The 57671-nt window shown below is 67.9% G+C and carries 46 protein-coding genes and 1 pseudogene (2 of these 47 cut by a window edge); 14 read left to right on the plus strand and 33 right to left on the minus strand.

Annotation, left to right across the window (positions count from 1 at the left end):
* From BBJ41_RS33670 to ampC, 5 genes are all read right to left on the minus strand, one after another.
* Positions 1 to 675, minus strand: the 5' portion of a protein-coding gene (locus tag BBJ41_RS33670) for a histidinol-phosphatase (RefSeq protein ID WP_069750662.1). The gene continues 12 nt to the left of window position 1, outside the view; only the first 675 of its 687 coding nucleotides appear in the window; the start codon lies at positions 673 to 675; its stop codon lies beyond the left edge, outside the window.
* A gap of 154 nt (positions 676 to 829) precedes the next feature.
* On the minus strand, positions 830 to 2968 hold the full coding sequence (locus BBJ41_RS33675) for a phosphocholine-specific phospholipase C (RefSeq protein ID WP_069750663.1): 2139 nt from the start codon (positions 2966 to 2968) through the stop codon (positions 830 to 832).
* 37 nt (positions 2969 to 3005) lie between these two features.
* Complete coding sequence (locus BBJ41_RS33680; protein ID WP_069750664.1) at positions 3006 to 3269, minus strand: hypothetical protein; 264 nt, start codon at positions 3267 to 3269, stop codon at positions 3006 to 3008.
* A gap of 12 nt (positions 3270 to 3281) precedes the next feature.
* A complete protein-coding gene (locus BBJ41_RS33685) occupies positions 3282 to 5393 on the minus strand; it encodes a LamG-like jellyroll fold domain-containing protein (protein ID WP_083282095.1) in 2112 nt (703 codons plus the stop codon).
* Positions 5394 to 5552: 159 nt separating this feature from the next.
* Positions 5553 to 6722 carry a class C beta-lactamase gene (gene ampC / locus BBJ41_RS33690; RefSeq protein WP_069750665.1) on the minus strand — a complete coding sequence of 390 codons (1170 nt, stop codon included), beginning with the start codon at positions 6720 to 6722 and terminating at the stop codon, positions 5553 to 5555.
* Positions 6723 to 7338: 616 nt separating this feature from the next.
* On the opposite strand from ampC, the gene BBJ41_RS33695 reads away from it, so the two are divergent.
* From BBJ41_RS33695 to BBJ41_RS33705, 3 genes are read left to right on the plus strand one after another with little or no spacing between them, the layout of a single operon-like run.
* On the plus strand, positions 7339 to 8625 hold the full coding sequence (locus BBJ41_RS33695; protein ID WP_069750666.1) for a hypothetical protein: 1287 nt from the start codon (positions 7339 to 7341) through the stop codon (positions 8623 to 8625).
* On the plus strand, positions 8619 to 9401 hold the full coding sequence (locus BBJ41_RS33700; RefSeq protein ID WP_069750667.1) for a DUF1266 domain-containing protein: 783 nt from the start codon (positions 8619 to 8621) through the stop codon (positions 9399 to 9401). Before BBJ41_RS33695 ends, BBJ41_RS33700 begins: the two co-directional genes overlap by 7 nt.
* A 14-nt stretch (positions 9402 to 9415) precedes the next feature.
* Positions 9416 to 11404, plus strand: a complete 1989-nt coding sequence (locus BBJ41_RS33705) for a DUF4034 domain-containing protein (protein WP_236872198.1) — start codon at positions 9416 to 9418, stop codon at positions 11402 to 11404.
* Positions 11405 to 11439: 35 nt separating this feature from the next.
* On the opposite strand, the gene BBJ41_RS33710 is transcribed toward BBJ41_RS33705, so the two are convergent.
* Positions 11440 to 12252 (minus strand): alpha/beta fold hydrolase, encoded by an 813-nt coding sequence (locus BBJ41_RS33710; protein WP_069750669.1) that lies wholly within the window; start codon positions 12250 to 12252, stop codon positions 11440 to 11442.
* Positions 12253 to 12339: 87 nt separating this feature from the next.
* Entirely contained in the window at positions 12340 to 12798 is a 459-nt protein-coding gene (locus BBJ41_RS33715) for a hypothetical protein (RefSeq protein ID WP_069750670.1), read from the minus strand.
* 85 nt (positions 12799 to 12883) lie between these two features.
* Here BBJ41_RS33715 and BBJ41_RS40855 point away from each other — a divergent pair, with 85 nt between their 5' ends.
* Both BBJ41_RS40855 and BBJ41_RS41950 read left to right on the plus strand, forming a co-directional pair.
* Entirely contained in the window at positions 12884 to 13069 is a 186-nt protein-coding gene (locus BBJ41_RS40855) for a hypothetical protein (protein WP_208457482.1), read from the plus strand.
* 125 nt (positions 13070 to 13194) lie between these two features.
* A complete protein-coding gene (locus tag BBJ41_RS41950) occupies positions 13195 to 13329 on the plus strand; it encodes a hypothetical protein (RefSeq protein WP_006767081.1) in 135 nt (44 codons plus the stop codon).
* Between the two features lie 43 nt (positions 13330 to 13372).
* On the opposite strand, the gene BBJ41_RS33720 is transcribed toward BBJ41_RS41950, so the two are convergent.
* The 7 genes from BBJ41_RS33720 to BBJ41_RS33750 all read right to left on the minus strand — a co-directional run bounded on the left by BBJ41_RS33720 (position 13373) and on the right by BBJ41_RS33750 (position 26595).
* A complete protein-coding gene (locus BBJ41_RS33720) occupies positions 13373 to 16261 on the minus strand; it encodes a glycoside hydrolase family 2 protein (RefSeq protein WP_069750671.1) in 2889 nt (962 codons plus the stop codon).
* A 76-nt stretch (positions 16262 to 16337) separates the two neighbouring features.
* Entirely contained in the window at positions 16338 to 18830 is a 2493-nt protein-coding gene (locus tag BBJ41_RS33725) for a GH92 family glycosyl hydrolase (protein WP_175984638.1), read from the minus strand.
* A gap of 537 nt (positions 18831 to 19367) precedes the next feature.
* The gene (locus BBJ41_RS33730) at positions 19368 to 20555 is read right to left on the minus strand and encodes a beta-propeller fold lactonase family protein (RefSeq protein WP_069750673.1); all 1188 of its coding nucleotides are present in this window, start codon (positions 20553 to 20555) and stop codon (positions 19368 to 19370) included.
* 122 nt (positions 20556 to 20677) lie between these two features.
* Positions 20678 to 22180, minus strand: a complete 1503-nt coding sequence (locus tag BBJ41_RS33735) for a M81 family metallopeptidase (RefSeq protein ID WP_069750674.1) — start codon at positions 22178 to 22180, stop codon at positions 20678 to 20680.
* Positions 22181 to 22295: 115 nt separating this feature from the next.
* A complete protein-coding gene (locus BBJ41_RS33740; protein ID WP_069750675.1) occupies positions 22296 to 23720 on the minus strand; it encodes an aldehyde dehydrogenase family protein in 1425 nt (474 codons plus the stop codon).
* Positions 23721 to 23756: 36 nt separating this feature from the next.
* The gene (locus BBJ41_RS33745; protein WP_069750676.1) at positions 23757 to 25154 is read right to left on the minus strand and encodes an aspartate aminotransferase family protein; all 1398 of its coding nucleotides are present in this window, start codon (positions 25152 to 25154) and stop codon (positions 23757 to 23759) included.
* Between the two features lie 49 nt (positions 25155 to 25203).
* The gene (locus tag BBJ41_RS33750; protein WP_069750677.1) at positions 25204 to 26595 is read right to left on the minus strand and encodes an APC family permease; all 1392 of its coding nucleotides are present in this window, start codon (positions 26593 to 26595) and stop codon (positions 25204 to 25206) included.
* A gap of 251 nt (positions 26596 to 26846) precedes the next feature.
* Here BBJ41_RS33750 and BBJ41_RS33755 point away from each other — a divergent pair, with 251 nt between their 5' ends.
* From BBJ41_RS33755 to BBJ41_RS33770, 4 genes are all read left to right on the plus strand, one after another.
* On the plus strand, positions 26847 to 27941 hold the full coding sequence (locus BBJ41_RS33755) for an AraC family transcriptional regulator (protein WP_069750678.1): 1095 nt from the start codon (positions 26847 to 26849) through the stop codon (positions 27939 to 27941).
* A 314-nt stretch (positions 27942 to 28255) separates the two neighbouring features.
* The gene (locus BBJ41_RS33760) at positions 28256 to 30691 is read left to right on the plus strand and encodes a PEP-utilizing enzyme (protein WP_069750679.1); all 2436 of its coding nucleotides are present in this window, start codon (positions 28256 to 28258) and stop codon (positions 30689 to 30691) included.
* Between the two features lie 88 nt (positions 30692 to 30779).
* Complete coding sequence (locus BBJ41_RS33765) at positions 30780 to 31262, plus strand: hypothetical protein (RefSeq protein WP_069750680.1); 483 nt, start codon at positions 30780 to 30782, stop codon at positions 31260 to 31262.
* A 61-nt stretch (positions 31263 to 31323) separates the two neighbouring features.
* The gene (locus BBJ41_RS33770; RefSeq protein ID WP_069750681.1) at positions 31324 to 32091 is read left to right on the plus strand and encodes a DUF169 domain-containing protein; all 768 of its coding nucleotides are present in this window, start codon (positions 31324 to 31326) and stop codon (positions 32089 to 32091) included.
* Between the two features lie 46 nt (positions 32092 to 32137).
* Here BBJ41_RS33770 and BBJ41_RS33775 read toward each other — a convergent pair whose 3' ends face one another.
* Positions 32138 to 32512 (minus strand): sugar ABC transporter ATPase, encoded by a 375-nt coding sequence (locus tag BBJ41_RS33775; protein ID WP_069750682.1) that lies wholly within the window; start codon positions 32510 to 32512, stop codon positions 32138 to 32140.
* A 319-nt stretch (positions 32513 to 32831) separates the two neighbouring features.
* Between BBJ41_RS33775 and BBJ41_RS33780 the strand changes: the two genes are divergently transcribed.
* Together BBJ41_RS33780 and BBJ41_RS33785 are read left to right on the plus strand one after the other, a co-directional pair.
* Entirely contained in the window at positions 32832 to 33809 is a 978-nt protein-coding gene (locus tag BBJ41_RS33780) for a bifunctional helix-turn-helix transcriptional regulator/GNAT family N-acetyltransferase (protein ID WP_069750683.1), read from the plus strand.
* A complete protein-coding gene (locus tag BBJ41_RS33785; protein WP_156814963.1) occupies positions 33806 to 34726 on the plus strand; it encodes a lysozyme inhibitor LprI family protein in 921 nt (306 codons plus the stop codon). The genes BBJ41_RS33780 and BBJ41_RS33785 overlap by 4 nt, the downstream gene beginning before the upstream one ends.
* A gap of 38 nt (positions 34727 to 34764) precedes the next feature.
* Here the strand turns inward: BBJ41_RS33785 and BBJ41_RS33790 are convergent, their stop codons facing one another.
* Entirely contained in the window at positions 34765 to 35580 is an 816-nt protein-coding gene (locus tag BBJ41_RS33790) for a hypothetical protein (RefSeq protein WP_156814964.1), read from the minus strand.
* A 574-nt stretch (positions 35581 to 36154) separates the two neighbouring features.
* Here BBJ41_RS33790 and BBJ41_RS41335 point away from each other — a divergent pair.
* A complete protein-coding gene (locus tag BBJ41_RS41335; protein WP_163013064.1) occupies positions 36155 to 36325 on the plus strand; it encodes a hypothetical protein in 171 nt (56 codons plus the stop codon).
* A 239-nt stretch (positions 36326 to 36564) separates the two neighbouring features.
* Complete coding sequence (locus tag BBJ41_RS33800) at positions 36565 to 37674, plus strand: polyamine ABC transporter substrate-binding protein (protein ID WP_069750687.1); 1110 nt, start codon at positions 36565 to 36567, stop codon at positions 37672 to 37674.
* Positions 37675 to 37816: 142 nt separating this feature from the next.
* Here BBJ41_RS33800 and BBJ41_RS33805 read toward each other — a convergent pair whose 3' ends face one another.
* From BBJ41_RS33805 to BBJ41_RS33855, 12 genes and pseudogenes are all read right to left on the minus strand, one after another.
* Positions 37817 to 38419 (minus strand): SLOG cluster 4 domain-containing protein, encoded by a 603-nt coding sequence (locus BBJ41_RS33805; RefSeq protein ID WP_069750688.1) that lies wholly within the window; start codon positions 38417 to 38419, stop codon positions 37817 to 37819.
* Positions 38416 to 39663: an MFS transporter gene (locus tag BBJ41_RS33810; protein WP_069750689.1), complete on the minus strand. Its 1248-nt coding sequence runs from the start codon at positions 39661 to 39663 to the stop codon at positions 38416 to 38418. Before BBJ41_RS33810 ends, BBJ41_RS33805 begins: the two co-directional genes overlap by 4 nt.
* Positions 39664 to 39948: 285 nt before the next feature.
* The gene (locus BBJ41_RS33815) at positions 39949 to 40278 is read right to left on the minus strand and encodes an H-NS histone family protein (protein WP_069750690.1); all 330 of its coding nucleotides are present in this window, start codon (positions 40276 to 40278) and stop codon (positions 39949 to 39951) included.
* A 355-nt stretch (positions 40279 to 40633) separates the two neighbouring features.
* Positions 40634 to 40885, minus strand: a pseudogene (locus BBJ41_RS33820) (reverse transcriptase family protein); the annotation flags it as partial.
* Positions 40825 to 41043 (minus strand): hypothetical protein, encoded by a 219-nt coding sequence (locus BBJ41_RS42035; protein ID WP_167362238.1) that lies wholly within the window; start codon positions 41041 to 41043, stop codon positions 40825 to 40827. The gene BBJ41_RS42035 and the pseudogene BBJ41_RS33820, both read right to left, overlap by 61 nt.
* Positions 41040 to 41711, minus strand: coding sequence for a hypothetical protein (locus tag BBJ41_RS33825; protein WP_083282096.1), 672 nt, complete (start codon positions 41709 to 41711; stop codon positions 41040 to 41042). Before BBJ41_RS33825 ends, BBJ41_RS42035 begins: the two co-directional genes overlap by 4 nt.
* A 302-nt stretch (positions 41712 to 42013) precedes the next feature.
* Positions 42014 to 42997, minus strand: coding sequence for a M14 family metallopeptidase (locus BBJ41_RS33830; RefSeq protein ID WP_069750693.1), 984 nt, complete (start codon positions 42995 to 42997; stop codon positions 42014 to 42016).
* 81 nt (positions 42998 to 43078) lie between these two features.
* On the minus strand, positions 43079 to 44410 hold the full coding sequence (locus BBJ41_RS33835; protein ID WP_069750694.1) for an MFS transporter: 1332 nt from the start codon (positions 44408 to 44410) through the stop codon (positions 43079 to 43081).
* Positions 44411 to 44594: 184 nt separating this feature from the next.
* The gene (locus BBJ41_RS33840) at positions 44595 to 45512 is read right to left on the minus strand and encodes a LysR family transcriptional regulator (protein WP_069750695.1); all 918 of its coding nucleotides are present in this window, start codon (positions 45510 to 45512) and stop codon (positions 44595 to 44597) included.
* A 60-nt stretch (positions 45513 to 45572) separates the two neighbouring features.
* On the minus strand, positions 45573 to 46970 hold the full coding sequence (locus tag BBJ41_RS33845; protein WP_069750696.1) for a DUF389 domain-containing protein: 1398 nt from the start codon (positions 46968 to 46970) through the stop codon (positions 45573 to 45575).
* Between the two features lie 158 nt (positions 46971 to 47128).
* A complete protein-coding gene (locus BBJ41_RS33850; RefSeq protein WP_069750697.1) occupies positions 47129 to 48094 on the minus strand; it encodes a dTDP-4-dehydrorhamnose reductase family protein in 966 nt (321 codons plus the stop codon).
* A 251-nt stretch (positions 48095 to 48345) separates the two neighbouring features.
* Positions 48346 to 48759: a DoxX family protein gene (locus BBJ41_RS33855; RefSeq protein WP_069750698.1), complete on the minus strand. Its 414-nt coding sequence runs from the start codon at positions 48757 to 48759 to the stop codon at positions 48346 to 48348.
* Between the two features lie 1007 nt (positions 48760 to 49766).
* Here BBJ41_RS33855 and fliD point away from each other — a divergent pair.
* The gene (gene fliD / locus BBJ41_RS33860; protein WP_069750699.1) at positions 49767 to 51281 is read left to right on the plus strand and encodes a flagellar filament capping protein FliD; all 1515 of its coding nucleotides are present in this window, start codon (positions 49767 to 49769) and stop codon (positions 51279 to 51281) included.
* A 187-nt stretch (positions 51282 to 51468) separates the two neighbouring features.
* On the opposite strand, the gene BBJ41_RS33865 is transcribed toward fliD, so the two are convergent.
* From BBJ41_RS33865 to BBJ41_RS33885, 5 genes are all read right to left on the minus strand, one after another.
* Positions 51469 to 52116, minus strand: coding sequence for a hypothetical protein (locus BBJ41_RS33865; protein WP_069750700.1), 648 nt, complete (start codon positions 52114 to 52116; stop codon positions 51469 to 51471).
* Positions 52117 to 52554: 438 nt separating this feature from the next.
* Complete coding sequence (locus BBJ41_RS33870; protein WP_069750701.1) at positions 52555 to 53604, minus strand: lysozyme inhibitor LprI family protein; 1050 nt, start codon at positions 53602 to 53604, stop codon at positions 52555 to 52557.
* Positions 53605 to 53734: 130 nt separating this feature from the next.
* Positions 53735 to 54778, minus strand: coding sequence for a CobW family GTP-binding protein (locus BBJ41_RS33875; protein ID WP_069750702.1), 1044 nt, complete (start codon positions 54776 to 54778; stop codon positions 53735 to 53737).
* Entirely contained in the window at positions 54775 to 56442 is a 1668-nt protein-coding gene (locus BBJ41_RS33880) for an amidohydrolase (RefSeq protein WP_069750703.1), read from the minus strand. The genes BBJ41_RS33875 and BBJ41_RS33880 overlap by 4 nt, the downstream gene beginning before the upstream one ends.
* 36 nt (positions 56443 to 56478) lie before the next feature.
* Positions 56479 to 57671: the 3' portion of a sodium:solute symporter family protein gene (locus BBJ41_RS33885; protein ID WP_069750704.1), read on the minus strand. Its footprint extends 202 nt past the window's final position; only the last 1193 of its 1395 coding nucleotides appear in the window; its start codon lies beyond the right edge, outside the window; the stop codon is at positions 56479 to 56481.

Consider the following 57671-nt stretch of genomic DNA (forward strand, 5'->3'; position numbering starts at 1 on the left):
GAACAGCTCGGCGATCTGCCAGCCGCGCGCCGTCGCGAGCGCGCGCAACCGCTCGTCCGGATGAGTTGCGACCGCATCGGTGACTTTCTCGAGCAGCGGCACGTCGTTGTGCGAATCGCTGTAGAACCAGCTTCGTTCGAAGTCGGACCACGCGAAGCCTAGCGACGCGAGCCATGCGTCGGTGCGCACGATCTTCCCTTCCCGATAGCTCGGCACGCCGGCCGGCCGCCCCGTGTAACGCGAGTCGGGGTGACCGTCGACAGTCTCGAGCTCGCACGCGATCAACGCGTCGATGCCGAACGCGTGCGCGATCGGCCGTGTGATGAACGCGTTCGTCGCGGTGACGATGCAGCACAGGTCGCCGCGCGCGCGGTGATGACGCACGAGATCGAGCGCGGCCGGCGCGATCGCGGGCCGCACGACGTCATCCATGAAGCGCGCGTGCCAGTGTGCGAGCCGTTCGCGCGAATGACGCGCGAGCGGCGCGAGCATGTCGCACAGGTGCGCATGGATGTCGAGCGTGCCGGCCGCGTAACCGGCTGAAAACGCCGCGTCGATACGCGCGAATTCGGCCGCGTCGACGAGGCCGTGTTCGACCATGAAGCGGCCCCACGCCTGGTCGCTGTCGAACGGAATGAGGGTGAAGTCGAGATCGAAAAGCGCGAGTTGCGTCATCGAATAAAGCGTTATGTGAAGGTGAAAGTGAAAGCGAGCCGACAAAAAGGACGCGGCCCCGCCGACGCGAGGCCGCGCGCAAAAAACCGCCGGCGCGAGTCGGCCGCGCCGGCGGAAGCCGGTGATGCGACGCCGGCCGCGCGGCCGGCGTCGATCAGCTCGACACGCCCATCGCCGGATCGCTGATGCTGTCCTTGCCGGTCTCGACTCGGCCCGCGAAGCGGCGCACGAGGCCATTCTCGGCCGCGAGCGTGAAGTCGTACCAGCCGCTCGACGCGGCGAGCGTCCAGTACGGCTCGACCTGCATGCCGGCCGGCACCGAATAACTCCACGGGCCGTCGGTGCGATACGCGTTCGACGTGACCGTCACCTGGCTCGCCGCATTGCCGACGTTCATGATCGTCAGGTACACGGCGTCGTTCGCCGGGTCGTAGCACACGCGAATCTCCGGCACGGGCCCGCTCGCCGCCTTCGCGACGTTGCCCTGGAATTCGCGCAGGAAACCGTTCGGCCCGAGCACCCACAGGTCGTAGTTGCCCGCGTCGTCGGCCACCGCGCGCCACGAATCCGACAACTGCTTGCCCGCTTCGACCGTATAACGGCGCGGCGCGCGATCGAGATGCAGCTTGTCGTACACATGGAACACCGCGCCGACCGTGCCCGTGTTGCTGAACGTGAGCCACAGCAGCCCGCCCGACACGTCGGCGCTCGCGCTCGTATGCAGCTCGTACGGCAGCGCGCGCGACGGCCGCGTGCCCGGCGGCTGCACCGGCATCTGCTGCGCGCCGACCGACGGCACCGGCACCGCGCCCATCAGGCTCTGCTGCACGTGCTGCGCGTCGGCGGCGGCCTTGGTCGGCGCCGGCAGCGACGTCGTCGGGTTGCCGTTCGGGTTCCTGAAGTTGAACGCCGACGTCATGTCGCCGCACACCGCGCGGCGCCACGGGCTGATGTTCGGCTCCTGCACGCCGAAGCGCTGCTCCAGGAAGCGCAGCACCGACGTATGGTCGAACACTTCCGAGTTGACCCAGCCGCCGGTACTCCACGGCGACACGACGAACATCGGCACGCGCGGGCCGGGCCCGTACGGGCGGCCGTCCGGCGCGAGCGGCGACGAATCGCCGGGCGGGTTCGGCAGCGTGAAGTATTCGTACTGCGTCGTCACGGTCGACGCGCCCGCATACGTGCCGTCCGCATTGCGCGACGGCGCGTTCGGCGGCGGCATGTGATCGAAGAAGCCGTCGTTCTCGTCGTAGTTCACGAACAGCACGGTCTTGCTCCACACGTCGGGGTTCGCGGTCAGCGTGTCGAGCAGCCGTTGCAGGTAGTACGCGCCCTGCCCCGGCGTCGATGCGCCCGGGTGCTCGCAATACGCCTGCGGCGACACGATCCAGCTCACCTGCGGCATGCGGTTCGCGGCGATGTCGTCGGCGAGCGCCTGCAGGAAACCGCCGTCGGGCATCGTGTTGCCGATCCCCTTGTACAGCGGCGACAGCGCTTCCATTGCGCTCGTGTACGGCGCGTTCGGCGAACCCGGCACGGTCTCGTTGACCTTGCGGAACGTCGCAAAGCCCGCGAGCGGGTTGTCGGTGTAGTTGTCCGGCATGTTCTGGTAGACCTTCCAGCTCACGCCGGACGCCTGCAGGCGCTCCGGATAGGTCGTCCAGGTCAGGCCCGTCTTCGACGAGCCGAGGCCGTCCCAGCCGTCGTTGTTCACGACCGCCGTGTTCGATCCCGTCGGGCCGTTCGTGCCGGTCCACAGGAAGATGCGGTTCGAGTTGGTGCCGCCGTGCAGCGAGCAGTGGTACGCGTCGCAGACGGTGAACGCATTCGCGAGCGCGAAGTGGAACGGCAGGTCGGACTGGCGCAGGTAGCCCATCGACGCATCGCCCTTCGACGCGGGCCACGCGGTCATCCGGCCGTTGTCCCACGCCGTATGCGAATCGGTCCACGAATGCGCGCCGCCGACGAGCAGCGCATTGCCCTTCGTGCTGTCGAGATAGAACGGCAGCACCGGTCGCTTGCCGTCGCTTTGCTGCCAGACCGGCGTGCCGCCCGGCTGCGGGATCGTCAGGCGATCGCCGAAGCCGCGTACGCCGGGCATCGTGCCGAAATAATGGTCGAACGAACGGTTTTCCTGCATGAAGATCACGACGTGCTGGACGTCGTTGATCGTGCTGGTCTGGTTGTTCGCGGGAATCGCGAGCGCGCGCCGGATCGCCGGCGGGAACATCGAGAGGGCCGCGCTGCCGGCGGCGGCACGGAGAAACGAACGGCGGTCGATGGAAGTCATGATCGAGAAGGAAGGTCGTCCCGGAAAGGCGCGCGCGTTACGGCGCGCAGCGCAGCTGCGAGTTCAGCGACGGCGACTGCAGCGCGGTCGTGCCCGATGCGGGGCACGGGCCGGCGCCCGGCAGCGCGACGATCGGCACGGGCGCGCTCGCGCCGCCCGCGCCTGCCGGCGCGGCGTTCGCCTTCGCGGCGCTCGCGGGCGTGCCGCTCGACGCGTCATCGCCGCCGCACCCGGCAACCAGCGCGCTCAGCACGCAGGCGGCGAGCGCGACGCGCACGCGGCGCAGGTGGATCGTGTTCATGTGATGGCTCCGTCAGTGAAGGATCGTCGACAGCGGCTTGCCCGAGCCCGCGACCGACTGCAATTCGGTTTCGGTCACGACGCGGTTCCACATCGCGACGTCGGAGAAGCTCTCGACGTTCGGCTTGACCGTCGTGCACGCATTGACCGTGTAGCCGCCGCTGTAATGGCTCGCCGGATAGCCGCACGCGAGCATGTGGTACTGGCCCGTGCCGTCCTCGTTCACGCCGAACGTCTTCGTGCCGAGGCCCGGCAGCGCGCTCGCCGATACCGTGAGCGGCGTGCTCTGCTTCTGCTCGCCGAGCACCGGGTCGAACGTGTAGGCCGTCATCGTCTTGCCGACGGTGTCGATCACGAACGCTGCATACACCCACTGGTTCGCGGTGACGCTCATCGTCTTCAGGTCGTTGCGGTTGCTGCCGTCGCCCGCGTTGTACTGGATGTTGCAGGTGCCCGACGGCGCGCCCGACGCCTGCGGGAACAGCCCGATCGCGATGCCGGGGTTCTTGCCGCTCTGCCAGTTCTTGTTCGCGAACACCGGCGTGCCGAAGCCGACGACGTCCGTGCACGGCGTCTTCACCCACATGCCGATCGTGAATTGCGCCTGCGTCGCGATGTCGGCGTTCTGCACGAGCTTGTAGCCGTCGTAGCCGTTCGTGTCGACGGTCTGCGTCGTCACCTGCAGCGCCTGCCCGCCGAACGGATCGGCGGCGAGCGAGCCGCCGTTCGCGGCGGCAGAGAACGGGCCCATCGTGCTCGCGTTCAGCGCGTCGACGGCCGGCAGCGCGCCGAACGGGTAGTACGACGCGAGGCCGTTCTTCAGCGTCGTCGCGAGCGGCGGGGGCGGGGGCGGCGGCGGCACGTACGCGATCCGCGCGATGCTGCCGACGCTCGCGCCGCCGGCCGTCACCACGTAGTCGAAGCTGTAGGTGCCGGCCGCGGTCAGGCCGAGATTGCTGTCGGTATAGGTCGTCGTGCCCGCGGGGAGCGTCGCGATCTGCTGGCCCGCGCGGTAGATCGCGATCGCGCCGCTCGACGGCGCGGTCCACGTCAGCACGACGCTGTGGCCGTCGGTGCTCGTCGTGCCGGCGAGCTGCGACACCGGTTGCGCGCCGATCAGTTCGCCGCCGTCCATTTCATACGCGGACGGCGCGGGCAGCGCGCCGAATTGCGCGAGCACGGTCGGCGCGATATCGGCAATGCTTGCGCGCGTGCGCAGGTCGGCCAGCGACGCCGGTTGCGCGCTGCTGCCGAGGCGCCCGTTGTCGGCCTGGTTCATCGCGATGAAGGTCGTCGATTCGGACAGCAGCGGCAAGCCGTCGCTGCCGCCGGCCGCGTTCAGGCCGTGGCCGCCGGTGACGACCACCAGCCAGTTCTCCTTGTTGCGCTTCGCGGTTTCGGCGACGAGCGCGCCGACGGCCGCATCGAGCTGCTTCAGCGTGTTCGCATACGCCGATGCGCCGAGGCCGTAATTCAGCGCCGCATCCTGCGCAGAGTGGTATTGCGCGACGACGAGCGCATAACCCTGCTGGATCATCGTCGTGCTTTGCTGCGTGACGCAGTTGTCGACCGCCGCGCAGTTCGCGAGCGTGTCGAGGCTGCCCGCGTTGCGCCCGGCGCTCAGCAGCGACGCGAGCACCGGCGACCCGACGGCCGCGCCGAGCAGGCCCGCGTTCGCGGTCTTCAGTGCGTCGAATGCGGTCGGCGCCTGCAGCGCCTGGTTCGGCGCGTCGGACAGCACCTGGTGGCGATTGCCCCACGCGCCGGTGAGCAGCGTGGCCCAGCTCGGCGTGTCGAGGTTCGGCTGCTGCGACGGCAGCCCGTTGACGCCGCCGCTGTACGCGGGTGCGACGTGCAGCTTCGCGAGATTCGGCAGCGTGCCGCCGGCGATGCCGGCCGCCAGCGCGGCGTACGTGAGCCCGTCGAGCTCGATCACGAGCGCGCGGTTCGCGACCTGCTGGCCCGGCGGCGTACCGTCGTTGCCCTTGCCGTTGTCGGTGCCGCCGGCCGCGTTCGTCGCCGTGCTGCCAGCGCCGGTCGTGCCGTCCATGTTGCCGCCGCACGCGCCGAGCGCGCCGACCAAGGTCAGCCCGCACAGCAGCCGCGCGAGAGTGGTCTTCCGCATGTTTCCCCCTGATTGGAATATCCGGACACGCCCGGCGATCTGCCCGGATTCTGCTCAGGGGATGCGATGCGCGTATTTCGTTTTGCAGAAGCGCGCCGATACAGGTATCAGTTTTTTTGGGGCGGGCCCGGCGGGCGCGCCGGCCGGGCGGCGGAAACGTTACCGCCCGTCGCCGAGCGACCCGAGGATCTGGTAAGCGACCTTCACGCGATCCTCGATCGGGAAGCTGCGGTTCGCGAGCATCACGATCGCGATCCGTTTCGCGGGGACGAATGCGACATACGTGCTGAAACCGTTGGTCGAGCCCGTCTTGTTGATCCAGGTGTTGCTGTTCGGTGCGAGCGGCGGCTTGATCGCACTGGCGGGCGTCGCGTTGAACAACATCTTCGGCGCGTTGCCTTCGAGCAGCGTCGGCAGCGCAACCGGGTACGGATACTGTTCCCAGATCAGGTCCTGCGTCAGCGGCCCCGCGCGGAAATAGCCGGTGTGCGTGCGTTCGATCGCGCGCTGCAGCCGCGGCGCCGTTTCGACCAGCCCCATGTTCGCCTGCACGAAACGCAGCAGGTCGGCCGCCGTGGTCCGCACGCCGTACGCCTCCTGCCACAGCATGCCGCCCGTCATCCGGATCGGCTTGCCGTCCTGCGTATAGCCCTGCGCATAGTCGGCCGTGCGCGCGTCGGGCACGTTGATGTACGTATGCATCATCCCGAGCGCGGGGAACAGCCGCTGCTCCATCAGCGCCGCGAAATCCTTGTGCATCGCCTTCGCGGTGAGCCTGCCGAGCATCCCGATCGCGACGTTCGAATACGTGCGGCGCGTGCCCGGCGCATACGCGGGCCGCCACGCGTCGAGATAGCGCATCAGGCCGGCTTCGTCGCGGATGCCGTCCGGCACCTGCAGCGGCATGCCGCCGGGCGTATGCGTGCCGAGCTGGAGCAGCGTCACGACGCCGAACGGCTTGCCCTGCAGCGCGGGCAGGTATTTGCCCGCCGGGTCCGTGAGCGACAGCTCGCCGCCCTCCTGCGCATCGGATGCGAGCGTCGCGGTCAGCGTCTTGCTGACGGAGCCGATTTCGAACAGCGTGTCGCCGGTGACGGGCTTGCCGGTTTGCGTCGACATCACGCCGTAGTCGAACACGTAGGGCTTGCCGTCGGCGACGACGCCGATCGCCATGCCGGGAATCGCGTACTGCTTCATCAGCGGCGCGACGTGGCGGGTCACGGTGGCGTGGAGGTCGTCCTGCGTGAATGCGGCCGCGCGGCCGGCCGTGGCGGTGGCGCACGCGGCGACGAACAGGGTCGCGGCGAAGCGTGTCGCGTTGAATCGCATGGGTGCGGTTCCTTTTTATGTCGGATGGTTGCATGAACAACAGATCCGGTCGCACCGCGCGGCGATCACGGCGGCCGGCCTGTCGAAGCAGGACTATCCGCTACCGGCCCGCCGCCAACAATCGACGATATGTTGCGCGAGCCTAAAGAAAAACTTATGAGATAGGCGAGGCATTCCGGAATACCCCGCTGCATTCCCGCATCGCTTACCGGTTCGCAGGGAAAACCTGTCGGTTTTAACAGCACTCAATCCGGCAATCGAATCGCGCCGAGTCCAGATCGGTGAAAAAGAGATAAGTCTTGTCAGATTCGCCAACGCCGGCACGCGGCGTGATTGATTCGCCTGCGCGGATCGCAGTAGACTCGCGAAAGCAAAAAATAAAATCCATCCTGAGAGAATCAATAATGAAGCGCCATCTTTCGATTACCCGCCTCCGCGTCATTGGCCGCCGCGCGGCCGCGTGATTTTCACGAGTCGACCGACATGTATCGGGCACCCGCGACGCAACCGCGCATCGCTCGCGCACGCGTTCGCCGTTTCGCTCGTGAGCCAAAAGAACATCCAGGGCTTCGCGCGCATCGCCCGCGCCCGCCCCGCCTGACCGGAGAGTGACCCCGTGACCGAAACCGTCACCGCGTCCGCCTATCGGCCGCGCGACGTCGTCAATGCGCCCGACATCAAGGCGGCCATCGCACGCCGCAGCGCCGAGCGCGGCGACCCGGCCGACATCCTCGCGTGGCTCGGCAACCATTTCTTCCGCTGGGTCGTCGGTGCGTTCGAGCAGGCGCAGCCGCTCGATTCGCTCGCCGATTACCGCGCGCTCGCCGGCGCCGACCAGCCGCCGCCCGACTGGCTCGTGCGCCGGTTCCGCGTGCAGCCGGCATCCGGCGCGGCGGCCGCGCCTTCGCAGCCGGCCACCGCCGAACCGAAACCGCTCTACTTCATCGATCCCGAGCACATGCTGCTGATCGACCGCGAACGCGTGCTGGTCGAATTCCTGCGCTCGCGCGCCGGCACGCGGCTCGCGCAAAAGCTGCAGCGCATCACGTGCACGATGGCGCTCGACATGTGGGAGCGCGAGCACCAGCGGATGCAGGCGCGCCGCGACAGGGGCTGGGTGCCGAGCAGCGGCCTGGCGCTGCGCGAAGTGCTGCGCACGCCGAACGGGATCGTCTTCGAATTCGCCGGCGATCACGCGGCGCTGCGCGAGGAACTGGCCTACGAGTCGTACTACATGCAGCATTGCCTCGGCCAGTTCGCGGATCGCCGCCGGCTGCGCGGCGGGTACGGCGAACAGTATGCGCAGGCGGCGCAGGACGGCCGGCTGCGCCTGTTCACGCTGCGCGGCGCGGGCAACCAGCCGCACGTGACGATCAGCCTGTCGGTGACCGGCGACGGCCTGCGCATCGACCAGATCAAGGGCAAGCAGAATCGTCATCCGGTGCGCCGCTATGCGGACGACGTCCGCCAGTTCCTGCGCATGCTCGCGCCGCGCGGCGAGCGTCATCCCGATTGCGAAGGCATGGGCCTCGTGTTCGAGCCGGAGACGCCCGGCGCGGCCGCCGGCGAATGGACGTTCGTCACCGACGTGCGCTCGCCCGACCACCTGCTGAGCGTGATGAGCGAGAACTTTCACCTGATCGAACATTTCCCGCAGCCGCCGGCCGTGCTGCAGTGGCTGCTGCTGCGCAACGCGCCCTATGCGCTCGGCCAGCTCAGGCAGATCGATCCGGCCGTCGCGGCGGCCGCGCGCCACGCGTTGCCGGCCGATGCGCTGGCCGCCGCGCGCGAGCCGGACGCGCCGCCAGCCGCCGCGTTCGCGATCGAAGGCATTCCGATCGATCCTGCGCTCTGCGCGGCGCTCGTGTTTCCCGCGACGGCGGACGGGAGCCCGGCATGCTGAAGCTGCTGATCGGCGCGGCCGTGCTGTGGCTCGTGTGGTACGTGTGGCGTTCGTTCCGGATCGCCGCGCGAATGGTGCGTGAAGTCGATGCCGACCAGGCCGCGGGGGCCGAAAGCGCGGTGCCGGTGCGGCCGACCGCGGCGGTATCGCTTGCGCGCACGCTCGCCGACCAGGCGCCGCCGAATCGCCGCCGCTGGGCGCTCGCGCTCGCCGACATCCTGCTGATCCGCAACGGGCTGCGCACCGATTGCGACGACCTCGTCCATGCGCTGCCCGACACGCAGCGCGAACAGCTCGCCCGCCAGTTGCGCCGCGAACTCGACCTGCCGGCCGATCTCCCCGAGTGGCAGATCGTGCAGCGCGTACCGGCGATTCTCGCGGGCTGGATACGCGGCGTCGGCCGCTCGCACGAAGGTTTCTACGAGCAGCTCGCCGCGCAAGGCCGCGTGCGCGACGCACTGGCGTTCGATTGCGCACGCACCGCGTTTCTCGTGCGCTGCATCGCGCTGCTCGGCTGGGCGTCCGAACAACAGGCGTGGGTCGTGCTGCTGCTCAATGCGCAGCGCGCACAGGACAGCTTCGACAGCTGGGAAGACTTCGGGCTCGCGTACGCGCGTGCGCGCAAGCACTGGCTGCGCGGCAGCGGCCAGGACGGCCCCGCGTCGTCGCGCGCCACGCAGGAAGTGCGCGAGCACCTGCGCAATCCGTCCGGAAACTGGCTTTCGCTGCCGTGGAAGCGCTACCGCATCTTCGATCCCCAACCCGTTTCGTCATGACCGCCGATACCGACATGTCCTCCGCTCCCGCCGACCTGATTCCGCCCGCGAAGTCCCCGTGGTTCATCTGCGACGTCGACGCGCTGCTGCGCGCGGGCGACTATGCCGCGCTCGACACGCAACTCGATGCCGCGCTCGCCAACAGCTTCGCCGACCGCACCGCGGAAGCGCTGTACGTCGACGCACTGCCGGCCGACGTGCAGCCCTGCATCGAAGCCGGCGCCGAAGGGCTCGCGCGCCTGCGCGCATGGCAGGCCGCGAACCCGTGCTCCGCGCACGCATGGCTGTGCGAAGCGCATTACTGGCACCACTGGGCTTACCAATACCGTGGCTCCGGCTGGGCCGAGACGGTTACCGAAGCCGGCTGGATCTGCGCGCACGCGTGCGCGGCGCTGACGATCGTCGCGGCGCTGCGCGCGCTGGTGCTCGCGCCGACGATGTGGAGCGCGCCGAAGGTGATCTTCACGAGCGTGTCGTCGTTCGACGAGCCGGAGTGGCTGACGCAGCTCGTGCAGCAGCGCCGCTGGCCCGTGACCGAGCTGCACCTGAACGTCGGCGCCGACGACGAGGCCACGCGCGCGGAACTGCCGGGCATGCTCGCGCGTTCGGGGTTGAACCCGGACGTGCCCGTCGCCTGCCCGGCCGAATTTCCGGAAGCGCTGCCCGGCCCCGTGCAGGGCAAGAAGCTGCGCAAGGGCAAGTGGTACTGGATGGAAGCGACGCTGCACATCCACCCGAACCAGTTCTTCTCGATGCGCACGTTCATCTGGTACATGCAGCCGCGCTGGGGCGGCTCGCACGATCACGTCCGCGCGTTCGTCGATTCCGATGCGTGCGCGCACCTCGACGCAGTCGAGAAGGACCGTCTGCGCCACGAGATCTGGCGCGACGAATACTACGGCGAGACGCTGGAGCAGGACGACGACTCCGAAGACGCACGGCGCGCAATGGCCGACACGCTGGCACGGGCCGAAGCGGCGATGCATCCGTATCATCGCTGGGAAACGCTGTACTGGCTGGCCCACGCGCACTACATGCGCGATGAATCCGCGCAAGGTTATGCGCGCCTGCAGGAGGCCGAGCGCCATCATCCGGTCAACGACAACGCTGCGATGGCGGTCGCGATACGACTGATGCTCGACGCCGATCCGCAAGGAAGCTGGCTCACCGGCGCGATCGAACGGGCGTCCGACGCCCGCACGTGTACGGCCGCCATGATCCTGCGCGGCTACGGCCATCGCGCAGGCGCATTCGGCTTCGCCCGCGACGATGCGCGCGGCGCAGCCTGGCTGGAGGCCGCGCGTGTCAACGAGCCGGCGTCGCTCGCGTGGAACCAGCTCGCGTACGCGCTGTGCAGCGGAGGCCGGCGCGCCGAGGAATCCTTCGCGATCTGCCAGCTCGGCTACGAGGCCGGCGGCGACTCGTGCGAGTACCTGCTCGGGCGCTTCTACGAGGATGGCATGCACGTCGAGACCGATCTGTACAAGGCCGCGCACTACTACCGCCAGGCGATGGATGACGGCGGCAACATGGGCGCTTACAAGCTCGGCTACATGTATCACTACATCGGCAAGGCCAGCAAGGACGAAGCCGAACGCCAGCGCATGAAGATCGAGGCCGTCGAGGCGGCGCGCAAAGCGCACGAGATGGGGCACACCGACGGTCTCGAATGCTTTCTGATGTTCATCGGCGATCTCGACGACATTCCGTCCCGCCATCGCTACATCGGCGAACTGCGTCGGCATGCGGAAGGCGGGCATCCGGCGGCGATGGCCGCGCTGTCGGGTTTCCTCTGTGACAGCCGCGACAAGTCGCTCTACAACTACCGCGAAAGCGTGCGCTGGATCATGGGCGCACAGGCCGTCGCGCCCGACGACGAGTACGTGGTCAACATGACGCGCTCGCACCACGAGGACGGCATGGTCGGCAAGCTGCTGTACAAGCTGCACCGCAAGCAGATCAAGGCGCACGAAATCCCCGGCGCCGACAACGCGATGGTCTGAGCAAGAACGACGAACGCGCGCGCGGGCCGCGCGCGTCAGCCCGGCAGCCGGTCGAGAAAGGCCAGCACCGCCGCGTTGAATCGCGCGGGCCGCTGCAGCGGCGCGAAATGGCTCACGCCGGGCAGGATCGTCAGGGTCGCGCCCGGAATCGTGCGCGCCAGATACGCCGCATGTTCGGGCCGGATGAATTCGTCGTGCTCGCCCAGCACGATCGTCACCGGCACGGCGATCGCCGCGAGATCGCGCTCGGTGTAATTCGGTTGCGTGCGCATCATTTCACTGACGGCCGCGACGAACGCGTCGAACTGGTCCGGCGTTGCCGAGCGCTGCGCGTAGTCCTTCCGGTGTCGCGCGAAGCAGCGGTCGAGCAACGGGCTCGGCGCGATTTCCTTCGTGCCGCCCGGGTCCATGTTGCAGGCGAAGAAAAACACGCCGGCCGCACGCGCCGGCGCACGGGCGGCCAGCACGAGCGCGATGCACGCGCCGTCGCTCCAGCCGACGAAGCGCGCGCGCTCGACGTGCAGCGCATCGAGCACCGCGAGCACGTCCGACGCCATGCGTTCGTAGGAATAGGGTTGATCGTCGCGCGTGCTGCGGCCGTGGCCGCGGCTGTCGATCAGGATCGCGCGGTAGCCGGCCGCGAGCAGTGCCGGCACCTGGTTGCCCCAGTTGCCGGCGTGGCCGAGGCCGCCGTGCAGCAGCACGACCGGCGCGCCCTGGCCGAACGACGCGTGCCAGATGCGCGCGCCGTCGTGTTCCAGCCACCCTTCGGTGTCGGCCGCCGGCAGCGGCGTGCCGCCGTGCGCGTCGAAGCGGACGAGTTCATCGTCGTCGAATTCCGCATTCATCGTTCTTCCGTCCTGTAGAGGGAGACGCGCTTGCGATTGTAATCCGTACGACGAAAGCGGCCGCGACGATCGCGCGGCCGGAAACCGTCACGCCTGCGTCGACACCAGCCCACCCGAAGACGAGCCGCCCTCCTTCTCGATCGCCTGCGCGAGCTGCGAGATCGCCGTCGCGAGCGCCCCCGAGATCGCGCCGGCTTCCGCGCTCAACGACTGCTGTTCAATTGCGGCGGCCGGGTCGTCCTTCGCACGCTGCGCGGCGCTCGCCATCTGCCGCTCCAGCGTCGCGAGCTCTTTCTGCAGCCGGTCGATCAGCGCCTTCAACTGGGCGATCCCCGGGTTCTCCGACGACGCGCCCGATGCGCCGAGCGTTTCGCCGGTCGCGCCGGTGCCGTCGGTCGAGCCTTTCGCTGCGGTCGTGCCGGTCGCACTCGTGGTATCCGTGCCGCCGTCAGCCGACGACGACGCGGCACCCGGCGTGTTCGTGTTCGCGGTCGCGCTGCCGTTCGCCAGCGGGGCGCGCGTGGTCGTGGAGAAATCGATCTGCATCGTGTCGGTCCTTGTGCAAGTAAGCGAATCGTGACGGGAACGGAAAATACCTTCCAACTCGTTTACGGCATTCGTCACACGAAACTTGAGCGCTGTGGCCGGACCGATTTTTGCGGTGAATTCCGGTGTTTTCGCCGCGAAAGGGCCAGAATGGCGCCGCGACGGCGCTGTTAAAATTGCCGTTTTTCCGGCCGGACCCGCGCGGCGCCCTTCGGGCGCGATCGCGCAGGCCGCCGGTTTCGACTCCCGCCCGTTCGGGCGCGGCACCTGATGCGTGCCGTGCCGCGGTCGCGGCTTAGCGGGTCGCCTTCTCCGTCCGCCTTCGTTCGCTGCTCGCCGGTTCGAGCGGCGCACGCCGTGCGGCGCGCAATTCATCACGCATTCGAGGAACACACGATGGCCCGCATCGGCGCCTTCTGCATCACGACGTGGCTCGCCGCCGCGATTCTCTACTTCGGCCAGCACTCCGTTGCGATGATCGTGCTCAGCGGTGTCGTCGTGTTCGGCGGGTTCGATCTGCTGCGGCCGTAACTGCGTCCGCACACGCGGCGTCGCATCATGAGCCGCCGCGCGTTCAGCAGGTCGCGAACGTCGGTGTTGCCTGATCGACCGCCAGCGCACGCTCGTTGAAAACGACCGGCACGCCGCCGAGCCCCAGCTTGCAGTTCGGACGATCGAGCCGCCACCCGTCGATACGCAGCGCGACGCGCGACATCGGCGCGCCGCTTGCATGCGGCAGGTCGATCGTGATCTGCCGCTTCGCGCCCGGAACCAGGTTCAGGTAGTTGTCGCTGTAGAACGCGGGCAGCACGCGCGCGCCGGTCGACGGATCGAATACCTGCAGGTGCGTCATCAGCGCGACTGCGGCGCCGATGTTGGCGACGTCGACCGTGATGCGCGTCGTCGTGCCGTCGGCCTCGGTCGACGTCGCGCTGACGGAAACGGCCGCACCCGGCATCGTGTCGAGCGACGTGTAGGCGGTATCGCCGCCGTCACGCTGCCGCCAGTAGATGTTCTCCGCGAGCGGATTGCCGCCCGCATCGGCCAGCGCGAGCGACACAATGCACACGTCGGACTTCGCGGCGGCCATGGCAGACGCCAGATTCGCCACCACGCGATACGACGCCTTCGCGACGCCGCCGACATCCGCGGTGGTCCGGCTGCTCAGCGTGCCGTCGAGGTTGTACACGTGCATCTCGACGCGGCCGGTGACGGCCGCCGCCGTGTGATTGGCGATCGTCACGTCGGCAGTTTGCGCATCGAGGATCGCATTGACGCGGCGGCACCCGTGCCGCACCGCGAAGAACGACGCGTGCTCCTCGAGATCGTGGCTGTACATCTGCCACACGAAGCTCGGTTGTGCGGGGTTCGTCATCCACATGATCACGCCGGTGGCCGGCGACGTGATCTTCCCGGCGACCGGGCCGATCATCACGGCCGCATTCGCCTCGTAGATCGAGCGAATGCATTCGTAGTTCATCATCTGCGCCTTGCGCACGAAGTCCGCGAGATTGCGGATCGCCCCGTAGCGCAGCGCCGTCATCGCGATGTAGCCGGCGCCGCCGCTGTCCGAAATCCCGTATTGCCAGTACCCCGCGCCGTTGCCGTTCATGTCGCGATCGGCCCAGAAGTCGTCGGGGCATTCATATGAACCGGCCGGCAGCATCGCTTCGACGAATTCGAGCGTCGGGATCGAATGCGAGCCGACTTCGTTGTGGAAAGCGACCTGCGTCGTGCCGTAGCCGCGGCCGAACGCGGCCTGCGGCGACGCCCAGTTGTACGGGCCGCCGGACGAATAGCCGTTCACCGCGCCGGCGCCGGTATCGCCCGCCGAACTCGTCAGGCACAGGCGCTGCGGGTCCAGCTCGGCGACGAGCGCGTCGAGCCCCTTGACGACCGCCGCCGGCGGCGAGCCTTCGTTGCCGCCGCACCAGAGCAGGATCGACGGACGGTAACGGTTGCGCGCGATGACGTCGCGAATGTTGTCGAGGTCGCGCGGCACGTTCGCGGGCCCGGCGCCGTTTCCTTCGGTCGAGAAGAAGAAGTCCTGCCACACGAGTATCCCGTAGCGATCGCACGCATCGAAGAAATCGCCGCTCGTGCTCTGCCCGTTCCAGTTGCGGATCAGGTTCAGGTTCGCGTCGCGATGGAGCCGCACCTGGTTGAACAGCCGTTCGCGCGGAATGCGCTTCAGCGCTTCGTCGAGCCCCCAGTTGCCGCCCATCACGAGGATCGGCAAACCGTTGACCGTGATGCTCAACTGCGAGCCGAGCCCGATATCGCGCGCATAGTCGATGCGGCGCAGGCCGATGTTCAGCGCACGCTGGTCCGACAGCTTGCGCGCCACTTCGACGCCGACCGTCACCGCGTAGAGATTCGGCTCGCCGTACCCGTTCGGCCACCACAGACGCGGCTGCGTGATCGACAGCGCCGCGATGTCCGACGACGTGAGCGACACCTTCAGCGTCGTACTCGACGCGGGAATCGCGATGTCGTGGCGGAACGGCGCGCCGTTGCCGATCGTGCCGACGACGGTCGCGACGAGGTCCACGCCGGCGCCGTTGTCCAGTTCGAGATCGAGCCGCAGCTCCGCCCGCGAAAGATCGGCCGACAGCGTGTGCGCGACGTTGATCGCCGCGATGCGCACGGCGCCGGTCGTGCACCACGACACCGGCTGCCAGATACCCAGATTGCGGTCGGGGATCGTCGGCAGCCAGTCCCAGCCGGCCGAACAGAAGAACGTCGGCCCGTTCGTCAGCGTGACGCCGGTCGGGCCGCCGTTGCGCCCGCCGCGCGTGACGCCGCTCTTGTAGCTCGGCAGCAGCGGCCCTTCCGAGAAATCCAGCTTGACGACGCGCACCGCGAGATTGGCCGTGCCGCCCGCCTGCGGCGCGAGCCGCGTGATGTCGAACGAACCTTGCTTGAATGCGCCTTCGAGCCGGCCGACGAGCGCGCCGTTCAGCCAGATCTCCGCGCAATAGTTGACGCCGTCGAAATTCAGCCACAGCCGCTGCCCCGGCTGCCGGGCCGGCGCCGCGAACGTCGTGCGATACCAGTAGTCGGTGTCCTTCAACGTATCGGGAATGGTGTCCGTGACGATGCGGCCGTAAAACGGATCGGGATACTTGCCGTTGACGATCATGCTGTTCAGCACGGTGCCGGGCACCGTCGCCGGCACCATGCCCGTGACGCCGGCCCCGCTCGACAGTTGCGCGCCGCCGGCGCCGGACAGGCTGCTCGCAGGCGCGAACGCCCAGTGTTCCGACAGTTCCTGCGTGGCGAGCAGGCTGTGTTCCGGGTCGCCCGGCACGCCGGGCAAGGTGGGCGTGACCGTCGCGGGACCGTCGCCGCCCGGTGTGCCGGGCAACGGCGAATCGATGTCGCCATTGCAGCCCGCGAGCCAGCCCGTGCCGACCAGTGCGGCGCTGTACGACAGGAATTTCCGGCGTTCTTTCGACGTCATGGGTTGCCTCCCTGATTGCGTCGTCATCGTCGCGGGCGGGCGCCCGGTGCGAAACCGTGCGCCCGCCCGGTCGCATTCATCGCACGCCGGCCTGGCGCAGGCGCGTCGCGGTTGGCGAGACGCCGGCCGTCATCCGCGTGTAGTCGGCGTTCGGCCCGGAAGGCGGCGTCAGGTTGTCGGCGGCGGCCCATTGCGTCGGCGCAGCGGACAGCGCGTAGTTCATCGTCCCGCCGTTGGCGATCGTGCCGAGCGGCAGCCATGAACCCGCGTAATCCGCACCGTTGACCTTCAGCGACTGGATATACGCAAACGAAGGATGGCCCGAGTCGTCCATCGCGACCTGCTTGTCGCTTTCGAGCCGCAGCGTCTTGCCGTTGCCGAACCAAACCGTGATCCCGCTGAACTGCGGCGTGGACAACGCGAGCCCCGCTTCCGACGGAATCACCGGGAACATGCCGAGCGCCGCCCACACGTACCAGCTCGACGTCGCGCCCATGTCGTCGTTGCCCGGCAGCCCGTCGCGGTCGGTCGTGAACGCCTTCGACATGATGATCGGGAGAACGTACTGTGCGCCGCTCGGCTGGCCGGCCCAGTTGTAGCCCCACGGCGACTGGAACGACGGCTCGTTGCCGATGTACAGGGTGTCGGAAGACTCGCCGCCGTTCAGGTCGCCGGAACCCGGAACGGTCGAGAACGGCGTGGTGATCGCGAACAGCCTGTTCAGCCGCGCGACGGCCGCCTGCTTGCCGCCGATCGCGTCGATCAGCGCGGACCAGTCCTGCGCGAAGGTCCAGAAGTAGTTCGGCTCCGTCGATTCGTGGAACGAACCCTGCACGAGCGTGCCCAGCGTACCGGGCGCCGAACCGGCCGGCGGTGCATTGCGCGCGGCGATCACCTGGTTCGTGTAGTCGAAGATGTTGCGCCACCAGGACGCCCGTGTGTACAGCGTGCCGATGTTGTCGGGCGTCACGCCGACCGACGGCGCGTTCAGCACGCTGGCCGGCAGCGCCTGCAGGAATGCGGCCGCCGAACGGTCACTCAGCACGCGCTCGATCGTCGCGGACGACGAGTGACCGTCATCGCCCTGCGACAGGTAGTGGGCGGTCAGGAAATTGGGGAGCCCCGGCGCGCTCGCGCGGTCGTTGCATGCGCTCGACGGATCGAACACGGACTGCTTCGTCAGGCGCGCGGCCGACACCAGATCGAAATCGGTCGCGCCGAACTTGTAGGCGCCCGCAATCACGTTCAGCGCGTTGTCGCCCGCCATCGGCGTCGAATCGTCGCTGCCGTCGACCCAGTGCGGGAATGCGCCGCATTGAAGCCCGTCGACGACGAGCGATTGCATCATGTCGCTGGTTTCCTTCGGCGCGAGCAGCGCCAGCAGCTGCGTCTGCGACCGGTACGTATCCCACAGCGAGAAGCCCGTGTAGTGATTGCCGGCGCCGCCCTGCGAACCGTCGGCGCGGCGGAACGCGTAGTCGCCGACCTTCGCCGTCGCGCGCGACGGAATGGCGCCGGTCTGGTCGACCGATGTCGGAAAGCCGCCGTTCGCGTTCCTCGGCTGGCGCATGCTGCGGAATTCGCCGTTCGTGTCGCTGTAGAGCGTCGGTGTGCCGAACACGTGATAAAGCGCGGTATAGAACTTCGTGAGGTTCGCCTTCTGCGTCGCGTTCAGCGCGGCGGGATTCGCCGCCTGGTCGATCTGGATCGTGTTGAGCCGGTCGTTCCACAGGCCGGTCGCGTTTGCGCGCGCATCGTCGAACGCGAGTTTCTCGCCCTCGGCTTTCAGGTTGGCCTGCGCGTTCCCGACGCTGACGGAGGAAATCCCGACTTTCACGGTCACGGTCCTGTCCGCATCGGTCAGGTCGAACTGCAGCGTCGCCGCGCCGTTGCTGGCGGTATTCACCGACGACGTGCCCGCCTGCTTGCGCAGCGGCTTGTCGAAGGTCGCGTAGAAATACACGGGCGCGTTCCACACCGTGCCGTACGGCGTGCAGAACGCAGGCGCCACGGCCTGCCCGCTCATCGACTTGCCGTCGCTCGCGAGCGCCAGCGCGACGTTGTTCGCGGTGACCTTCGTGCTGCCCGAATCGCTGTTGCCGTTCAGCTTCGCATCGATCGAGAAAAAGCCCTTGTCCTTGTCCGTGTACGTGAAGCGCGCCACGCCGGAGCGGGCCGTCGCGCTCAGCTCCGTGACGATGCCGTTCGCGAGGCGGACCTTGTAGTACCCGGGTTGGGCCGTTTCATCCGCATAGTTGTACGCGACGCCGGTCGGCCTGCCGCCCGACGCGACCGCCTTCGCCGCGTCGCTCGGCAGCATCGCGACCGTGCCCTGCCCCGGGCAGCCGACGCCGCTCAGGTGGGTCACGCTGAAGAAGTCGATCGTGCCGCCCGACCCGCCCGACGACAGGTAACCGCCCGATCCGTTGAAGTTGTAGCGCGGCGTGTTCGGCCCGAAGTTCACCATGCCGAACGGCACCATTGCGCCCGGGCTCACGTTGCCCGCGTAGCCGGAATCCGAATTGACCTGCGTGCCGATGAGCGGGTTGACGAATTGCGTCAACTGCATGTTGGTGCGCGCAGGCGGGGTTGGCTGTGACGGCTGCGAAGGCTGCGAAGGCTGCGAAGGCCCGGACGTCGCCGGCGTATCTCCCGGGCCACTGGCGGTCTTCGCGACGCCGTTCACATCGTCGCCGCCACACGCGGCAAGCGCTGCACTGATCAGTGCAGCGACGATCAAGAGTGTTGGATTTTTCATTTTTCGTTTAGTGCTGTTAATTAAAACGAATCGTCCGGCGTCGACCGCTGCCGCCCTCCTCCTGCATCCGGGAATGTCACATGCTTCCCAGGCGCTTACAGTGCCGCAGCGGCTGTTTATTCACTACAGGAAGTTTCCCGAATTTTCAGTTTGTTTAACTAAACAAACGGGAGTTAAGTGGCTTTGGGTACAAATTGCCGCCGCTTGTTGCGTTGCAGCGGCGCGGGAGAGGGTCATGCATCGACAGGCGCCCGGTGAATCCGGGCGCCGCATGACCTCGGGGATGAGCGTGAATCGATGGATACGCGCACCGGCGCGTACGTCAGTGCCGACGCGATGCGACGCGTATCAGCGCGGCAGCGTCCGCAACGAAGACGGCCCGCCCGTCAGCGCGATGCGCTTGCCCGTATCGCGCAGCTTGCCGCCTTCCACCGCATACAGCGCAAGCTGCCGCTCGACGTTGAACTGCACGATCACGTGCCGGCTGTCGGCGGTAAACACGATGCCCTGCGCGGCTTCGCCGCCGGGCACCTCGCTGGTCTTCACGGCCTGGCCGTCGCGGATCTCGAACAGCAGCACCTTGCCGATCTTGTGGCGGCCCGGATTGTCGGGCGTCAGGTTCGAGCCGTCCATCGCCTGCACGGCGATCCACTTGCCATTCGGCGAAATCGCGACGCCTTCCGGCAGCGACGGCACCGTCAGATACTGGACCGTGCGGAACGGCACGTGCGACACGTCGATCAGCGCGATCGAATCGGCGTCGCCCGCGAGCGTGCCCGTATAGCCCGGCAGCCCCGCGAGCCCGACGTTGCTGACGACGGCCCAGCGGTTGTCGCTCGACACGTCGATCGTATAGGGCGCGACGCCCGTGCTCAGGCGCGTGCCGCTGTCGGTCACCTTGCCGTCGTCGACGTTCAGCACCGCGACACCCTGCTCGTCGCGCAGCGACACGAGCGCATGCTTGCCGTCGTGCGTGAAGCTGATCCCCGCCAGCCGCTTCTTGCCGATCTTCAGGTTGCCGTCGAGCGTCACCTGCGCACCGTCGATGCGCAGGATCGATACGCTGCCGTCGACGTTCGCGACGAGTGCGAGCCGGCCCGCACGATCGATCGCGATCCCCTGCGGATGCGTGCCGAGCTCGATGCGCGTGATCGTAGGCGGTGCCGCGTCGAGCTTCACGACCTGCAGGAACGTGTCGTACACGAGCTGCTTCGCGGCCGTGTCGTAACGCGTCGGCGCGCCGACGAGCGCGAGCTTCGCGTCGGGTGTGATCGCGACGGCCTGCGGCGGCCCCTGGATGCCGTTCTCGACGTCGACCTGCAGCGCGACTTTCGGCGGGAACGTGCTGGCGTCGAGCAGCGTCAGCGTGTCGGCGGGCGGCGAGGCCGGGAAGGTGTCGCGGCCCTCGACGCGCTGGTACTTGCCGTCGTTGCCGGACACGATCCAGTCGGCGGCGTGCACGGCAACGGCCGTCGTGGCGAGGGTCAGCGCGGCGAGCAGGCGCGCGCTGCGCTGGCGGAAAGGATTCGAATGCATGGCGGTCGGTTCTCCGGATCGGTTGCGTACGCAATGGATTGCCCGACCCTGCTGCTCGACGGGCCGGCGCCATCGCATGATGCCCGAAAGCGCGCGAACCCGGCGTCTCGCGCCCCGCTTCGTCAGGCCGCCGGTCGCGCGCGCGGCTCCCACCGGGCGACGTCGTCGAGCGGATACACGGGCCGCGCGAGCCGCTCGTAGCGAAACAGCCCGTAGTCCGAGCCCGTCACGCCGCGGCTGTCGCATTCGACCAGCGCGGCCGCGATCGGCACGAACACGGGCCGGCAATACATTCGCGACTTCAGCAGCAGGAAGCGCGCGCGGCGCGGATCGACGCCGACGCTCTCGAACACGCCGAGATCCCACGGCTCCTGCGTGCGCTCGGTGACGACCAGCGTGGCCGCGCCGATGTCGAGCACGGCCGTGCGGCCCATGTACGCGCGCTGGCCCGTATACGTCGGCCCTGTAATCACGTATTCGCCGTCCGTGAGCGCGCGCACGATGCCCGTCGCGCGAAACGGCTCGCGCCGCACGCCGCCGTGCGACGGCAGCCGGTTGCCGACCGGCACCGTGACGGTCGCGCCGACGCCCGCATCGATCAGCGCCGCGACGGCTTGCGGGTCGCACAGCGGCCCGCTGACGATGCCGTCGAGCCCGTGCGCGAGCGCGGCTTCGAGCAGGTCCATCGTGTCGCACGGGCCGCCCGACATGCAGTTGTCGCCGTGATCGAGCATCAGCACCGGGCGGTCCGCGCCGCGCGCGAGCGCCGCAGCCTGCGCAACCGATTCCACCAGCGGTGCGCTGCGGTAGACGAACGCGTCGCGCTCATCCCAGATCTGCCGCGCGATACGCTCGGCCACCGCATCGGCCGCGGCCCGATCGCCATCGGCCACCACGACCACGCTGATGCAGGGCGCGGGAATGTCCGCGAGCGAAAAGCCCGGCAGCACCGATACCGCGAGCATCCCGTCTGCCTCGGCCGCGCGCGCGGCCTCCACCGCGCGCCGCATCGCGCCTTCCGCGCTCGCGCTGCGCAGCGTCGACGTCATCAGCGGCGGCTGCCGCCATGCGAGCACGGGCCGCGCACGGCCATGGAGCCGATCGAACAGCACGCGCGCCGCATGCTCGCCCGTCTCATACATGTCGACATGCGGATAGGTCTTGAAACTGACGATCACGTCCGCGTGATCGATCATCTTCTGCGTGACGTTCGCGTGCAGGTCGAGCGCGACCGCGATCGGTGCGTCGGGCAGCGCCGCGCGCACACGTGCGAGCAGGTCGCCTTCGCCGTCCGCGCTCTGCTCGGCGACCATCGCGCCGTGCAGGTCGAGCATCACCGCATCGCAGCCGGGCGCGGCCGCGACGATCGCGTCGCAGATCGCCGCATACGCATCGGCCGCGACGGGCCCGCTCGGGTTCGCCGCAGCCGACACAGGTGTCACGACCTCGGCGCCTTCGCGCGCGGCCGCGTCGAGGAACGCGGCCATCGCGGTACGCATCCCGTGGTTCGCGCGATACGCGTCGTCGCCCCAGTCGGGGCCGTTGCGGCCGAACGCGGCAAGCGGCGTCGGCACCGGCGAGAACGTGTTGGTCTCGTGGTTCATCCGGGCGATCAGGATCTTCATCGCGCGCGGCCCTCCGCAATCGCGGCCGCGCCGCCCATGCCCCCGGTCATCTCCAGAACCTGCATCGTCGAATTCCTCGCAATCGATGAAAAGGCGCGGCGAGCGCGCCCGGTGCTCAAGCGTACCCCGTCGTGCCCTTCGTCTCCAGATATTCGACGAGGCCGAACTCCGCATACTCGCGCCCGTTGCCCGAGCGCTTGTAGCCGCCGAACGGCGCGGCAGGATTCCACGGCGGGTAGTTGATGTGGACATTGCCGGCGCGCAACCGGGCCGCAACCCTGCGCGCGCGCTCGATGTCCTTCGACTGCACGTAGGCCGCGAGCCCGTAGACCGAATCGTTCGCGAGCGCGACGGCCTCGTCCTCCGTCCGGTAGGTCATGATCGACAGCACCGGCCCGAAGATCTCCTCGCGCGCGATCGTCATGCCCGGCGTGACGTTCGAGAACACCGTCGGCCGCACGTAGAACCCGTCGCCGAGCCCGTCCGGCCGCCCGGGGCCGCCGGCGACGAGCGTTGCGCCCTCGTCGATGCCGAGCTGGATGAAATGCTGGATGCGGTCGAACTGCGTGCGGCTCACCACCGGCCCGATGCCGGTTTCCGGCGAGCGCGGATCGCCGACCACGGTACGCGCCGCCTCCTCGCGCGCCGCCTGCTCGGCCCGCGCCAGATGGTCGGCATGTACGAACATGCGCGTCGGCGCATTGCATGACTGGCCGCTGTTGCTGAAGCAGCTGCGCGCGCCGCGCGTGACTGCGTCCTCGATGTCGGCGTCGGGCAGGATCAGGTTCGGGCTCTTGCTGCCGAGCTCCTGGTGCACGCGCTTCACGGTCTCGGCCGCCGCCTTCGCGACCTCGACGCCCGCGCGCGTCGAACCCGTGAACGACACCATGTCGACATCCGGGTGCCGCGACAGCGCATCGCCCACTTCGTGCCCGTACCCGTGCACCAGGTTGAACACGCCGGGCGGCACGCCGGCTTCGTGCAGGATCTCCGCGAACAGGATCGCGCTGAACGGCGCGATCTCGCTCGGCTTGAGCACCATCGTGCAGCCGGCGGCGAGCGCCGGCGCGACCTTGCACACGATCTGGTTGATCGGCCAGTTCCATGGCGTGATCAGCGCGCACACGCCGATCGGCTCGTGCGACACCAGCAGCGAATCGGTCTGCGTGCTGAACCGGAACGACTGCAGCGCGCGGATCGTCTGCTCGAGATGCGCGGTTCCGACCGCGGCCTGCATCGCGCGCGAGAACGCGATCGGCGCGCCCATCTCCTGGCTGATCGTTTGCGCGACCTCTTCGTAACGGCGCTGGTAAATCTCGAGCACGCGCCGCAGCAGCGCGACGCGCTCGTCGACCGGCCAGCGCGAATACGTATCGAACGCGCGCTTCGCCGCGCCGACCGCATGATCGACGTCGGCCGCGCCGCCGATCCTGAGCTGCGCATACGGCCGCGCGGTGGCCGGATCGATCACGTCGATCGGCTGCGCGCCGGCCGGATCGAGCCACTCGCCGCCGATATAGGACTGTTGTGACGTTCGCATCGAATACTCCTGTTTTAACGGATGCCGGCGCGGCGCTCAGCGCGTCGCACGCGCATAGGTATCGACGAGGATGTCGCGGATCTGCGCGACGAACCATACGATCTCGTCGCGCGACATCACGAGCGGCGGCGAGAACTGCACGATCGGCGTGCCTTCGTGATCGACGCCCGCGCGACACAGCAGCCCCGCGTCGAAGATCGCCGGCGCGAGCAGCGTCGACACGAACGTCTGCGCACTGATGCCGGCCGCCCACTTGCGCGCGGCCTTGTCGGTCACGAGTTCCAGCGAATAGTGGTAACCGTCGCCGCGCACGTCGCCCACGCAAGGCAGTTCGAGCAGCGCGTCGAGTGCCTGGCGGAACACTGCTTCGTTGTCGCGCACGTTCGCGAGCACGCCTTCGCGCTCCATGATCGCGAGGTTCGCGAGCGCGGCCGTACACGCGACCGGATGACCGCCGTACGTCGCGCCGTGCAGGAACATCTGCTGCGGGCCGTCGAGGATCGTATCGACGACCGCATCGCTCGCAATCACGCCGCCGAGCGGCACGTAACCCGACGCGATGCCTTTCGCGAAAGTGATGACGTCCGGCTTCAGCCCGTAGCGTGCCGACCCGAAATATTCGCCGAGCCGGCCGAACCCGCAGATCACTTCATCCGCGACGAGCAGCACGCCGTGGCGATCGCAGATGTCGCGCAGCCCGGCCGCGTAGCCGGCCGGCGGCGTCAGGCTGCCGCCCGCGTTCTGCAGCGGCTCGACGACGATCGCGGCGACCGTGTCCGGCCCTTCCTGGATGATCAGCGATTCGATCTCGTCGAGCAGATGGCGCGTGAACTGCGCTTCCGTCTCGCCCATCGGGCGGCCGTAGCGCTTCGTGTTGCTCACGTGCCGCACGCCCGACATCAGCGGCTCGAAATGCTTGCGGAAATTCGTCATCCCGTTCAGCGCGAGTGCGCCGAACGACGTGCCGTGATACGCGACCCGACGCGCGATGAACTTGCGCCGATTCGGCTCGCCGCGCGACTGGTGGTACTGGCGCACGAGCTTGATCGCCGCTTCGTTCGACTCCGAGCCGCTCGACGTGAAGAACACGCGGTTCAGCCCGTCCGGCGCGAGCGCCGCGAGCTTGTGCGCGAGCCGGATCGCCGGTTCGTGGCCATAGCCCCAGTTGGTCGCAAACGGCAGCCGGACCATCTGCTCGCGGATCGCGTCGCCGATTTCCGCACCGTGGCTGTAGCCGACCTGCACGCAGTACAAACCGGCCAGCGCATCGAAATAGCGCTTGCCGTTGCGATCGACGAGCCAGCAGCCTTCGCCGCGGTCGAACACGGTCAGCGCGTGGTCGCGATACGCATCGGCGTGCGTGAAGTGCATCAGCAGATGGCGCTTGCCGAGCGCCTGCAGGTCCGCATCGAGATTGACGTCAACAGCGTTCATGGGTCACTCCTCCTTCAGGTTTCAGGGCCGGCATCCGCCGGCCGGTCATTCAATTCATCGACAGCGTCGGCGCCGGGCGCGTGAAGCCGCGCGTCAGCCACACGAGCTGGCAGAGCCCGAGCACGAGCCAGCCGATGCCGACGTAGAAGGTCTGGCGCGACAGCCCGGACCAGAGCCACACGTTCATCGCGAAGCCGATCGCCGGCATCACGCCGAACGTGATCCAGCCGGCGACATGACGGTTTTCCGCGCGGCACAGATAACTGCGCATCACGCACAGGTTCACGATCGCGAACGCAACGAGCGCGCCGAAGCTGATCATCGTCGACGCGAGATCGAGCGTGATGAACAGCGCGGACAGCGACACGGCGCCGACCGCGAGCGTCGCGCGCACCGGCGTGCGCAGCCGCGCATGCAGGTGGCCGAACACGCGCTCGGGCAGCACCCGGTCGCGGCCCATCGCGAACAGCACGCGCGTCACGCTCGCCTGTCCGGCCATCGCGCTCGCGAAGCAGCCGGCCACGTACACCGCCACGAACAGCGCCGACAGCGCGCCGCCGCCGATGCGCCGCATCAGTTCGAGGCTCGCCGAATCGAGATCCTTGAACGCGTGCCAGTCGGGAAACACCACTTGCCCCACGTACGCGATCAGCATGAACAGCAAGCCGCTTGCCAGCGTGCACAACAGGATCGCGCGCGGCACCGTGCGCCGCGGCTCGCGCGCTTCCTCCGACAGCGTGGTGACCGCGTCGAAGCCGAGAAACGACAGGCACAGGATCGCGGAGCCGGCGAAGATCGCACTCGCATCGCCCGATGCCGGCAGCGCGACCGCCAGCGACAGCCCTTCGCCGGCCGCGACCCGCGCCGATGCGATGACGAAGATCGCGATGAACACGAGCTGGCTCGCGATCAGGATCAGGTTCACGCGATTGACGAGCCGGATGCCGACGATGTTCAGCCCGGTGATCAGCACGATGCTCGCGACGATCCACACGCTCGCGGGCACCAGCGGAAACAGCTGCTTCATGTAGATGCCGATCGCGAGGTAGCTGATCATCGGGATGAACAGGTAGTCCATCAGCAGCGCCCAGCCGACCATGAAGCCGGCCGACGTGCCGAAGTTGCGGCTCGCGAACGTATACGCCGACCCGGCGCTCGGCATCAGCCGCGCCATGTGGCCATAGCTGCGCGCGGTGAACAGCATCGCAACCAGCGTGACCGCGTACGCGGCCGTCAGATGCCCGTTGGTTTCGCTGGTCACGAGCCCGTAGGTCGTGAACACCGTCATCGGCAGCATGTACGCGAGGCCGAAGATCACCAGCGTCGAGAGTCCGAGCAGATGCGGCTTGCGGCGTCCGTCCGCGTCGTCTCGATGCATGCGCGTCCCGATGTCATTCATCGCGGCGACTGATGCGGATCGACCTGGCCTGTCGTTGTCCATGCTGTCCTCACGTAGGTGGCTTCCATGACTTCAACGCTCGTTCGCGCGGCACGGCCGGCGTGTCACGATTGGAAGAAAGTGTGGTGCGCCAAAAAATCGAGGACGAATGAGAAAAGCGGACGTAATCGGGGGATATTTCCGGACGCATTGCCGCGCGTCGCGCCGGCCGGTCGTGCATGATGCAGCGCCGCACTGGCGTTTCGCGGACATTCCGGCTATGTTCTACGCGAACCCGTCGCCCCGTCAGCCCCATGGATAGCCGCTCCCATCGAAACCAGAGCCGGGCCGAACGCAGCCTGCGTTCGTCGCTCGGCCTCGCGCGTCCCGCCGGACGCCAGGAGGACATTCCCGCCACCGTCCACGCGATCGCGGTCGCGCTGGACGAGTGCCGCGTGCGGCACATCGACGGCGCCGCGCTGCTCGAGGGCACCGGGCTCGGCGCGGACGAAGTCGCGTCGCCGAACCTGCACGTGAATCGCGGCCAGGAGCAGCGCTGTTTCCGCAACCTGCTGCAATGCAGCGGCGTGCCGTCGATCGGGTTGTCGATCGGCGCGCGGCTGCACGTGTCGACGCTCGGGCTCGCCGGCTACGCGATGCTGATCAGCGGCTCGGTGATGCAGGCGTTCCGGTGCATGAGCCAGTTTCCGCTGTTCATGGGGCTGTATTTCGACGTGCGCACCGACGCGCATGCGGAGGGCATGAGCGTGACGATCGGCCGTTACAACGGCGAGCCCGATCTCGAGGTGTTCCAGGTCGACATGTGCCTGTCGAGCCTGCGCCTGATCGTGTCCGACCTCGTCGGCAAGCCGGTGTGGCCGGAGCAGCTGCATCTCGCGCGCCGCACGCCGCGCAACGCGGCCGACTACGCGCGCCACTTCGGCTGCAAGGTCGTGTTCAATGCCGGCGACAACCGTCTCGTGTTCACGTCCGTGAACGGCACGGAAGCGCCACGTCTCGCGAACGAAGTGAGCTTCAACGCGCTGCACGGCCAGTGCGAAGCGCTCGAACGCCAGTGGGCCGCGTCGGTCGGCACGCGCTTCGCCGATCGCGCGAAGGAGCTGATGGCGCGCGACCTGGCGCGCTTCAAGTCGATGACGTCGCTCGCGAACGCGCTGCACCTGACGGAGCGCACGCTGCGCCGGCGGCTCGACAAGGACGGCATCACGTTTCAGGCGCTGCTCGACGAGGTGCGCCACGACGAAGCGGTGCGGATGCTCGACGATCACACGCTGACGGTCGCGGCGATCGCGGAGCGTCTCGGCTACAGCGAGCCGCGCAGCTTCCGGCACGCGTATCGGCGCTGGACCGGAAAGACACCGCGCGCCGACCAGGACGTCGACGCGTGAAGCGCAGCGGTTACGCTTTCGTTTCCGGCACCGTGGCTGTTTGCACACGAAATCCGTGACCCGTTTCCGCCCGGTGGCGCAATGCCGCGTGGCTCGCTTGCGCGTCATGCACGCCAATCGACTCGCGTAGAATGCGCGCATCAAAACAACCAGAACGGGCCGAGGCCGCTTGCCGATTCCACCCGAGAAACGCCTGTCGACGCAGTCGCTACGACCTGCAACGACGCGGCGCAGAAATCGGTCACCGCGGCAACCGCCGACGTCGCCCGCTCGGGCGAGCGCAACCGCGACGATCGTCGACCGACGAAGCATCCATGAGCAAACCGATCCTGTACCTCCTCGCCGGCAACGGCAGCGCGGCCGACTGGTGGGACGATGCATTGCCCCACTTCCAACACTACCGCCCCGTGCCGCTGGAACTGCCGGGCTTCGGCGACCATCCCGCACCGCCCTGTGAAGACCTCGCCGCATACGCGCAAGCGCTGCTGGATGCGACCGAGCCGGGCCACGCGATCATGGCAGTGGGCGTGAATGCGCTGCTGGTGCTGCACGCGTTGCAGCGGCGCCCCGGCCACTTCGGCCGCAGCGTGCTGCTCGCGCCGGTCGGCGCGTTTCTGTGGGAGCGCCGCCTGCCGAAGCTGATGGCGCCGCGGCCGCTGCGCAAGACCATCCACTGGCTGCTCGCGCACTACCCGACGCTGTTCGCGCGCAAGTTCTCGAACCAGACCTGGACCCGCGCGCAGTACCGTCGCATGGGCGACGGTTATGCGCGCTGCCGCGCATTCCTGCCGCACTGGGATCTCGTGCGCGCCGATACCGCGCTGCCGCTGCTCGAATGGGTCACCGATCGCATCGAACTCGTGTGGGGCGACCAGGACAACGTGCTCGGCGTCCGCCAGGCCGCCGCGTGGTCGGCGATCCTCGCGCGCGCCGACCTCTCCGTCACGCTGCAACCCGGCTGGGGGCACTATCCGTGGATCGATGCGCCCGAGGCCTTCGTGCAGTGGCTCGAAGCCGGCGATGCGGGCTTCGTCGCGCACACGAAAGGCGGGCGCCTCGCGCTCGCCGCAATGGCGGGCCTGCCCGTGCCGCCCGCGCTGTCGCTGAATCGCGCGGACGACCCGCGCCTGCCCGATTTTCTCGCGAGCCAGCCGGACGCGGCGTGGGCGATCCGCTCGTCGAGCCACGGCGAGGACCAGGCCGATGCGGCGAACGCCGGCCTGCATACGACGTTCCTGCGCGTCCCCGCAGCGCAGGCGGCCGCGCGCGTGGCCGAGCTGCTCGACGGCGGCCTCGAGGAAGCGGTCGTGCAGCGCTTCATCACGCCCGTGCTGTCCGGCATCGCGTTCGTGCGTCATCTCGCGGTCGAAGTCGAATGGGTGCAGGGCCACCTCGAAACGCTCGCCGACGGGCAGGCAAGCCCGCAACGCGCGATCCTTTCCCGGCTCGGCGAGCCCTGGCAAAGCGGCACGTTCCCGAGCGCGCACGGCCTGGACGCGACGCAGCTGTGGGCCTTCCTGCAACGCGTGCTGCGCGCGTTCCATTACGTGCCCGGCGACGTCGAATGGGCGTGGGACGGCACCCGGCTGTGGCTGCTGCAATACCGCCCGATCAGCAGCTACGGCTGGCACCGGCACCTGACCTCCGCGAACATCGCCGAGATCCTGCCGCCGCAGCCGAGCCGGCTGGTCGAATATGCGCAACGCCGCGCAGCGGGCAGCATCCCGGCGATCATGGCACGCTGGGACGCGCGCGTGCTGTGCGACAACGAACCGTTCACCGCGCTGTACGGCGGCGCGTCGTACATCAACAACGACCTGTTCCTCGCCCGTCTCGCGGACTGGGGCGTATCGGCCGCCAACTACAGCGGCGAGATCGGTGGCGCGACGCCACCGTTGCGCTGGCAACCACTGCGCCTGCTGCGATCGCTGCCGGTGTTCTGGCGCATGCTGCGCGTCGCGCGCGGGCACCTGCCGACGCTCGAGCGCGGCTTGCAGCGCTTCGACCGGGAACTCGCGACGCTCGTCGCGCAGCGTGCCGACGGCCAGCAACTGGCCGACTGGTTCACGCGCTTCTACGTGTTCGTCGTGCAGGGCAATCTGTGCATCGCGGCATCGCTGGCCAGCAGCGGCGGCGCACTGTGGGGACGCCCGCCGACGGTATACGGCCGGCTCGACGACAGCCCGCACCGGCTGCCGTGGGAAACCGATCCGGGTACCGCACGGCCCGCCGCCGCCGACCTGCCGTTGCAGCCCTTTCCCGGCTGGCCGCCGCTGATTCGCGTGCTGCACATGCTCGGCGCGCCCGGCATGCGCGGCTGGTATCTGCAGGTGCGCGAGTGGTATCGCGACAACCTGATGCGCGTGTTCTTCCGCCTGCACCACGCGATGCCGGCGGCCGACCGCGACGCGTGGTTCGCGCCCCATCCCGAGCGCCGCGAACGCAACGGCAGCTTCTGGCAGGACGGCGGCGAAAGCGCCGACGAGGCGGCCGGCTTCATGATCTATCCGGGCCACACGCAGGGCGTGCTCGGCCACGACATCCTGCTGGAGGACACGCTCGATCCGGGCCGGCACGCGCAATACCAGGCCGCGCGCGCGGTGATCGCGCGCATGGGCGGCCGGCTGTCGCACGGTGCGACGCTGCTGCGCGAACTGCGCAAGCCGTCGGCCGTGCTGCCGCGCGTCGATGCCGCCTGGATCGGACGCGAAGTGCGGCTCAGCGACGGCCGGCTGACGCTGGTCGAATAAGCGCGGCGCGCGCCGCCCGCGGTCGTGTTGAAGCGCGCGGCCACGGTCGCTACACTGGGCGTCCGTTCACTGCAACGAGGGGATCGAAATGGTGCTGGTTCATGTCTGGTCGTTTCGCGGAAAGAACGAAGCGTGGGGCCACGCGTCGATGGCGATCGGCAGCGATTACGTGTCGTGGTGGCCCGAGCCCAACGGGCGAACGCCGTCGAAGCTGCACGGCAACATCTACCACGCGCCGGCCTTCCGCTACCGGACCTATAACGACGACGTGCGCGACGAACGCCAGCGCCCCGACCACACGATCGCGCTGAACGGTCTCGATGAAAACGCGATCAAGGACTGGTGGCAATCGTTCGGGATGATGCGCGACGGCATGCCGTACCTCGGGCCGATGCAATCGTGGCAGACGCTGAAACGCAACTGCTCGACGGTCGTCGCGACCGGGTTGACCATCGGCGGCGGCAGCCAGTACGTGCGCTTCCTGAAACCGCTCGGTTTTCCGTGGACGCCGAACGACGTGCTGTCCTACGCGATGTCCATTCAATCCGGCCTCGGCGCGAAGAGCCGATAGCGGCCGATAGCGGCCGCCAGCGCCGCCGCGCACGGCCCGGCGAATTCCGGAGAAACCCCGCATGAATGAAGCGCTTGCGAAACTGTCGGCGGACCTCGAACGGCTGCTCAGGCTGAGAAGCATCCCGTTCGGGATGAAGCTGTTCGAACGGCGCGAGGACATGGAAGCCGTCCCGCGCGTGCGCCGCCCGAAGGCGATCCACTCGCTGGACCAGATCGTCGGGCAAACGGCGCGGCTGGGCTTCACGCTCGGCATCACGGCCGACGATCTCGTCGGCGCGCAATGCCGCTCGGTCATCGGGCTCGGCCACGCGAAGGATGCCGAGTGGGCGTCCGGCCAGCAGATGGCAGGCGTCTGGTATGCGACGCAGGACGATTCGCGCGCGCATCAGGCCGCGATGCACTGCGTGCCGGACGGCAAGTACGAAGCGCTCGTCGTGTCGCCGCTCGCGGCCGGCCGCATCGATCCCGACATCGCACTGTTCTACGCGACGCCCGGCGCGATGATGTACTTCATCAACGGGCTGCAATGGTCGGGGTACAAGCGCTTCGACTGGAGCGTGGTCGGCGAATCGGCGTGCGCGGATTCGTGGGGGCGGGCGCTGGCGACCGGGCAGCCGAGCCTGTCGATTCCGTGCTACGCGGAGCGCCGTTACGGCGGCGTGCTGGACGACGAGATGCTGATGGCGCTGGCGCCGGATGCGCTGGCGCAGGCCATTGCGGGCATGGAAGCGCTGGCGAGGAACGGGCTGCGCTACCCGTTCGCGCAGTACGGCATCCAGCAGGACGTCCGCGCGGGAATGGAAGTCAGCTATCCGAAAACGACGTGACCCGACGTGACGCGGCGCCGCCGTTGCCGGGCGCGCGCATCGTCACTCAGCGCAGCGGCGCGCGGATCTTGCCGTCCACCTTCAGCGTGCGCCGGTCGCGCGCCACCTCGTATTCGACCGTCTGCGCGGGCGTCACGGCGCCGTACGACCGGCCGTTCACATAGACGACGCCGTTGCGCAGTTCGACCCGGTCGCCATTGACCGTCGCGGTGGCCCGCTCGCCCTGCAGCACCGCGCCCGAGCAACCGCCGGTCGAAAAGCTGCGAACCGATGTGCCCGACGTCGTGCCGTTCCCGCCCTGATCCGCCAGGTTCGCCGCGCTGCACGGCGGCGCGTCCATGTTGCCGGCAGCGTACAGCGGCCCCGCACCGAGCGCGCATCCGGCAAGCATCGCAATCGTCGTCGGCCACAGCTTGCTCATGGTGATCTCCCTTGTCCGTGGCGCGGATCGACACCGCGGCATCACGTCGGTGAATGGGCCGCGAGCGCGCGGCCGGATCGATGACCGGGCGACACCCCTGCTCGCCGGTCCGTCGGATAGGCCGAGTATGCGCCGTTCGCGCCGCCCGGCCATCCGCTTCAGTACCAGTCACGCCTCCTATCCGGCATCGCTGATCCGGCCCGATCTCGCTCAGGGAAGCGGCGCCGCGACGACCGGTTCGCCGAAAAATTATCTTGATAAAGTTGCGACTCGCAACTATCGTTGATTGCGATACGCAACCATTCCCGGCAGACAGACCATGGATCTCATCGACGCTCCCGCCAAGCCTCGCGAAGCGACCATCCTCGAGCTTCGCGATTTCTCCCGCAAACTGGTTCGCGAGCTCGGCTTCATGCGCGCGACGCTGGCCGACAGCGACTGGGCGCCCTCGGCCGTGCACGCGATCCTCGAGATCGGGATGGCGCCCGGCATCAATGCAAAGGATCTCGGCAACATCCTGCGGCTCGACAAATCGAACACGAGCCGGCAACTCGCGCGGCTCGAAGCCGCCGGTGTCGTCGAGCGGCGCGTGTCGAGCGACGATGCGCGCGCGACCGAGCTGTACCTGAGCGTCGAAGGGAAAAAGCTCCAGAAAAGAATCGACACGTTCGCGACGGACCAGGTGTCGAATGCGCTGCGCCGCATGATTCCCGCCGACCAGCAGGCACTGCTGCGCTCGCTCGCGCTGTATGCCGATGCGCTGGCGCAAGACAACGCCGCGAAGGCGCCCGCCACGACACGCGAAGCACCGCCGATTCGCGAAGGCTACCAGCCGGGCTGTATCGGCGACATCGCGAGCCTGCATGCGCGCTTTTATTCGGAACACTGGGGATTCGGTGCCTTTTTCGAACAGCGGGTGGCGACCGAGCTTGCCGAGTTCGCGGGCGCGCTGCCGGCCGACGGCAAGGCGCTGTGGCTCTGCCAGGAAGACGGACGCACGCTCGCGTCGCTCGCGATCGACGGCGATCCGGCCACCGGCATCGCACATCTGCGATGGTTCATCGTGAACGATGCGTTGCGCGGGTCGGGCGTCGGGCGCCGGCTCATGACGCAAGCGATGCAGTTCGTCGACGCGCAGCGGTTTCGCGAAACCTACCTGTGGACGTTCAAGGGCCTCGATTCGGCGCGCCATCTGTACGAGTCGTTCGGCTTTGCGCTGACCAGCGAGTCCGCGGGCACGCATTGGGGAACCGAGGTGGTCGAGCAGCGCTTCAGCCGGCCGGGGCCGGGCCGTTGAATTCGACGCAAGCTTCCGTTGCGAATGCCGCTATAGTCTCGACGAGCCGTTCCCGCCTCGCCCCACCAAGGACGCACAGCATGCTCGAACGTCTCGCGGCCATCGCGCTCTGCGCGGCCGTCACCGCACCGGCCGCCGTTGCCGCGCCGCCCGATGCCGCGACCGGCATCGACAGCAAGATGACGCTTTGCCTGAACGACCCCGAGCATGCATCGACGGGCGGCCAGGACGAATGCATCACCGACGCCGGCCGTGCATGGGACGCACAACTCAACACGACCTATCGCGCACTGCAGGCGTCATTGCCGGCTGCGGACCGGCCGGCGCTGCTGCGCGCGCAGCGCGCATGGCTCGCGCGCCGCGACGCCGATCTGAAGCTGATCGGCGCGGTCTATGCGACGGCGCGCGGCACGGTCTACGCGCCGATGAATGCGAACGACGTGATGGAGCTGACGCGGCAACGCGCGCTCACGCTGCTGCGATTCGAATCGGATCGCGCCGCCCACGGCTTCAGCCTGACCGCGCGCCTGCCGCGGCCGGCCGACGACAAGCCCGAACGTGTCGCCACCGTCCCGCAACGCGGCGCTCGCTTCGAACGCGCGCATTGCGCGGCGCTCGCCGGCCTCGACGCAATCGGCCGCTGTGCAGCACAGGCCACGCCGCTGTACCGGCAGGATATCGACGACGTGACGAAGGCGATCGAGCGTCGTTTGCCGCGCGCGTCGCGCGAAGCCATGCGGACGTCGTCGCTGAAATGGCAGGCGTTTGTCGCCGCGCAACCGCCGCTGATCGGCGCGCTCTATCCGGCTGCCGCGACTTCCGGCGTGCCGCCGCAGATCGCGATCGAAATGCGCGACGAAGCCGCCGCGCGCTTGCAGCAGCTCGTGTATGCCGAAGACAAGATCGGCGCCGATTGACGCACGCGGCACGACGCCTGCGCGCGGGAATCGCGGCCTTATCCGATGCGCTGCCTGCGCACGATCGCCCACACGAATGCCCCGGTCACGACGACGGTCGCGAGGATCGAGAGCCAGATCGACTTCGTCCTGACCCACGTTCCGACGAACGACGCGGCGAACACGCCCACCGCGACCCATTCGAGCGCCTTGTCCAGCCGGTTGCTCTCCCGATAGCGCGGCTTGTCCGCCGTCTCGCGAGCAATCGGCGCGGCGTGTCGCGCACGCGGCGCGCAGGCGGGAAACGCATCGACCAGCGCACGGCTCGGCCACGGGCACGCATCGGCATATGCATCGCCGGACCCGGTCACCTGCCACACGGCCTCGGCATCCGGTACACGACGCAGTTCCTGGATTTCGCGCGCAAGGCCCGTATCGGGATCGCCCTGCTGCTCCAGCGACGCGACCTGCGCGAGTTCGGTTGCGAACGCATCCATGTCGTCGTGCGTGATCGGCAATCCGCTCGTGCGAACCAGCACGAATTCCCCGAACGCGGTGCCGACGTAGTCGACGAACGCGTCGTAGATCACACGATAGCGATCGCCGAGCAACGCGACGAGTTTGTCCCGCCGGCTTGCCGCACGCGCGAGCGCATCTGCCTTCGTCGTGACCAGATACGGATAGCGTGCATCGCGCTCTTCCTGCGTCGCGCTCTCCAGATACTCTTCGAGTTCGGCGGCTTCGTCATCCGGATCGAAATCGTCGATGCGATATGCAAGGCGGACATCGTCGGGCCCGAACAGCACGCGCCAGAACAGCGGGATGAACGCATTCGATTCGAGCGACGGGCCGCCCGCCGCGAAGTAAGCCTGCAATTCACCTTTGCGGCCCTCCGGCATGCGCGGCCAGGGCGGACTCTCCAGAAATACGGGATGCGACATATCGTGGGCCCCCAGAGTCGGAATGATCGACTGGTTGTCTTTTTCGGAACGACTTTCACCAACGCACGACAGTGCCGGGGCATTCTGTCCGACTTTACAAAACTTGTCACCGGGGTCTTTCGACTGCCTTTCCGGAGATCGTTCGGGATGCGGTTCAACCGGCAAGCCGTCGAATATTCTCATCACTTTCGGCGCGTGATGGCCGGCGAAAAACCCGCGTGAACCCGCCCGTCTTCGTTCGAATCACTAGGGAAAATCCGGAGACATCCTTACAGCGATTTACCTGATGATTCATATGAACGCCTTATTTCGGCGATTTCGTCGCATGCCGAGCTTTCAATCCGCGTCGTGAAGCCGACGCCGTCGCGCGGCAATTGCGACAATCGGCGCTCGAAACAGCAGCAGCCGGCGAATCGTCAGGTGTTCAATACTTTCAACAACCCGGTCGAGAGTAATCGTGAGAATCCGTGGCCCGCTGGTGCGGTGGAGACGAGGCGATGCGCGAAACATGCGCGCCGCGATCGCGTCCCCCGACGACAGTGACGGCTGGCAAAGTCCTCGCCTGCACCTGTCGATCTACACCATCCTGTCCCGCCGTTCCGTTCGCCGTCACAACGCCGTCGCCGCACGCGCGTACGTCGCGATCCATATCGACGACGTGGCGTCGCTGCTGCCGTAGCGTTCCGCCTCATTTCCATTTTTTTCGTTCGACCTGTTCGCCGTGTCGCCTGAGCGGTGAAGGGATCGGCTCGCGCGCCGCTTCTGCGCGATCCGCTCGAGATCGAACGGATTCCTGATCGTCGTGCCCCGCCCGCGCTCGTGCAGGCGGCGGTCGCGCACGCCCGCGCCATCCGATGAACCATCGCGCAGCGACCCGCAAATCGCGGCTCGACGCGCACCGATAGGGAAAACTCCGTCATGCGACTCCGAACGCTTCGCCGCGCCGTTTCAACCACCGCCATCCTGTCGGCTGCCGCCGTCACCGGCACGCACGCCTACGCAGCCGGCGAGCTGAACATCTACAACTGGTCCGACTACATCGCGCCGGACACGATCCCGAACTTCCAGAAGCAGACGGGCCTTCACGTCCGCTACGACAACTACGACAGCGACGACACGCTGCAGGCGAAACTGCTGTCCGGCAATTCCGGCTACGACATCGTCGTGCCGACGTCGAACTACATGGCCAAGCAGATCCAGGCGAGCGTCTACCAGCCGCTGGACAAATCGAAGCTGCCGAACCTGTCGAACCTCGACCCGCTGCTGATGAAGATGGTCGCCGACGCCGATCCGGGCAACCAGTACGGCGTGCCGTGGGCATACGGCACCGACGGCATCGGCTACAACGTGCAGGCCGTGAAGAAGGCGCTCGGCGACAAGGCGCCCGTCGACAGCTGGGCGCTGGTGTTCGATCCGGCCAACATGGCGAAGCTGAAGAGCTGCGGCGTGTCGTTCCTCGACCAGGCCGTCGACGTGTTCGCCGCGACATTGCAGTACATGGGCAAGGACCCGAACAGTACGAACCCGGCCGACTACCGCGCCGCGTACGACGTCCTCAAGAAGGTGCGCCCGTACATCACGCAGTTCAACTCGTCGGGCTACATCAACGATCTCGCGAACAACGACCTGTGCGTGTCGTTCGGCTACTCCGGCGACGTCGGCATCGCGCACCGCCGCGCGGCCGAAGCGAAACGCCCGTACGAGATCCGCTTCGCGAACCCGAAGGAAGGCGGCCTGCTGTGGTTCGACATGATGGTGATCCCGAAGGATGCGCCGAACCGCGACGCCGCGCTGAAGTGGATCAACTACCTGCAGGACCCGAAGGTCAACGCGGGCATCACCAACGCGGTGTTCTATCCGACCGCGAACAAGGCCGCACGCCAGTACGTGAAGCCCGCGATCGCGCGTGACCCGTCGGTGTATCCCGCCGACGAGGTGTTGAGCAGGATGACGCTGCTCAAGCCGATGCCGCCCGAGATTCGCCGGCTGCAGAACCGGCTGTGGGCGCAGTTGAAAACCGGGCGCTGAGCCGCGCTGCCTGATGCCTGAACGTGCCTGCAGCAGCTTGCGCCGCAGGCACGTTCGCATCGGAACCGCCAACACGGCGCGCCAAAGGCCCACGACGCCAGGCCTGTCTCGCGACGAACACGGCCGAAGCCGATCGCGCGAACTATCGCAACGCCTGCGCCTGCTCCAGCGCAAACGCGCCTTCCACGAAGCGGATCACGTCGTCGAGCGACGACGTGCACACGGCCCCTGCCGCCAGCGCCCGAAACGCGCCGTCCGGCCCGAAGCAGACGAGCGGCTTGCGCCAGCGCTGCGCGAGCGCAATCTCCTCGGCCGTGCCATGCCCGCCCGGCAGCGCGACGATCAGGTCGCTGCTCAACACGTTCACGTAGTTGCGGTTGATCGTCTGCGGATCGGCGTCCGGTTCGCGGCGCGGCAGCGGCGTGAGGATCGGAATGTCGACGAACGGATGCGGATAGCCGTCGAGCGGCACGTAGCCCGCGAGCGGATCGGCCTGCGTCGGCAGGATGCCGATCGATCGACCGGCCCGCCCGGGCACGCCGGCAAAGGCGCGCGCGACGGCCAGCATCACGCCCTGCCCGCCGCCCGTCAGCAGGTTGAAGCCGGCCTGCGCGAGCCACGCGCCGAGCGGCTCGGAAAACGCGAGCCACGGCTCCTTGCCCGAGCCCATCACGCCGATCGTCCTGTTCTTCCGTTGCATCGTGTCTTCCGGTGAAATCGTTGCGGTGCGTTGCGCCGCGCTCATTCGAGCTCGACGCCCTTGAGCTCGGGAATCAGGAACAGCGTCGCGATCATGTCGAGCACGTAGAGGCCGGCGAGCAGCGCGATCGCCGTCTGGAACGAGTAGTGCGCGGCGAGCGCGCCGACCGCGACCGGGCCGAAGCCGCCAACCGCGCGGCCGATGTTCCACAGCACGTTCTGCGCGGTCGCGCGCGCGGCCGTCGGATACCCTTCCGACATCAGCGTCCCGTAGCCGCCGACCATGCCGTTGACGAACATGCCCATCAGCGCGCCGGCCCACAGCATCGCAGTCGGGTCGGACAGCCGCGCATACGCGATGACCGTCGCGACCGAGCCGAGCTGGTACAGCAGGAACGTCGGCTTGCGGCCGATGCGGTCGGCCAGTTGCCCGAACACCCAGACGCCGATCATCATCCCGACGACGGTCGCCGCCGTCCACAGCCCCGACTTCGTCAACGAGAAGCCCATCTGTTTCGACAGGAAGGTCGGCAGCCAGATCATGATCCCGTAATAGCCGAAGTTCTGGACCGAGCAGAGGATCACAATACCGGCGCTCATGCGCGCGGTGCGGCCGTCGGCGACGAGCATGCGGAACGCGTTGGACTTCGGCTGCGCCGCGCGCTGCACGAACGCTTCCGGCTCGTGCAGCTTGTTGCGCATGACCCATGCGAGCAGCGCGGGCAGCACGCCGACGAGGAACATGCCACGCCAGCCGATGTGGAGCAGCAGGAACGGCGTCAGCAGCGCGGCCAGCAACACACCGGCCTGCCAGCCGAGCGCGACGTAGCACGACACACGCGCGCGCTTGCTCGCCGGCCATGCTTCCGCCGCGAGCGCCATGCCGATCCCGAACTCGCCGCCCAGGCCGATGCCCGCGATGGTGCGGTAGACGAGCAGATCCTCGAAGCCGCGCGCGAACGCGCACAGGCCGGTGAAGATCGCGAACAGCAGGATCGTCCAGGTCAGCACGCGCACGCGCCCGTAGCGATCGCTCAGCGCGCCGAACAGGATGCCGCCCGCGACCGCGCCGATCAGCGTCCACGTGACGAGCGCGCCGCCCTGCCCGGGCGTCAGGTGCAGCGCCGCCGTGATCGCCGGCAGCATGAAGCCGAGGATCAGCAGGTCGAAGCCGTCCATCGCATAGCCGATCGCCGATCCGGCCAGCGCTTTCCACGCGTACGCCCCGCCCTGCTCCGCGCGCGGCGCCGACGGTTCGCCGAGCGCCGAAGATTTCATGTTTGCTGCCATGGTGTCCTGCCACGAATGTCCGGCGCCATTCTAAAGCCTGTGCCCGCCCATGACGGGCGCTGACGCGCGCCGCCGCGGGCGCGCCTCAGCGCCCGCTTCCGGCGACGGAAAGCGGGAATCTGCGGGCGATGAACGGGAAAACGGCGATCCGGTGCGGGCGGCGAAGCCGACGATGTCGCGCTCAGGCCGGACACCGGACGAAAGAATTGATGCGGGCGGGGTGTTGCCGGCGGCTCCGCTTGCGCGAACCGGGCGGCGCCGGATGGCCTTGCGGCGCGGCCGGCTTCAGCCCTGATCGTCTCCGGGCCACCAGGCCTTGGCCTCACGGTCGACCACGAGCGTGTCGAGATCCTTGCCTTCGAGCCATTTCGGGCGCGGGCCGCGGCCCGACCATGAGCGGCCGGTCGTCGGATCGTAGTACTTGGCAGGCGCCTTGCGTTTGCGCTGGACGATATACCCGAGCGCGCTCAGCACTTCCTGTTGCGAGATTCCCAAAAGCTCGACCTGTTCCTTGAATGCCGCAAGCGCGGCCTGCTTCTCCTTCTGCTTCGCGTCCGACAGCTTGATATTCAGGTCCCGAAGTTGTGCTTCGAGTTCCTGCAGGGCCTGGGTCATGTATTCATCCTCTTTGGGCATGTTTTTGCAAAAAGCTCCGATGCGCGAACCTACCACGAAGTTCCGCCGATCGGTGCTGTCATATAGGCGAATCGTTTGCCTGAGCCGGCATGGTTTGCGTAATGCGCACTAAACGACGCCGTGCGTCAACGACAGACAGGGGCCGGGCCGGCAACACGCGGCGCGCCGCGGCGAATGCGCGGCGAACGGCGGCGGCAAGTTGTGTGCCGCACCTGGCATTGGCGCGGCATGGCGCGAATGATAGCAGTGCGCGGCGTCGTGTTGCAGAAGCCGTGGGGCGCGGCCGGAACGCCGTGTCGTTTGCCGGCCGCCGCCGGCGCGCGCCCGGGCAGGCCTACCGGCCGTCGTCGTCGGCGGCGGCGTCCCACACGATCCGCTCGAACAGCGCGCGCAGCTTCGCGCCGCGTGCCGCGTTCAGCGCGGCGGCATGCGCGACGCGTCCGGCGAGATGCGCGCGGAAGTCGGGATGCGCGTCGCGATTCTGCGATGTCGGTCCGCGCCGGATGCAGTGGGTCGGGATGGCCTTCAGGAGATCAAACTCATCGCGCGCCAGATTCGGATGACGATTGACGACCACGCCGGCGCTTCGCCGAGCACGGCCGCCATCCAGGACACGATACTGCCGCGTTCGGGCGAACCGGCCAGCATCGCTTCGGCCATCACGCGGACGGTATCGCGCAGGGATGAGCGCATGGACAAAGCCGGTCGGGTCGCGCGCGCGACGCCGACGCCGTCCGGATTCACGAGCCCCCGGCTGAGGCGAGCGCTTGCTGGAGACGACCGAACCGCACCTCCAGGTCTGCATCCGGCAGGAAATAAATGTTGCGATCGAGCCCCGCCATCGACGCACCGCGGTGTTCGGCGGGCAGGTTTTCGGCGGCGGCGAAGATACGGTCGAACCGGGCCGTACGGTCTGCCTCCGGCAGGTACGCGACGTTGCGGACGATTTCCCCCAGCGGCGCGTCATGGTGTTCGGCAGGCAGTTTTTCCGTGGCCTCGAAGGCCTTGTCGAACTGCACCGTCCGGTCTGCCTCCGGCAGGCACCTGATTCTTTTGCCTAACGCCGCCAACGGCGCGCCTTGCAACGACGCTGGAAGTTGCTGGATGCGCTGCAACGTCGCCTGGAAGTCCTCAGCCGTTTTCACGCGTTTCGCATCCCGTTCGCTGATCGTGGCAGCCTCGCGCTCGTTCGAAAGCCCCGCCCGGAAATACTGGCTTACGCCCGCCAGTGCGATAGCGCTGCGAGGACCGGCGGCCTGTCCGATTTTCCGGACTATCTCGGTTGGCAGATTAGCCAGCAAACCCAGATTCGAGGTCGGTGGCGAGTTGGCGGTATCGCTGGCAATGGGTTGTTCAGCGGCAATTTCGGGCGATGCTGGAGTAGCGGCGACTCCAGAAACAGGCTTCGTCATACCAGGCTCGCAGTTGATACAGGCATCCGCATTTGACACGGATTTCCCGCCGTCTACCCGGTCCCGGACGAACCATTCGCGCGGATCACGAAGTGATCGCCGGCCAAATTCCGGCTGCTTGACGAAATGCCCTTCCCGTTGAGCAGGTACGCCCTGAAAACATGAATGCATCCATCCCGGTGGTCATCGCCAACCTGGCCGGGGGCGTTGCAGACAATCCTTCGCGGCATGAATCCGCGACGCCGCTGCCCGGCCCCCGCCGCCGAGCCGCCGGACAACGGCACCACGCCCGGCATGCGACGTCAGCGCGCGAGCAAGCGCCCCAGCCGCATCATGGTGACGTTCACACCGAGATGGCGCATCGACGGCTGCACGATCACGCAGTTGTCGTACGGCGTGACGATCACGTCGACGCCGTCGCGCGCGATCTCGGTGCCGGCCTTCTCGATCACTTCGAGCCCCGTGAACGGTTGCGAGAACCGGAAATCCATCGAGCGCGCGACGACCGGCTCCGTGATCTCGATGAACTTCTGCTGGACCGGCGCGGCTTGCGTCAGAAAGACCGCAACCTCGTCGCGCGTGACGACGCCCGCATGCAGCAGGAAGCGCGCGGCGCTATCGAGCGCAACGTCGCGCGCGCTCGCGGCGAAGTGCTGGCCCGTCTCGATCAGCAGCGCATTCTTCGCGCTCGCCGGATCGCCGAAGCCGCCGTAGTCGCGCAGCCGCGTGCCGTTGGCATGGCCGCGATCGACGATCACATGCTCGGGCGTGCCGATCGCGGCCGCCAGCGCGATCGCCTTGTCGAGCGGCCCCGTCATCATCAGCGGCGCGGATGCTTCGTGCATCGAATGAATGTCGAGCAGCAGGTCGACCGTATCGAGCAGCGGCCGCATCGCGCGCGCACGCACAAGCTCGCGGCTGTCGCGCGCGCCGTCGAGCGCGGCGGGCGTCCAGACGCGATTCATGTCTTCGTCGAGGTAGCGCGTCGCATCGGCATGCTCCGCGCTGAAGTGCTCGTACGCGCCGACGTTGCCGAAGCCGAGCGACAGCCGGCCTGCGACCGGACGCAGGCCGGCAGCCAGCAGCGCATCCACCGCGATCGCGCCGCTGACTTCGTTGCCGTGCGTCAGCGCGAGGATCATCACGTGCTTGCCCGGCTTGCCGCTGTCGAACGTATGCAGATAGTCGATGCCCGTATTGCCCGCGCGCCAGCGCGCGATGTCGGGAAACGCCACTTCGATCGGATAGGCCGGCAGCGCGGCGCGGATGGCTTCAAGCGTGGTCATGTCGGAAGAACTCAACAGGGTTCGGGAAAGGCGCGGCCGACGTGTGCCGGTTGCGCCGGAATCGGGTTCGGGATCGATGCGTCACGCTTCGGTCGCGCGCGCCGACGGCGCGGTGCCGCCGGCAGCCACGCCGCGCATGCGGCGGCCGAGCGCAATCACCGACGTGATGCCGAGGACGGCCGTCGCCATCACGTAGAAGCTCGGCGCGAGCTTGTTGTGCGTCGCGTCGATCAGCCAGGTGACGATCAGCGGCGCGAAACCGCCGAACAGCGTCACCGAGAAGTTGTACGACAGCGCGAGGCCCGTGCCGCGCGTGCTCGTCGGGAAGATGTCGGCGAGCAGCGCCGGCAGCGGCGCGAGGCTCACCGCGATCAGCAGGCCGACAAGCGCCTGCACCGCCAGCAGCATCTCGACGGTCGGATAGCGGTTCAGCGCGACGAACAGCGGCCACGTCGTCACGCCGACCAGGATCAGCGCGATCAGCATCACGCGGATGCGGCCGAAGCGATCCGACAGATGCCCGACGACCGGCGCCGCGACCATCAGCATCGCACCCGTGACGACCGCGCCGAGATACGACGACGTGGCCGGGATGTGCAGCTGCTTGACCGCATACGTCGGCATGTAAAGCTTGTGCACGTAGTTGAAGGCGGTGGCCGTCGCGACGACGCCCGCACCGAGCAGCATGTTCGCGCGATCGCGGACGAACACGTCGCGCAGCGGCGACTTCGCGCGCCCCTTCTCGCCCAGCTGGCGGAAATCGGCCGGCTCGTCGATGTTGCGGCGGATGTACAGCCCGACCGGCCCGATCAGCAGCCCGACCGAGAACGCGACGCGCCAGCCCCACGCATGCAGTTGATCCGCCGTCAGCAGCAGGCTCAGCAGCGCGGACACGCCGGCCGCGAGCACCGTCGCGAGTCCCTGCGTCGACATCTGCCAGCTCGCGAAGAAGCCGCGGCGCTTCGCGTCGGCCTGCTCGACCATGAACGCGGTCGCCGCGCCGAATTCGCCGCCCGTCGAGAAGCCCTGCAGCATCCGCGCGACGATGATCAGGAGCGGCGACGCGATGCCGATCTGCGCATAGGTCGGCGCGAACGCGATCATCGCGGTGCCGATCATCATCAGCGCGATCGACATCGTCAGCGATGCCTTGCGGCCCGCGCGATCCGCGTAGCTGCCGAGCACGATCGAGCCGAGCGGGCGCGTGACGAACGAGATGCCGAACGTACCGACCGACAGCAGCAGCGAAGTCGCCGCGTCGTGCGTCGGGAAAAACAGCTGGCCGATGACGATCGCGAAATAGCCATAGATCAGCAGGTCGTAGAACTCCAGCGCGTTGCCGATGCTCGCGGCGCAGATCTCGCGCCACGGATTGTGCGGGGCCGGCGTCGCGGCGTGCGGGTTGCGGGTCATGCCTTTGCTCCTCCGATGATGCTGGCCGTCAGGATTGTGAAAGACGGCGCGCGGCGTATGCCGGCGGCCGTTCGGGCCAGTCAAGCGCGGAGTGTAGGCAACGCCGTCACGGCGTTCGTGCCGTTTCGGCACGCAACCATGCTGATCGGCGCGGCGCGCGCACCGGTCGGTTCAGGCAGCGGGTTCAGGCAGCCGGCGCTCCGCCGTCGTCGCGCGACGGCGCGGTACGCCAGATCGCGTCCAGCACCGGGTGCGGATCGTTGCGGCGCCGGTACAGCGCGATGTCGAAGCCGATCTGCCAGTCGGGGCCGCCGACGATCGCGAGCTCGCCGCGCCGCACGTCGTCGGCCACGAGCCGCTGCGGCAGCCACGCGAGGCCGAGCCCGCGGCGCGCCATCGCGAGGATCGCCTCGTAGGAATCGGCCTGGTACACGGGCCGCAGCGTCGGCCGGTTCGGCATTTCGGCGAGATGCCGCGCGAGCACCGCGCGCAACGTCAGCGTGCGTGCGAACGCGAGCCACGGCACCGGCGCCTGCCCGGCCGGCAGCCGGTAGCGCGCACTGCCGCGCGCATCGAGTGCGCTCACCGGCACCAGCACCTCGCGCGCGACGGACAGCCAGTCGAAGCGGTCGCGATCGATCAGCAGCCGCGTGTGCGGGCTCGAATAGACGATCAGCATGTCGGCTTCGCCGGCCGTGAGCTGCAGGATCGCTTCCTCCGCGCTGCCGGTCGACACGGTCGCGGTGAAAAAGCCTGCGCGCGCAACCGTCTCGTCGTACCAGTCGGGAAAGAAGGTCGCCGACAGCGTGCGTCCGGTCGCGATCCGCAGGTTGTTGTCGAGCACCGGCGCGGCTTCCTGCAATTGGGTGCGCGCGCTGTGCAGGATGTCGAGCGCGTTCGACGCGGCATCGAGGAACACGGTGCCGGCCGCCGTCAGTTCGAGCGGCTTCGTGCGCGCGATCAGCCGCGTGCCGACCCATTCCTCGAGCGAGCGGATGCGGCGGCCGAACGCCGGATGCGTGACGAACCGGTTCTCCGCCGCGCGCGTGAAGCTGCGCGTGCGGGCGAGCTCGACGAAGTCTTCGAGCCATTTCAGTTGCATGGCCAGGCTCCCGGTTGGAACGGCGTCGGGCGACGGCGGATCATCGGCATGCGCTCCGCCTCATCCGTTCGTCACGACCCGCACGCGCGGCGAATCGAGCCGCACGCTCAGCCAGCGTTCGATCCGCTGCCGCTCCGCACGCGGCAGCGGCTTCGCGGTCGACACCACGAAGGTCACGAACGGCTCGGCGTCCGGCGTGCTCGCGCCGGTATCCCACGCGTCGGTTGCGCCGTACAGGATCTCGCGGATCTGCGGATACTGCGTGCGCAGCTCGCGCGCGACGCGCGACAGTTCGGCCTGCTGCGTCGCGCGGCCGTCGATTTCGTGCTGCAGACGCGCGATCGTCTGGTCCTTCACGTCCATCTCGCTGCGCGTGGCATTGTTCGCGGCGATCAGGTCCTGCGCGATGCTCGCCTTCAGCGACGACGCGAGCGCGCCCGTATCGATCCGTTCGTCGCCGGCCTGCCGGACGACGAGCCGGCTGTTCGGCAAGCCGTAGGCCGGCAGCTTGTCCGCCAGCCGGTCGAGCATCGCCTGGTCGACCCGCTGGCCGACGAGCGTCGCCTCGATCACGCGGGTGCGCGGATCGACGTGCCGGTTCGCCACCACCGACAGCGGCAACGACAGTTCGGCCTTGATGAACTGGTCGGCGCGCGCGTTGAACACCTCCTGCGTGACGAGCCGGACCGCAAGGATCACGCTCGGCACGGCGGTCAGCACGACCGCCGCGAGCACGAAGCGCCGCACGCGCCGCTGCATCGTTTCGTCGACCGGCGCGACCGGCTTCGCGCGGATCACCCACGTGACCACCACGGTCGCGAACGCGATGAACACGCAGTTGATCGAGAACAGGTAGAACGCACCCGCGAAATACGCGAGACTGCCGTGCGCAAGACCGTAGCCGGCCGTGCACAGCGGCGGCATCAGCGCGGTCGCGATCGCGACGCCCGGGATCACGTTGGTCTTTTCGCTGCGCGTCGCGCCGACCATCCCGACGAGCCCGCCGAACAGCGCGATCAGCACGTCCCAGATGCTCGGCGACGTGCGGGCCAGCAGTTCGGAGTGCGCGCCCGTCAGCGGGCTCAGCGAGAAATACAGCGCCGACGTCGCGAGGCTGATCAGCGTCGCAATCGCGAGCGTCTTCAGCGAACGCCGGATCAGCGCGAAGTCGTAGATGCCGATGCCGTAGCCGAGGCCCATGATCGGCCCCATCAGCGGCGAGATCAGCATCGCGCCGATGATGACCGCGGTGGAGTTCACGTCGAGGCCGATCGACGCGATGAAGATCGCGGACATCAGGATCCACAGGTTCGTGCCGCGCAGCCCGACGCCGCCGCGAAGGTCCTGGTCGATCGTGTCCCGATCGGCCTGGCCCTCGCGCAGGCTGAAATACTGGCGGAACGTGGCGCGCACGCGCGTCAGGGTGCGCGCCGGCGGGCGGGAGGGTGCAGTGGTCATGGTTGTTGTTCGTTCGAAGCCCCGGGGGCATGGCGAGGGGAGCATCATCCTGCCGCGCGCGACCCGGCATCACACCGCTCGCGCACGGCGGGAAAAGCATCGCATAGGGGCGGCGTTCGCACAATTGGCGCGGCTCGCGCCGGCGCAGGCGCGCGGTTTTACGGGATCGGCGGCGCGTTGCGCAGCACCATGCGCAGCGCCGTATCGAACGGCGTCGCGGCATCGATGCCGAGTGCGCGCAGGCCGGACGCGTCCAGGTGGCAATCGTACGGGCGCGGCGTCGCGTCGGTCGGCTGCTCGACCGGTACGAGCGATGCTTCGATGCCGAATGCCGCCGCGATCCGTCGGGCAATCTCGTACTTCGTCATCGGCTCCTCGCTCGACCAGTGACGGATGCCCGTGACGGACGAGCCGGCCAGATGACGCAGCGTCAGGTCGCGGATCACTTCCGCCACGTCCGTCGTGCAGGTCGGATAGCGGATCGCCCATGCGTCCATGCCGACCGCGTCCGCACCCGGGCGCGCGGACGCGACGATCGCCGGGACGAGGCTCGTGACGGCCGATTCGCTCCAGTCGAAGATCGGGCCGAACAGCAACGGCAGGCGCAGCACGCAGGAAAGCGGCGACGCGGCCAGCAGGGCGGCCTCGCCTTCGAGCTTCGTGCGGCCGTAGATGTTCAGCGGATTCGGGGTTGCGTCTTCACGGTACGGCGCGGCCTTGCCGTCGAATACGTAGTCGGTGGAGATGCCCAGCGTCCATGCGCCGTATCGCGCGGCCAGCGCGCCGATGCGGGCCGGGGCGGTGACGTTGATGGCGCGGGCGGCGGCCGGATGGTTTTCGCAGACGTCCGGGCGGCGCTCGGCCGCGCAGACGATGACGGCGGCCGGCTTGCGGGTGTCGAAGAGGTGCTCGAGGGACGGCTGATCGAGCGCGTCGAGTTGCGCGATGTTTTCAGGCGGCAGCGCGAGCAGCTTTGCGCCGGCACTGTGCGGATTCCGGATCGTCGCGAGCAGCGTCAGCGACGGTTCGCGCGCCAGGGACGCGGCCACCGCGCGGCCGAGCAGGCCGGACGCGCCGATGAGAAGGATGGTCGGGAGTTCGTGCGACGAGGTCGGGCTGGGCATGGGCGGCGATCCGGGTTACGCGGGCAGGCGCGAGGTTGCGTTCGGCGTTCTCGCCGTGGTCGTGCCGAGGATAGCGGAAAAGATGCGCAACCGACCGGCAGCAAGCGAGCGTCGAACCGTCCTGCACACATGCGTCAGCCGGCGCACGCCCTCGCCGGAACCGCCGGCGACCCGCCCGTCGCCCCGGCAACGAGGCCCGGTACGCTTGCGCGCACCGGGCCCGTCATACCGGAACGAAACGTCGCGCGGCCTTACTTCCGGTCGAGCGAATAGCGCCCCGGCCCGGTCAGCGCGAGCAACAACAACCCGCCGATGATGCTCACGTTCTTGTAGAAGTTGATCATCGCCATGTATTGCTCCATCCCCTGCAGCGCCCAGTAGCGATGGCCGATCAGCGCCGTCGCGAGCGTATAGGCGGCGAACACCAGTGCGAGCGGACGCGTATAGAAACCGATCGCGATCAGCAGGCCGCCGGCCAGCTCGACCGCCACCGCGATCGCGGCGGCCAGTTCGGGCACCGGGTTGCCCATCGACGCCATGTAGGCGACCGTGCCCGAGAAGCCGGTCAGCTTCTGCCAGCCGAACAGCACGAACAGGACCATCATCAGCACGCGAGCCGCCAGCAGCAGCGTGTCCTTCTTCGACTCCAGTGAAACGTAACGCATGACTATCACCCTTGAATTGACGGTTTGACGCGTTCGGCGCCGATGCCCGCCGAAGCGGCGAACCAGGTCGGCAACGAACCATTCCTCGCGCGGCCGGACAGCGGGCCGATCGGCCTGCCGCCGGAGCATCCGCCCGGAGGCGCACCGTTTCCGGCGCGCTCCGGATCGGTTCTGGCGAAGCACGGGTGCAGTCTACTGTCTCACCCAAAATCATCAATCCGCCTAAACATGATTCGCTGTCTCGCATGAGTGGACAATCAGCGGGAACGAGGCCGCACAAATCAACCCGTTCCCGTGCATCAAAAACATCAAGACTGCGCCGCTGCTTCCAGGCTCATTTATCCAATCGATATTGCAGACTTCAATTGACACACACCGGTCATGAAAATCCACCTTGGTGGTTATTCACCGACACGCCCGGCGCATGGCGCATTCGCGCTCGCTTCCGCCTGGCAACTCGACCGTCTTTTCAGCCGGCGAACGCACCGGTTTCGAACAGAGGCGTGTGGCCCGGAAATGAAAACTCCCAATCGAAAACGTTTCCTCGACACGCAGCCTGTTGTCGCACACGGCATGAGAGTGCCCGTCACGCAAGGCGTACGGCCCGACTCGTATCAACAACAGCGCCTGCCTGACGCAACCTCTCCGCCTGGTGTTTAGCAAGAAGAACGAAAAACCCGCGCCAAACATTCGTGCCGCCGACAAGCATTCCAATGCCACTCGAAATCCTCGAATAAATGCAATTTAAATCATGCGTTTACGGCTAAAAAACCGCGAACCGCTGCCGCGCCGCCATCCACCCCGCTCACCGTGACAATTTCCCCAAGAACAATTACAAAAAATTACCAATTAATACTGATTTAAATATACGATAGCGAACTGATTCATTCTTACGTTTCCCCGACACTTTCCGTGACCCCGGAGCGCGTCGCGCGGGAGACGGCATCAAGCGAATCGCCACGAGGCCGCCGTTCGCCCAGGGATCGCTTTTCAACCGGAGCTCATTCATGCCAACGAACACGCCCGTCAACAGCGGCTCGAACGCGAACAGCCTGTTGCAACAGGCCGCGCAATCGATCATCAGCGGCTCGACCGGCAATCCGTCGATGGACGTCGGCACCCTCGTCAAGACGCTGGTGAACGCGAAGACGGCCGGCCGGGCCGCGGCGCTCGCCGCGTCGCAAACGACCGGCAGCACGCGGATTTCCGCATTCGGCGCACTGTCGTCGGCGCTGGGCGCGCTCGAGGCGGGCCTCGCGTCGCTGTCGAACGGCGGGCTGCAGTCGACGTTCAACGCGGTCGCGAGCGGCAAGGGCCTGACCGCGACGGCGGGGGTGGGCGCGGTGGCCGGCACCTACACGGTCGGCGTCAAGCAGATCGCGACCGCGCAGGCGCTGTCGTCGGCGGGCTTCGACGGCAAGAAGGCGCTCGGCACCGGCACGCTGACGCTGTCGCTCGGCAGCCAGTCGTTCAAGGTCGAGGTCGGCGGCACGAACAACACACTGTCCGGCATCGCGGCGGCAATCAACTCTGCGTCGAACAACCCGGGGATCAGCGCGACGGTCATCAACGGCAGCGACGGCGCGCACCTCGTGCTCGCGTCGACGAAGACGGGCTCGGCGAACGCGATCAGCGTCGCGGTCGGCAACGTGTCCGGCGACAACGGGCTGTCGAGCCTCGGCGTCACGTCGACGCCCGACAAGGACGGCGGCGCGTCGAAGATCGAATCGGCGAACGGCGCGGCCGCATGGCGGCAGAGCGCCGTCGCGCAGGATGCGAAGTTCACGATCAACGGGATCGCGTCGAACAGCGCGAACAACGCGGTATCCGGCGTGCTGACCGGCATCACGCTGAACCTGTCGGCGGCCGCGATCAGCGAGACCGATACGCAGACGCTGACGGTCAGCGCCGACACGAAATCGCAGGCGGCGACGATCACGAATTTCGTGAACCTGTACAACACGGTCGTCAAGACGATGGGCGCGCTCACGAGCTACACGGAAGGCGCGAATGCGCAAGGCGCGCTGATCGGCGATTCGACGCTGAACACGATCCGCAACTCGCTCGCGTCGATCGTCGCGCGCGGTGTCGACGGCGCCCCCACCACCGAGAACGGCAGCGGGCACGTGAACCTGCTGTCGATCGGCATCAAGCTCGAGAAGGACGGCACGCTGAAGGTCGACAGCGCGAAACTCGACAGCACGCTGTCCGCGAACCCGTCGGCGGTCGCGCGTCTGTTCGACCCGAAGAGCGGGCTCGGCACGCGCCTGACCGAGCAGATCACGCACTTCACGAAAAAGGACGGGATGATCGATGTGCGGACGAACGCGTTGAACGCCGACCTGAAGCGCGTCACGCAGCAGCAGTCGAATCTGTCCGACTATGCCGCGCAATTGACCAAGCAGTATCAGGCGCAGTTCACGGCGCTCAACACGCTGATGGCCAAGATGAATTCGAACACGCAATACCTGACCCGGCTGTTTGGCGGCGCGAACAGCAACGGTACGCTGGCGAACAAGTAAGCGGCCTCGCGCCGCGATGCGCGCGCCGGCGGTTCACGGTCGATGGATCGACCGGTACGAGCCGCCGCGCGCCGCGTACCTCGTACCGCCTGATTGCGGGTGCGGTTCATGCCCGGCGGCGCGCAAGCGCTTGCCGGGCTCGTTGCTTTTGTTGGTGTCATCGCGGCAGGCAGCCCGCGCCGCGCCGTCAGCCCAGACCTTCGACGCGGTCGGCGAACAAGTCGATCGCACGCGAGACCTGACGCCCGAAATAGCCTGGCCGCTCGCGCTCGTACGCGCGCAGCAGCGACGTGCATTCGCGCTCGGCCCAGCGCCACACGGGGCCCTGCTTCGCGAACACCGGGTGATCGTGCAATTCCGCCGGCACCGCGTGTTCGTCCTCCCAGCCCCAGAAATACGCCTGATACGCGCGCGCGAACGGCATTCCCAGGTTGTTCGCGACGGTCTCGTCGTGGCGCAGCGTGAAGTCGACGATCTCCTTGCGCACGCGGCCGCCCACCTCGTCGTGACGCGCTTCGATCCAGCAGTGATACCGCGCGAGCTGCGACAGGTGCCGCGCACTGCGCCGCCGCTCGCGTGTCGTGCACAACGCGTACAGGTTGCCGTCGCCAAAATCCATCACTTCGCCGCCCGCGAACGGCCGGTAAGTCTTGCCGGTCAGCAGCGTCAGCACCTGCGCGCCGACGATCGCGTAGTCGGCGCACCGCATGTAGCCGCTGCGCGTCGTGGCCGCCGACACGCTCCGGTGGACTGCCTCGTCGATCACGGCGTGCAGCATGGCATCAACCGGCGCCGCCAGGATCGGCGGCTGGCTTGTCGTCGTCACGTGTTGCATGGGAGGGGAATGCGGATTCAACGGTTCATCGGTAAAAAACGCTCCGCGGCATAATATTACGGATCGTTACAAGAAACGATGGGAGGGTCCGGTCAGATTTGTGTGCTTTTGTCGCGGGGCGTGGAGGCGGGTCGGGCTGGCTGGAGGCGGCTGTGGAAGCGCGATGCGGCGCGGTCACCGGACGCGTCGCGGCGGTGCGCTCGCGGATCGCGGGCGCACCGGTTATGGGGTGGTGGATAAAGGACCGACGGCACGTCGGCTTCGTATCGGTGGTGCGACGCCGGTCGCGCCAATGGAAATCCCGCCCGACCGGTCAGCATCGAGGCGCTGCCGAAGCAGGCGGCTTTGCGAGCACCGATGCGATCGGGCCGCGCGCGGCAAAACGGAGGTCATCGATCGATGACGGGCGGCTCGCGTGCCGCCGGCCACCGCGCCCGCTCACTGCATCAAGTCGATCGGCAGCGTCTTGTCGAGATTGTCGTGCCATGCGCGAATCGTCTTCGGCACGGTCTTTTTCCACGCCGGCGCGTTCGTGTAATAACGCATCCGGACCTTGTCGTGCGCGTCGAACACGAGCAGCCCGATCCACAGATCGGTGCCGTGGCTCATCACGATCGCCGCGTTCGTCGTCGCGATGCCGCGCACCCAGTACGACTCCACGTGCGCCTTCAATCCGTCGAGATCCTCTTCGTCTGACCGGGAATTGACCGTATCCACGAGCACCGCGTAATCGGCGCCGAGCAGCTTGTGCGCGATCGCGTTCTGCGCCGCGTCGGCCACGACCTTGAGACTCAGCAAATCGGCCGGCGGCTGAGCCCGGGACTGCGCCGCGGTCACGTACTCGCCACCATAGGAAACACCCAGGCCGGCGCCACAGTCGAAATCCGCGCCGTGTTGCGTAATGCCGATGCGCCCGCCCTTCCGCTCGAAATCGAGCCGGCATTTGTCCTTGCGATAGGTGCCGCTGTCGCCGTGCAGCACGATGTCGCCGTCGAGCCCGCCGGTATTCGCGCCGTTGTTCGCGCTCAACTCGAAATGCAGACGAGGCGCCGTGCCAGTGAACGTCAGCTCGCCGCCGAACGACGGGTTGTCGCTCGTCATGGTCCACGTCTGCTGCCAGCGGTCGGCGGCGAGCGGCGTGCCGTTCAGACTCGCGAGCCGTTCGCGGTAGCGGTCGCCAAGGCACGATGCATCGCTGCCGCACTGGTCGCGCTGCTTGAGCCACTTCAACTGCGCGGCCTTCAGCGCAGCCGTATCGCCGCCTTTCGCGAGCGCCTTCTTCCACGCGGCCGACAGGTCGCCGTCGAGCTTCGACAATGCGGTGTCCGCGCAGATCGCCTTCTCAGTGGGCGACGCGGCCTTCGCACAGTCGAAGCCGGCCGCGTGCGCGGCGATCGGCAACAGCGCCAGCAGCGCGGCTGCCGCGATGGACCGCAGGTTCGGGTGGCGCGCATCGGCGCGCGCATTCGATCGATTCCGGATTGTCATCGGCTTGGCTCGTCGCTGGGTCGCGGCCTGTAGAAGCTACACGCACGCGACATTCGAGGTAAAAACGCCCGGCCCGGCATGCGGCGCATGCCATCGCCCGCCGAAGCGTAACCCGAATGCGCGACGCCGATCAATCGACGTTCGATGCCGCCGCAACCGTTGCGGCCGCCGCGCTGCATTGCGCGATGCCGCTGCGCAACGAGGCTTCCGCGGCCGCGTCGATGATCCCGATGAACACCATCACGCCATCGCCTTCGTGCGCGACCAGACCCTCGTCTTCCATCGACGAGAAACGGATGCGCCGCGCGGCGACCTGGCACACGCGTGTGCCGACCACGCCGTCCGCGTCGGCCACGCGCACGACACCTTTCGCGCGCAGGATCGCGCGCGGCAACGCCTTCAGCCACGCGCGCAACCGCGCCTTGTCGAGCACGTCCGGCACGGCGACGGTGACGCTCGCGAACGCCGGCATCGCATCGTGACGAATCGGCCGGTGCGAACGCGCGATCTCACGCATCGCGCGACGATCGGGCACGGTCGTGTCGAACAGCAGCGCGAGCGGAATTTCGCCATGCCGCGCCGCGACGACGATGTCGGTCGGCGCGCACGCGCGCACGTCGTCGAGCACCGCGTCGCGCTGCGTGGGTGCGAGCCGGTCGAGCTTGGTCACGACGATCGCGCCCGCGCCGTCGAGCTGACGCTGCGCCATCGCGCCGACGAGCGGATCGGCCAGCGTGTCGCGCCACGCGAGCGCATCGGCGACGACGAGCACCGACGTCAACCGGAACGCGCCGTTCAGCAAGCCGATCTGCGCGATCTTCGCGGGATCGGCCACGCCGCTCGCTTCGACGAGCAGCAGTTCGGGCCGCACGTCGCGTGTCGCAATGCGCGTGAGCGCATCGACGAGCGCGCCGCCGATCGTGCAGCAGATGCAGCCGTTGTCGAGCTCGATCACGTCGTCGCCGCGCGCGCGCACGAGACGCGCGTCGATGTTCACCGCGCCGAAATCGTTGACGAGCACCGCAATGCGCCGGCCGTGCGGCGCCTGCAGGATCGCGTTGACGACCGTCGTCTTGCCCGCGCCGAGATACCCGCCGACCACGGCGAGATCGATCGGCGCGGTAGTGGCCGCGGTGGCCGCGCCGTTCGCAATCGTCGCGTCGAACGCGTTCATCGCGGCGACCGGAACACGCGCCCGCCGAGCACGGTGCCCCACACGGCGAGTTCTTTCAGCCGCGCGGGCGCGCACGCCGACGGATCTTCGTCGAGCACTGCGAAATCCGCGTACTTGCCCACTTCGATGCTGCCCACGAGATGATCCATCCGCAACGTATACGCCGCGCCGAGCGTGATCGCATGCAGCGCATCGTCGAGCGCGAGCCGCTCGCCTTCACCGAGCACGCGCCCCGACGCCGTCTCGCGCTGCATCGCGCACCACGCGGTAAACAACGGATTGAGCGGCGTGATCGGCGCGTCCGAATGCAGTGCGAACGGAATGCCGAGCCGCCGCGCGGAACCGGCCGCATCCATCCGGTTCGCGCGATCGGCACCGATGGTCTGGGTGTAGTGCGCGTCGCCCCAGTAATACAGGTGATTCGCGAAGAAATTCACGCACAGGCCGAGCGCGCGAATGCGCCGAAGCTGCGCGGCGTCCGCCATCTGGCAATGCTGCAGCGTGTGACGGTGATCGGGGCGCGGATGACGTGCGAGCAGCGTCGCCATCGCATCGAGCACGACCTCGGTCGCTTCGTCGCCGTTGGTATGCACGTGCAGTTGCAGCCCTGCGCGATGGAACGGCTCGAATACGTCGACGAGCTGCGCGGGCGGAATCAGCCACAGCCCGTTCGGCTGCCCGCCCGCGTAGCCGGGCCAGCGCACGCGCGCGGTGAAACCCTGGATTGAGCCGTCGACGATGAACTTCACGGGCCCGAAATGCAGCTTGTCGGTATTGCGCTCGATCTCCGCGAGCACGCTGTCGGCCGAGCGCGCCGGATTGCGCTGCGGCGCGAACGCCGGCACGATCCGCACCGGGTAATCGGCGTCGGCCGTCACCTCGTGCAGCGTGCGGTTGCCGTCCAACGACAAATCGTTGACGAGATCGGTCGCCGTCGTCACGCCCGCGAGCTGCGCGACGCGCCCGAAATTCCAGATCGCGTGCGGCTTCTCGCTCGCGGAAATCGCCAGCTTGCCGCCGATCGTCTGATACACCGGCAGCATCGCCGCGAACTCCTGCAGCTCGCCGGTCGGGCGGCCGTCGGCGTCGCGCGACACGCCGTCGATGTCGGTGTCCTCGTCGATGCCCGCACGCGCGAGCATCGCGCCGTTCACGTTCATCAGGTGCACGCTCGCATGCAGGATCGCGATCGGCCGGCGCGACGACACGCGGTCGAGCTCGCGCACCGTCAGCCGCGACGTGCCGAAAAAGATCGGATCGAAGCCCCACGCGAGCAGCGGCCCGTCGTCGGTCATCGCGCGCTCGGCAACGGCGAGCCGTTCGAGCACCGCGTCGAGCGAGCGCAGGCCCGGCCACAGCGTGCCGTCGGGGCCGCGTCGGTCGTAGTAGCCGACGTACACGGCATCCCACATCGCGCCTTCCATCAAATGGCAATGCCCTTCGACGAGCCCCGGCATCAGCACCTTGTCACGCAGCGAATCGTCGGCCGCGCACGTGCCGAAGCGCGCGGGCCACGCGGTTGCTTCGTCGGCATCGCCGACCGCGAGAATCCGGCCGTCGCGCACGGCGACATGCGTGGCCGACGGCTGCGCGGGGTTCATCGTCAGGATGCGGCGCGCCGTGAAGACCGTCACGGGCGCGGCCGAAGTCGCGGATGCTTGCATGGGGGTTGGTTCTCCTTCCGGCGGATCGCCGATGCGTCAGGACACGGCGTATTGCTTGACGGGACGACCGTGCAGCATCGCATGCACGGCCGCGACGACGAGCACGTTGACGACGAGACACACGAGGCCGAGGTTGATCCCGCCGAAGTCGATATGGAACACGTAGAAGACCATCGCGAGCACCTGGCCGCAGATCATCCCGGCCCCGACCGCGACGGGCCGCACGCGGCGTCGCGCGAGCAGGATCAGCACGCCCGGCGCGAACTGCGTGACGCCATAGTACGTGGTGTTGATCAGCGTGAGCATCAGGTTCGGCGTGAGCAGCGTGGTCGCGATCGACAGCATCAGGTAGCCGACGATCACGAATTTCGCCGCGCGCTTCTGGCGCGACTCGGGCAGGTTCGGCATCAGGTTGCGCGTGACGATCGGCCCGATCGCGAGGCAGATGCCCGCGAGCACGAGCAGCCCCGACAGCGCGGCGCCGGCCGCGACGAGGCCGATCAGCCAGCCGGGCAGCAGGTGCGTGACGGCGGCGAAGAATGCATCGTTGGGCGATGCGAGCGTCAGGTTCGCGGTGATCGCGTAGTACGACGCGATCACGAGGAACGGATACATCAGCATGTACAGCGGCATCACGACCTGGGTGCGCCGGATCGCGTTCGGCCCGCGCGCGGTGAAGAAATTCTGCGCGGCGAACGGCATCAGGTAGAAGCCGATCGACTGGAACAGCATCGTGCTCATCGAGAAGCGCAGTTGCGACCCGCTCATCGTGTTGCTGACCTGCCGGCTCGCGGCGTCGAACACCGGATGCACGCCGCCGACCTGCCACGCGACGGCCACGCCCGTCACGACGATCGCGAGCAGCATCAGGATGTCCTTCAGGATCGCGATGTACGCCGACGCGCGCACGCCGGAAATCGCGATATAGGTGAACGCGAGCGCCGCGCACACGAGGATCAGGTACAGCGGCTCGATGTGCCAGCCGAGCCCCTTGAGCGCCGCGACGAGCCCGGTGAACTGCAGCTGCCCCCACGGGATCAGGAACAGGATCGATGCGCACGCAACGACCAGCTCGAGCCCGCGGCTCGCGTAGTGGCCTTTGAACAGATCGGGCAGCGTGATCGCGTTGTGACGCTTGCCGGCTTCCCAGATCTTCGGGCCGAGGAAATACCCGATCGGGTAGGCGAGCAGGATATAGCCGAGGAACCACACGCCGTAGGTCGGCCCTT

The sequence above is a fragment of the Burkholderia stabilis genome, from assembly GCF_001742165.1.
GTDB lineage: Bacteria > Pseudomonadota > Gammaproteobacteria > Burkholderiales > Burkholderiaceae > Burkholderia > Burkholderia stabilis.

Bases quoted from the DNA above. Each gene is read 5' to 3' on its own strand.
- BBJ41_RS33675 (WP_069750663.1), bottom strand. From the start codon at position 2,968: ATGACTTCCATCGACCGCCGTTCGTTTCTCCGTGCCGCCGCCGGCAGC.
- BBJ41_RS33680 (WP_069750664.1), bottom strand. From the start codon at position 3,269: ATGAACACGATCCACCTGCGCCGCGTGCGCGTCGCGCTCGCCGCCTGC.
- BBJ41_RS33685 (WP_083282095.1), bottom strand. From the start codon at position 5,393: ATGCGGAAGACCACTCTCGCGCGGCTGCTGTGCGGGCTGACCTTGGTC.
- ampC (WP_069750665.1), bottom strand. From the start codon at position 6,722: ATGCGATTCAACGCGACACGCTTCGCCGCGACCCTGTTCGTCGCCGCG.
- BBJ41_RS33700 (WP_069750667.1), top strand. From the start codon at position 8,619: ATGCTGAAGCTGCTGATCGGCGCGGCCGTGCTGTGGCTCGTGTGGTAC.
- BBJ41_RS33705 (WP_236872198.1), top strand. From the start codon at position 9,416: ATGTCCTCCGCTCCCGCCGACCTGATTCCGCCCGCGAAGTCCCCGTGG.
- BBJ41_RS33710 (WP_069750669.1), bottom strand. From the start codon at position 12,252: ATGAATGCGGAATTCGACGACGATGAACTCGTCCGCTTCGACGCGCAC.
- BBJ41_RS33715 (WP_069750670.1), bottom strand. From the start codon at position 12,798: ATGCAGATCGATTTCTCCACGACCACGCGCGCCCCGCTGGCGAACGGC.
- BBJ41_RS41950 (WP_006767081.1), top strand. From the start codon at position 13,195: ATGGCCCGCATCGGCGCCTTCTGCATCACGACGTGGCTCGCCGCCGCG.
- BBJ41_RS33720 (WP_069750671.1), bottom strand. From the start codon at position 16,261: ATGACGTCGAAAGAACGCCGGAAATTCCTGTCGTACAGCGCCGCACTG.
- BBJ41_RS33725 (WP_175984638.1), bottom strand. From the start codon at position 18,830: ATGCAGTTGACGCAATTCGTCAACCCGCTCATCGGCACGCAGGTCAAT.
- BBJ41_RS33730 (WP_069750673.1), bottom strand. From the start codon at position 20,555: ATGCATTCGAATCCTTTCCGCCAGCGCAGCGCGCGCCTGCTCGCCGCG.
- BBJ41_RS33735 (WP_069750674.1), bottom strand. From the start codon at position 22,180: ATGAAGATCCTGATCGCCCGGATGAACCACGAGACCAACACGTTCTCG.
- BBJ41_RS33740 (WP_069750675.1), bottom strand. From the start codon at position 23,720: ATGCGAACGTCACAACAGTCCTATATCGGCGGCGAGTGGCTCGATCCG.
- BBJ41_RS33745 (WP_069750676.1), bottom strand. From the start codon at position 25,154: ATGAACGCTGTTGACGTCAATCTCGATGCGGACCTGCAGGCGCTCGGC.
- BBJ41_RS33750 (WP_069750677.1), bottom strand. From the start codon at position 26,595: ATGGACAACGACAGGCCAGGTCGATCCGCATCAGTCGCCGCGATGAAT.
- BBJ41_RS33755 (WP_069750678.1), top strand. From the start codon at position 26,847: ATGGATAGCCGCTCCCATCGAAACCAGAGCCGGGCCGAACGCAGCCTG.
- BBJ41_RS33760 (WP_069750679.1), top strand. From the start codon at position 28,256: ATGAGCAAACCGATCCTGTACCTCCTCGCCGGCAACGGCAGCGCGGCC.
- BBJ41_RS33765 (WP_069750680.1), top strand. From the start codon at position 30,780: ATGGTGCTGGTTCATGTCTGGTCGTTTCGCGGAAAGAACGAAGCGTGG.
- BBJ41_RS33770 (WP_069750681.1), top strand. From the start codon at position 31,324: ATGAATGAAGCGCTTGCGAAACTGTCGGCGGACCTCGAACGGCTGCTC.
- BBJ41_RS33775 (WP_069750682.1), bottom strand. From the start codon at position 32,512: ATGAGCAAGCTGTGGCCGACGACGATTGCGATGCTTGCCGGATGCGCG.
- BBJ41_RS33780 (WP_069750683.1), top strand. From the start codon at position 32,832: ATGGATCTCATCGACGCTCCCGCCAAGCCTCGCGAAGCGACCATCCTC.
- BBJ41_RS41335 (WP_163013064.1), top strand. From the start codon at position 36,155: ATGCGCGCCGCGATCGCGTCCCCCGACGACAGTGACGGCTGGCAAAGT.
- BBJ41_RS33800 (WP_069750687.1), top strand. From the start codon at position 36,565: ATGCGACTCCGAACGCTTCGCCGCGCCGTTTCAACCACCGCCATCCTG.
- BBJ41_RS33805 (WP_069750688.1), bottom strand. From the start codon at position 38,419: ATGAGCGCGGCGCAACGCACCGCAACGATTTCACCGGAAGACACGATG.
- BBJ41_RS33810 (WP_069750689.1), bottom strand. From the start codon at position 39,663: ATGGCAGCAAACATGAAATCTTCGGCGCTCGGCGAACCGTCGGCGCCG.
- BBJ41_RS33815 (WP_069750690.1), bottom strand. From the start codon at position 40,278: ATGACCCAGGCCCTGCAGGAACTCGAAGCACAACTTCGGGACCTGAAT.
- BBJ41_RS33825 (WP_083282096.1), bottom strand. From the start codon at position 41,711: ATGACGAAGCCTGTTTCTGGAGTCGCCGCTACTCCAGCATCGCCCGAA.
- BBJ41_RS33830 (WP_069750693.1), bottom strand. From the start codon at position 42,997: ATGACCACGCTTGAAGCCATCCGCGCCGCGCTGCCGGCCTATCCGATC.
- BBJ41_RS33835 (WP_069750694.1), bottom strand. From the start codon at position 44,410: ATGACCCGCAACCCGCACGCCGCGACGCCGGCCCCGCACAATCCGTGG.
- BBJ41_RS33840 (WP_069750695.1), bottom strand. From the start codon at position 45,512: ATGCAACTGAAATGGCTCGAAGACTTCGTCGAGCTCGCCCGCACGCGC.
- BBJ41_RS33845 (WP_069750696.1), bottom strand. From the start codon at position 46,970: ATGACCACTGCACCCTCCCGCCCGCCGGCGCGCACCCTGACGCGCGTG.
- BBJ41_RS33850 (WP_069750697.1), bottom strand. From the start codon at position 48,094: ATGCCCAGCCCGACCTCGTCGCACGAACTCCCGACCATCCTTCTCATC.
- BBJ41_RS33855 (WP_069750698.1), bottom strand. From the start codon at position 48,759: ATGCGTTACGTTTCACTGGAGTCGAAGAAGGACACGCTGCTGCTGGCG.
- fliD (WP_069750699.1), top strand. From the start codon at position 49,767: ATGCCAACGAACACGCCCGTCAACAGCGGCTCGAACGCGAACAGCCTG.
- BBJ41_RS33865 (WP_069750700.1), bottom strand. From the start codon at position 52,116: ATGCAACACGTGACGACGACAAGCCAGCCGCCGATCCTGGCGGCGCCG.
- BBJ41_RS33870 (WP_069750701.1), bottom strand. From the start codon at position 53,604: ATGACAATCCGGAATCGATCGAATGCGCGCGCCGATGCGCGCCACCCG.
- BBJ41_RS33875 (WP_069750702.1), bottom strand. From the start codon at position 54,778: ATGAACGCGTTCGACGCGACGATTGCGAACGGCGCGGCCACCGCGGCC.
- BBJ41_RS33880 (WP_069750703.1), bottom strand. From the start codon at position 56,442: ATGCAAGCATCCGCGACTTCGGCCGCGCCCGTGACGGTCTTCACGGCG.